Source organism: Micromonospora sp. NPDC049204, assembly GCF_040647935.1.
Classification (GTDB): domain Bacteria; phylum Actinomycetota; class Actinomycetes; order Mycobacteriales; family Micromonosporaceae; genus Micromonospora.
On record NZ_JBEZDC010000007.1, the window covers coordinates 57,672 to 115,156 of the forward strand.

A 57,485-nucleotide genomic window follows, 5' to 3' on the forward strand; every position below is an offset into this window, starting at 1 on the left:
ATGCACGACGACGAGCCCGGTGACGAGGTGCACGACCTCTTCGTCCAGGCCGTCTACGGGGAGCACCCGCTGGGTCGGCTGATCTCCGGCACCGCCGAGACGGTCACGCCGATGACCCGCAAGCAGATCCAGAGTTTCTACCGGGGCCGCTACACCGCGCCGCAGATCGTCATCGCCGCCGCCGGCAACCTGGACCACGCCACGGTCGTGAAGATGGTCCGCCAGGCCGTGCGGGGCACCCCACTGGACAGCGACCCGGCCACCCCGGCGCCGCACCGCGCGGCCACCCCGGCGGTACGCACCAAGCCGGCGACCACCCTGGTGGAGCCGAAGGAGACCGAGCAGGCGCACGTCATCCTCGGCTGCCCCGGCATCGACCGCCTCGATGATCGGCGCTTCGCCCTCGGGGTGCTCAACAACGTGCTCGGCGGTGGCATGTCCAGCCGCCTGTTCCAGGAGATCCGCGAGCAGCGCGGCCTGGCGTACTCGGTCTACTCCTACGCCAGCCAGTACGCCGACACCGGCCTGTTCGCCGTCTACGCCGGCTGCGCACCGGGCAAGGTGGACGAGGTGCTGGCCCTGACCCGCGCCGAGCTGGCCCGGGTCGCCGCCGACGGGTTGACCGAGGCGGAGGTGGCCCGCGGCAAGGGGATGAGCAAGGGCTCGTTCGTGCTCGGCCTGGAGGACACCGGTTCCCGGATGAGCCGACTGGCCAAGGGTGAGCTGCTCTACGGCGACCTGATGCCGGTGGACGAGCTGCTCCGCCGGGTCGACGAGGTCACCGTGCAGGACGTGAACGTCCTCGCCGCCGAGCTGCTCAGCCGGCCCATGTCGCTGGCCGTGGTCGGCCCGTTCGGCGCGGGCGACTTCACCGTCTGAGGGCTGCCCGGTCAGTGGTCCGGGTCGGGTCCGGCCCGAAGGGCACGTCCCGATTGGGATAGGTTGTGCCCCGTGACTGACGAGCAGGGAAAGACCCCGGCCGAGCCGCTGCGGGTCGGTGTGCTGGGTGCGCGCGGCCGGATGGGCATCGAGGTCTGCAAGGCGGTCGACGCCGCCGCCGACCTCGATCTGGTCGCCGCCATCGACCAGGGTGACGACCTCTCCGCCGCCTCCGGCGCTGACGTGGTCGTCGACTTCACCACCCCGGACGTCGTCATGGACAACCTCCGGTGGTGCGTCGAGCAGGGCATCAGCGCGGTGGTCGGCACGACCGGCTTCACCGAGCAGCGGCTGGAGCAGGTGCGCGGCTGGCTGGCCGACAAGCCCGAGGTGGGTGTGGTGATCGCCCCGAACTTCGGCATCGGCGCGGTGCTGATGATGCAGTTCGCCGCGCGGGCCGCCCGGCACTTCGAGTCCGTCGAGATCATCGAGCAGCACCACCCGGGCAAGCTGGACGCGCCCAGCGGCACCGCCACGCACACCGCCCGAAAGATCGCCCAGGCCCGCGCCGACGCCGGCCTCGGCCCGGTCCCGGACGCCACCAAGGACGAGGTGCCGGGTGCGCGCGGCGCCGACATCGACGGGGTACGCGTGCACGCGGTGCGCGCCAGCGGACTCGTCGCCCACCAGGAGGTGCTCTTCGGCACCACCGGCGAGACGCTCACCATCCGGCACGACTCGTACGACCGGGTGTCGTTCATGCCGGGCGTGCTGCTGGCCGTCCGCGCGGTGCGCAACCGCCCCGGCCTCACCGTCGCCCTGGACGCGCTGCTCGACTGACCGGTCCGTTCCACCACCTCCGGAGCGGGCGGCGACTCGCGGTATCAGCGCTGACCCGTGACCGGTGCGGTCTCCTCAGGCTGGGCTGGCTCGGCATCGACCGACGCGTAGGGCGGCACCGACCGGAACGCCAACGCGGCGACCACGGCGAGCCCGAGCAGCAGGACGGCACCGGCGGTGGCCGTCACGACCAGCCCACTCGTGTAGGCCGCCCGAGCGGCGTCGACAAGTGCGGCACTGACCCCGCTCGGCACCTCACCGGCCACCGTCACCGCCCCGGCCAGCCCGTCGCGGGCCCGGGCCGCCGCCTCGGCGGACAGCCCCGCGGGCAGCGCCGGACCCAGCTCGGCACGGTAGACGGCGGCCCCCACGCTGCCCAGTACCGCCACACCCAGCGCGATGCCCAACTCGCCGCTGGTCTCGGACATCGACGCTGCCGAGCCGGCCCGCTGAGGCGGGGCCGACCCCACGATCAGGTCGGTGACCAGGGCCGACGGCAGTGCGATCCCGACCGAGGCGACGACGAAGGCGACCAGGACGACGAGGAGGGCGTGGTCGCCCTCCACCCCGGTGAGGAGCAGGAAGCCCGCCGCCGTGACCAGTTGCCCGACGGCCATGACGTGCCCCGGCCGGAACCGGCGGGCCAGCAACGGCGCCAGGGTGGTCGCACCGATCATCGCCACCGCCTGCGGCACCAGCAGCAGCCCGGCGCGCAGCGGCGTCAGCCCCTCGACCAGTTGCAGCCATTGGCTGACGAGCAGGAAGGTCCCGCCCATCAACACGCCGTTGAGCAGGAACAGCAGCAGCGCGGCGGTGAACGTGCGGTTGGCGAAGAGGGCCACGTCCAGCAGCGGATGAGGCAGCCGGCGCTGCCGCCGGACGAAGGCCACCCCGATCAGCAGGCCGGTCCCGATCGCCAGCACGGCCAGCGGACGCCAACCGTGCCGGGCCAACTCCTTGACGCCGTAGACCACCGGCAGGATGGTGGCGAGCGACAACCCGACGCTGACCAGGTCGAGTCGACCGGGGTGTGGGTCGCGGAACTCCGGAAGCAGCAGCGGCGCGGTCACCAGCAACACCACCATCACGGGCACGCCCAGCAGGAACGCCGACCCCCACCAGAAATTCTCCAGGAGCACCCCGCCGATCACCGGGCCGACCGCCATCCCGCCCATGAAGCAGCTCATCCAGACCCCGACCGCGACCGCGCGCTGAGCCGGGACCTGGAACATGTTGCTGATCAGGGCCAGCGTGGAGGGCATCAGCGTGGCCCCGGCGACGCCGAGCAGTGCCCGCGCGGCGATCAGCAGCGGCGGGTTCGGCGCGTACGCGGCCACCACCGAGACCACGGCGAACGCCCCGGCCCCGATCAGCAACAGGCGTCGACGGCCCACCCGGTCGCCCAGGGTGCCCATCGTGACCAGGAAACCGGCTATCAGGAAGCCGTAGGCATCGGTGATCCACAACTGCTGGGTGCTGTCGGCGCCGAGGTCCGCGCTGAGGCTGGGCAGGGCCAGGTAGAGCACGCTCAGGTCGAGTGCCAGCAGCAGGGTCGGCAGGGCGAGCACCGCCAGCCCGATCCACTCCCGACGCCCGGCTGCTTGGTGTGCTGTCCGCATCGTCTCTTGCCCTCCTGGTCACGGCTGGTGTCGGAGGGTGGACGACCGTCCGCCCCCGAACTCATCGGTGCGCGGTCAGGCGATTCGGTCGGGCAGGCCGAAGCGGGCGAAGAGCGCCGGCTCCAGGAAGTGGGTGAGCCGGATGATCTGACCGTCGGCGACGTCGATGAGCTGGACGGAGAACGGTCGGTGACCCCCCGCCCGGTCGGGACGGTACTGCGCCAGCGCCGGGCCGCCGTTGGCCGACACCCGAAGGAGCCGCGAGCCCCGGCAGCCGGACCCCGGCCCGGAGGTCATCCACCGGCCGATGTCGGCCGCACCGGACAACCACATCCGGTACGGAGGCATGCTGTGCACCACGTCCTCGCGCAGCAGACCCACCAGGGCGTCGATGTCGTACCGCTCGAACACCCGCACGTAGCGGTCCAACAGGTCGCGGTGCTCCTCGTCCAACGCCGGACCTGTCGCCCCGCCGTCCCGGTCGGCGAGCGTGGCCCGGGCGCGCTGCAGCGCACTGTTGACGGCCGGCACGCTGGTGTCGAGCAGCCTGGCGACCTCGTCGGCGTGCCAGCCCAGCACGTCCCGCAGGATCAGCGCCGCGCGCTGCCGGGCAGGCAGGTGCTGTAGTGCGGCGACGAACGCCAACCGGACCGAGTCCCGAAGCACCACCAGCTCGGCCGGATCCGCCGTGGGCAGCACCGCGGCATCCGGCGCCGGCCCCAACCAACCCGTCTCGGCGTCACCGAGGCTTGCCGCCAACGGCGACGACGGATCGCCGAAGTCCGTCGGCAGGGCCCGCCGCCGCCGACCCCGCAGCAGATCGAGGCAGACATTGGTGGCGATCCGGTAGGCCCAGGTGCGCGTGCTGGACCGGCCGTCGAAGCCGTCCCACCCGCGCCAGGCCCGCAGCAGAGTCTCCTGCACAGCGTCCTCGGCGTCGAACAGTGAGCCGAGCATCCGGTAGCAGTAACCGGTCAACTCGACCCGCAAGTCCTCCAGGTGCTCCTCGGCGGTCGGCGCCGACAGCGGCGCGGTGGCTGAGCTCATGGGCCTGACGGTAGGCGACCGGTCCGACATCGACCCAGCACCGCTGGCCGGACGCGCCGGAGCGGGCCGGCGTCCGGGACCGAGGGTCAGCCCGCAGGCTCGTCGTCCGTCGACACCTTCTCCGTCGGTACGCCCACGTGCAGGCGTACCTGGGGGACCAGCATGTCGTCGACGTCCAGGGCGCGGGCCGCGCCGTCGAGCTCCCACCCGGTGCTGGTGAGGAACTTCCGGGTCGCCTCGTCACCCTCGAACGCCCAGGCCACCGCCCGGCTCAGACCGTCCTCCCGCCACAGGTCGACGGCGGCGGCGAGCAACCGGCTGCCGTGCCCGCGCCGGCCCCACCGCGGCTCCACCAGCAGATCGGTCACGGCGGCCACGTCCGGGCCGAGCGCGTCCGCCGGCTCGCCCGGGGCCAGCGCCTCCGCGTCGGCCGGACCGGAGGCGGCGAACCCCACCAGATACGATTGCTCGGCCTGTTCGACGGCGACCAGCACCCGGTGCGCGCCCGAGGGCGGCTCCAGCACCGCGGCGCTCCACCGCCGGGCGAGGAACGCCTCGTCCAGGTTGTCGAGCACGTGCCGAGGCAGGATCCGACGGTACGCGACCCGCCAGGTCGCGAGTTGGATGCGTGCGATCTCGCCGGCGTCCTCAGGACGCGCCGGGCGGACGTACCCGAGAGCCATGGGACGGAAGCCTACGCAGGACGAGGGAGACGACGGTGGCGCAGGGTGCCAGGAGGACGACCGCGCAGGTCGTCGGGGTGGTGGTGCTCGCCGCGGCGGTCACCGCGTTCCTCGCCGTCGCGGCGGTGCGGCACGGCTTCTTCGACCTGAAGGTCTACTACGGCGCGTTGACCTGGTGGGTGCACGACGGCGGGGAGATCTACGACTACCTCAAGCCGAGCACCCAGTACGGCTTCACCTACCCGCCGTTCGCCGCGCTGGTCATGCTGCCGATGGCGTACCTGCCGTGGACGGCCGCGATCGTGGTGAGCGTGCTCGCCAGCGTGGTCACCACCACGGTGCTCATCTGGTGGCTGGTCGACCCGATCGCCCGCCGGGCCGGCTGGACCCGGTGGTTCGCCCTCGCGGTGGCGCTCTGCCTGGCCGCCGCGTTCGAGCCGATGCGGGAGACGATCAACTTCGGCCAGGTCAACACGCTGCTGCTCTTCCTGGTGGCGGTGGATCTGCTGCGGCTGCTGCCGGCCGGCAACCGGTGGGCCGGGGTGGGCATCGGGCTCGCCACCGCGATCAAACTGACCCCGGGCGTGTTCATCGTCTACCTGCTGGTGACCGGGCGGTGGCGGGCGGCGCTCACCGCCTGCGGGACGGCCGCCGGGGTGTCGCTGCTGGCCGGTGCGCTCTTCCCGGACGCGTCCCGGGAGTTCTGGACCGAGGCGCTGTGGAACACCGGACGGGTGGGGGAGCTCGCCTTCGTCTCCAACCAGTCGCTGCGCGGGGTGGTCGCCCGACTCGACCCGGAGCACCCGAGCACCCTGCTGTGGCTGCTGCTGGTGCTCGGCACCCTGGCACTCTGGGCCTGGCGGTCCCGGGCCGCCGTCCGGGCTGGTGACGAGCTCACCGGCCTGGCGTTGACCGGCGCGGTGATGTGCCTGGTCAGCCCGGTCACCTGGGTGCACCACCTGGTCTGGCTGCTGCCCGCGCTGATCCTGCTCGTCGACAACGCCATGGCCGCGCCGGCCGGCCGTCGGCGGTGGGTCCTGCTGGTCGCCGCGACCATCGCGTACGTGCTGTTGATCAGCCGGACCGTCTGGTTCTGGGAGAAGGACTTCACCGGTGTCGACGGTTTCCTGGGCAGCAACGCCTACGTGTGGATCAGCCTCGCGCTGCTGGCCTTCCTCCCGATCCGCGGTTGGCTGACCTCGGGCGGCTCAGCCGTCGAGGCGTCCGGCGTACCGCAGCTCGACCAGCCCCACCGGCGGGCTCCCACCGGCAAGCGGCACCTGGTAGGTCGACTGCTCACCGTCCGGTGACAACCCGGCCCGCTCGCAGAATCGGCGGGCCCGCCGGTTGTCCGCCAGCACCCACAGCCGATAGTCGGTCCAGCCCCGCTCGTGCAGCCCGGTCCGGGCGGCGGCCAGCAGCGCGGTGGCGGTCCCGTCACCCCAGCACGCCGGCTCCACGTAGATCGCCAGCACCTCGCCGACCGTCGGGTCCAGGTCGTCGCGGTCCTGGTCGCGGCGGTACGGCCCGAAGGTCGTGAAGCCCACGACCAGCCCGTCCACCTCGCCGAGCAGGGTGGTGAACGGGTGGTCCGGGTCGGCGGTGCCGATGTCGCGGCGACGCTGCGCCCAGGCGGCCACGTTCAGCCGGGCCAGCACCTCGTCCGGCATGAAGCCGGCGTAGCCCGCCTGCCAGCCGTGCACGTGCACCCGGGCGACCGCCTCGGCGTCGTCCGGCTCCTCTCGACGGATGGTCAGCATTGCACCGTTCTATGCCCCGTTGGTCGTCGCGTCCAGCTTCCCGCACCGGCGTCGTACCGATGAATTAAGGTCGCCGACGATGGCCGCACCGGAATCACTCTCGCTCGCCCAGGCTCGACGGGTGGCGCTCGCCGCTCAGGGCTTCGCCGACCCGGCGCCAGCCGGCGTGCCCACCCGCCGGCACCTGCGTCGGGTGCTGGATCGGGTCAACCTGATCCAGATGGACTCGGTGAACGTGCTGCAACGCGCGCACTACCTGCCGCTCTACAGCCGGCTCGGGCCCTACCCGACCACGATGCTCGACCAGGCCGCCTACCGCCGTCCCCGCGAGTTGTTCGAATACTGGGGTCACGAGGCGTCGTTGGTCCCGGTCGAGCTGCACCCGATGCTGCGCTGGCGGATGGCCCGAGCACACAGCGAATCCTGGGGCGGCATGCGCCGAATCGCCCAGGAGCAGCCGGAGCTGGTCGCCTGGGTTCGCGACGAGGTGGCCGCCCGCGGCCCGCTGACCGCTGCCGAGATCGAGCACGACGCACCACGGGAGACCGGCAACTGGGGGTGGAACTGGTCGGCGGTCAAGCGGGCCCTGGAGTTCCTGTTCTGGGCCGGTGAGGTGGCCGCCGCGGAGCGCAGCACCTCCTTCGCCCGCCGCTACGACCTACCCGAGCGGGTGCTGCCCCCGGCGGTGCTGGCCGCGCCCACCCCGACCGACGCCGAGGCGTACCGCACGCTTGTGGCCCTTGCCGCGCGGTCGCTCGGGGTGGCCGCCGAGCCGGAGCTGCGCGACTACTTCCGGTTGCCGCTGGCCGGTGCCCGGCAGGCCGTCGCCGAGCTGGCCGAGGCCGGTGAGCTGCTGCCGGTCACCGTGGCCGGCTGGCGACAGCCGGCCTGGCTGCACGCGTCCGCGCGGCTGCCCCGGTGGATTCGGGGCAACACGCTGGTCAGCCCCTTCGACCCGCTGATCTGGGAACGTGCCCGCACCGAGCGGCTGTTCGGGTTCGCCTACCGGATCGAGATCTACGTCCCGGCGCCACAGCGGGTCTACGGCTACTACGTGTTGCCGTTCCTGCAGGGCGACCGGTTCACCGCCCGGGTCGACCTGAAGGCCGACCGCAAGGCCGGGGTGCTGCTGGTGCCGGCCGCCTGGATCGAGCCCGACGCCGACCCGGCGGAGACCGCGGTGGCGCTCGCCGCCGAGTTGCACCGGCTCGCCGGCTGGCTCGGCCTGGACGCGGTGGCACCACCGCTGGGCGGCGACCTGGCCGGTCCGCTCACCGCCGCGTTGGCCGGCGTGTCCGGTGTACCGTGAGCGCGTGACGAGCGCTCCCGGTCCGGTCGACCAGCCGCAGCCCGCCCCCGGGGCGGTGCACACCGTGCCGGCTGACCCGGCTGGTGTCGGTCCGGGTGGCGTCGGTGCGGGTGGTTGGCCGACGACCCCGCCGGGTGGCTACCCGGCGCCCGAGCCGGACCGGCTCACCAGGTTCGTGCTGCGTCTCTACGAGCGGTCACCGCGCTGGGCGGTGCCGCTGGCCGCGGTCGGCTGCGTCGCCGCCGGCATGGGTTACGCGCTGCTCAGCAATCCGGCCGACGCCCCTCCGGACGCCGCGCCCACCTGTCTGCTCAAGCTGACCACCGGGCTGGACTGCCCAGGCTGCGGTGGCACCCGCGCACTCTGGTACGTGCTGCACGCCGACCTGCCAGCCGCCGCCCGGCACCACTTCCTGTTCGTCTTCGCGCTGCCGTTCCTCGCGTACCTCTTCGTCGCCTGGGCGGCCAACCAGGCGTTCGGTTGGCGACTGCCGGAGTTGCGGATCAGCTCGAAGGTCATCGTGGGGTTCATGGGCGTGTGGCTCGCGTTCTCGGTGCTGCGCAACCTGCCCTGGGCGCCGTTCACCTCGCTGTACGTCTGACCGCGCCGCTGCCCGTTGCGCTCCGACGCACCTACGCCACCCATGATCGTGCTCGATCCTGGATGTAGTGGGGTCGGGCGCGACGGATGCCACTACATCCGAGATGTGGCGCGATCTTGCGGGCGGAGGACTCGCTGCCTGAGTGATCGACATTGCACGGGGCGCGCCTGAGTTGGGGCCGGAGGCGCCGCGCCACTACAGTCCCAGGAATGCCGGAGATGGTGCAGCCCCAGGTCAAGTTGATCGCGTGGACCCAGTTCGCGGCCCCGGACGACGTGCCGTGGTCGACCGATGCGGAGGGTGGTCAGGCGCTCGCCGAGTTCGCCGGCCGGGCCTGCTACCAGTCGTGGAAGAAGCCGAACCCGGCGACCGCCACCAACGCCGGCTACCTGGCGCACATTCTCGACGTCGGGCACCTGTCGGTGCTGGAACACGGATCGGTCACCTTCTACTTCACCGGGGTGTCCCGCTCCTTCACCCACGAGCTGATCCGGCACCGGCACTTCTCGTACTCCCAGCTGTCCCAGCGCTACGTCCCGGAACGGGACGCGGCCATGGTCGAGCCGGCGGTCATCGCCGACGACCCGGAGCTGCACAAGAAGTTCATGGCGGCCGCCGAGGCGAGCGTTCAGGCGTACACCGAGTTGTTGGAGGGCCTGGAGCAGCGCTTCTCCGACGAGCCGAACCCGACGCTGCGCCGCAAGCAGGCCCGGCAGGCCGCCCGGGCGGTGCTGCCCAACGCCACCGAGACCCGGATCGTGGTCTCCGGCAACTACCGGGCGTGGCGGCACTTCATCGCGATGCGGGCCACCGAGCACGCCGACGTGGAGATCCGTGAGCTGGCCGTGGAGTGCCTGCGCCAGCTGCAGGGGGTCGCCCCGAACGTGTTCGCCGACTTCGTGATCTCCACGCTGCCGGACGGCACCGAGGTGGCGGCCAGCCCGCACGAGGCGTCCTGAGCCCTTCCCCGGCGGCGCCCGGCTGGTCGTCCGCTAGGTTGGAGGGTATGACGCACGACCACCTCGACGCCGCCGCCCGACCGGCGTCCCGCCCCTTCGGCCGGGTGCTCACCGCCATGGTGAGCCCGTTCACCCCTGACGGCTCGCTCGACCTGGACGGCGCCGCCCGGTTGGCGAGCCACCTGGTCGACGAGCAGGGCAACGACGCGCTGGTGGTCAACGGCACCACCGGCGAGTCGCCGACCACCACCGACGCGGAGAAGGAACGCCTGATCCGGGCCGTGGTGGAGGCCGTCGGTGACCGTGCCAAGGTGGTTGCCGGGGTCGGCACCAACGACACCCGGCACACCATCGAGCTGGCCGCCGCCGCCGAGAAGGCGGGTGCACACGGCCTGCTGGTGGTCACCCCGTACTACAACAAGCCGCCGCAGAGCGGGTTGCTGCGACACTTCACCGCCGTCGCCGACGCCAGCGGCCTCCCGGTGATGCTGTACGACATCCCGCACCGCTCCGGCGTGCCGATCGACACCGAGACGCTGGTCCGGCTCGCCGAGCATGGCCGGATCGTCGCGGTCAAGGACGCCAAGAGCGACCTGATCGCCACCGGCTGGGTGACCAGCCGGACCGCCCTCGCCTTCTACTGCGGCGAGGACGCCCTCACCCTGCCGGCGCTGGCCATCGGCAGCGTGGGTGTGGTCGGCACCTCGACGCACTTCACCGGGGCGCTGACCGCACAGATGATCGAGGCGTACGACGCGGGGGACCTGCCGGCCGCACTTGCCCTGCACCGGCGGCTGCTGCCGCTGTTCACCGGCATCTTCCGCACCCAGGGAGCCATCCTGGTGAAGGCGGGCCTGACATCGCTGGGCCTGCCGGCCGGCCCGGTGCGCCCCCCGCTCGTGGACGCCACCACCGACGAGATCGCCCAGCTGCGCGCGGACTTCGCCGCAGCGGGCCTGGAGCTGCCCGAATGAACGAACGACACGATGGGCGCCGAGTGACGGCGTCGCAGAATGAGGTGGACGCGTGACCGAGGCGCACATCGAGGCGGAACTACCCCCGCCGCTGCCGGAAGGCGGCCTGCGGATCATCCCGCTCGGCGGGCTCGGCGCCATCGGTCGGAACATGACCGTCTTCGAGTACGACGGCAAGTTGCTGATCGTCGACTGCGGGGTGCTCTTCCCCGACGTCGAGCAACCGGGCGTGGATCTGATCCTGCCCGACTTCGGCCCGATCCTGGACCGGCTCGCCGACGTCCAGGCCATCGTGCTGACCCACGGCCACGAGGACCACATCGGCGCGGTGCCGTACCTGCTCGCCCACAAACCCGACATCCCGCTGGTCGGCTCACAGTTCACCCTCGCGCTGGTCGAGGCCAAGTTGGCCGAGCGGCGGATCCAGCCGTACACGCTGACCGTGCGGGAGGGTGGCCGGGAGCGGCTCGGCCCGTTCGAGTGTGAGTTCTTCGCGGTCAACCACTCGATCCCGGACGCCCTCGCGGTGGCCATCCGCACCCCCGCCGGCCTGGTGCTGCACACCGGCGACTTCAAGATGGACCAGCTCCCGCTGGACGGTCGGATCACCGACCTGGCCGGCTTCGCCCGGCTCGGCGCCGAGGGCGTCGACCTGCTGCTGTCCGACTCCACCAACGCGGAGATCCCCGGCTTCGTCACCCCGGAGCGGGAAATCGGGCCGGTGCTCGACTCGATCTTCGCGAAGGCCAAGGGCCGCATCATCGTGGCCTCGTTCGCCTCGCACGTGCACCGCGTGCAGCAGGTCTTCGACTCCGCCGCGGAGCACGGCCGCAAGGTCGCGCTGATCGGCCGGTCCATGGTCCGCAACATGGGCATCGCCCGGGACCTGGGCCTGCTCAACATCCCGGCCGGGCTGGTCATCAGCATCGACGAGGCGACCACGCTGCCGCCGGACCAGATCGTGCTGATGTCCACCGGTTCGCAGGGTGAGCCGATGAGCGCGCTGGGCCGGATGGCCAGCGGCGACCACCGGCACATCACCATCGCCCCCGGTGACACCGTCGTGCTGGCCTCCTCGCTGGTGCCCGGCAACGAGACCTCCGTCTACCGGGTGATCAACCGGTTGGCCCGGGCCGGCGCGGTGGTCGTGCACAAGGACGTCGCGAAGGTGCACGTCTCCGGGCACGCCCCCGCCGGAGAGCTGCTCTACCTGCTCAACGTGGTCCGGCCCAGCAACCTGATGCCCGTGCACGGGGAGTGGCGGCACCTGCGCGCCCACGCCCGGCTCGGCATCGAGTCCGGGGTCGCCGCCGACCGGGTGGTGATCTGCGAGGACGGCGACGTGGTCGACCTGGTCGAGGGCCGCGCCAGCCTGGTCGGGCACGTGAAGAGCCGGTACGTCTACGTGGACGGCCTCGCCGTCGGTGACGTCAGCGAGTCGCTGCTCACCGAGCGGCGGATCCTCGGCGACGGCGGCTTCATCGCCACCACTGTCGTCGTGGACTCGGTCACCGGCAAGGTGGTCGCCGGCCCGACGTTGTCCGCGAAGGGCTTCTCCGAGGACCCGGAGGCGTTCAACCCGGTGGTCCCGCTGGTCACCGAGGCGCTCAACCGGGCCGCGGCGGACGGCATCACCGACCCGCACCAGCTCCAGCAGATCGTCCGCCGGACCGTGGGGCGGTGGGTCAACGACAAGTACCGTCGTCGCCCGATGATCGTGCCCACCGTCGTCGAGGTCTGAGCCTGTCCGCTGACGCCGGTCCACTCCGTTCGGGGTGGGCCGGCGTCGCCGCGCCCGGGGGTCAGGGCAGCGCGGCGACCGCCTCGGCGTAGGCGACGCCGGTGGTGATGGCGGCGTCCACCAGCACCGTGAGCTGCGCCGGAGCCACCCCGTGGGTCAGGTCGGTGGCCACGTCACCGGCCAGCACCAACTCACCGCCGAGGTCGTGCGCGTACGCCTTGGGCAGCAGCCGGTCGTGGTTCCAGGCGTTACAGAAGGCGTACGCCTCGGAGCGGCGGGTCGCCGGCAGCCGGCGGGTGGCCATGGCCCGGGCGTGCAGCACCTCGCCGCGCTCGCCGGCCCGGCGGAACTGGATCACCACCCCATCCCACAGTCCCACCACCCGCTCGCCCTCCTCCACGACGTAGCGGTCCCCGCGGCGGTCCAGGGCGGCCGTGATCAGGTCGACGGTGAGCGTCACCAGCTCCCGCTCGTCGTCGGAGTCACGCTCTGCGCCGCCGGGCGAAGCGTCGTCGGCTCCGACGTCGCCGGATCCCTCGTCGGCGGATCCGTCGTCGCCCGATCCGTCGTCGGCGGGCTCGTCGTCGGCGGGCAGGGGCACCGCGGCCGCCAGCGGACGCTCGGCGAGCCAGGCGGCCATCCGTCCGGAGTGGTGGCCGGTGCCGTTGCGGGCGTCGAAGCTGCCGGCCAGCTCGTTGACCATCGCGAGCAGCAACGCGCCGACAGTGGCCACGTCCAGGTCGGTGGCCGGTCGCCCGCCGTAAGCCGGACGGGGCACCGTGCGCAGACCGAGCCCGGCCTCGACGGCCACCGCGCAGACCAGCGCACCGGCAGCGGCGAACTCCATCGCCGCGAGATCGTCGGTGGGCCGGTCCAACCGGGGCAGTTGCTCGGCCAGAATGCTCAGCCCACGGTCCAGGTGCCCGCCGAGAGCGCAGAACCGCAGGTGTGCGGCGAGGTGGGGAAAGGCCGCGCGCTCGCGCCGGTGCCGCCGGTACGCCCGCACGTGCGCCGCCGCGGCCCGCTCGGCCTCGCCGACGCGCAGTTCGGGTAGCAGGCCGGCCACCAGCGCCCGCTCGGGCTGGTCGGTGCAACTCTCCGCGTCGCCGGTGGGCTCCCGCAGCTCGTCCAGCGCGGCGCGCCACTCCCCCCAGCCGGCGAGCAGCTCAGCGCGGCGGGCCGGGGCGCAACCGGGGCAGCCACCGGACGGGGTGCCGACCGTGCCCGCCCACCGCTGGTACCAGTGGCGGGCGGTGGGCTCGTCGCCGAGGTGGTCGGCGATCCGGCAGCGCAGCTCCGCGACGGTCGGCGCCTCGGGGCCGTCCGCCCCGATCCGGTGGGCCAGGTCGTCCAGGAGGGACCGGGTCTGGTCCAGCCCCACCCGAGGGGTGCCGAGCAGCGCCTCCACGGCGTATCGCTGCAGGCGCAGCAGCAGGGGAGCCTCGTCCTCGCTGAGCAGCTCGGGCCGGTAGTCGGCGGCGGCCCGGCACCTGCGTACCGGCTCGACCAGCCGCCACCGCTCGCCGTGCAACAGGTACGCCTCGATCAGCGCGAACCGGGCGTCCAGGGCGGACCGGAGGTCCCCGGACGAGTCGGCCCGCTCGGCGAGCCGTTCGAGGGCCAGCAGCCGGGCCGGTCCGTCGGGCAGGTCCCGCGCGTCGGCGAGCGCGCTCACCAGTACCGGGTCACGCTGCACGGGCGGCCGTCGGGTGAGGTCCGGATCGCCGGACCCGTCCGCCCGGTCGGTGCGACTGCCGGTGAACTCGTCCCGGCCGGTCACGACGGCACCGCGCCGGGCAGTCGACGGACGGCCACGGCGAGCTGGCAGCCGGTGGAGATGCCACAGTCGAGCAGTTGGTCGAGTTGGTGCGGGGTCACCCCGCGTTCCAGGTCGGTGACCACCTCGCCGTAGACCCGGGCCCGACCGTCGTCGTCGACGTGCACGAACGCCTTGGGCCACAGCCGGTCGTGGTTCCACGAGTTGCAGAAGGCGTACAGGGCGGGCACCTGCTCGATTCCGAAGGTGGGGGTGACCATCGTGCGGACCTGGAGCAGCTCGCCGTCCCCGCCGAGGCGCAGGAACCAGATCATGTTGTCGTCGAAGCGACCCACCAACTCGCCGCCCTCGGTCAGGCCGACGGACCGGCCACGGGCGGCGAGCACCGCGGCGACCAGTTCGCCGCTCAGCGGGCGTAGCGCGCCCGGGTGCCCGGCCAGCGGATCGTCCGGATCGCCCTCGAATTCCGGCGACGCCATGGGGCATCCCTTCTGAGGCGGATATCACGACCGGCGGCGGGGTTCGTGTTTCGACGCGCGGACACGACCCGGAAAAGCGGGGATCTGCCCGGCCCCACCGTTACCGTGACTCTATGGCGGGCCGTACCTCTCAGGCGAGCCGGCGGCGCGGCGCGTCGCCGCGCGGTGGCACCAACAGTCGTGCCCGTCAACCAGCGAAGAAGACCCGCGCGCCGGTCCGGCGTCGTGCGGTGCCGGCCCGGCCCGGCGCGGCTGTCTACGTGGGCCGCGCGGTGGGCGCACTGTGGATGGGCGTGGCGCACGGGATGGGCTGGGCGGTGCGGGCCGCCGGTCGACAGGCCGCCTCCGCCCGCGACCTCGACCCGGAGCACCGCCGCGACGGCGCCGGGCTGCTGCTGTTCGGGTTCGCCCTGCTCACCGCCGTGGCGCTCTGGCTCTCCGGAGCGGGTCCGGTGGGTGCCCGACTGGCCGACACGATCCGGTTGTTCCTGGGCGCGATCTCGGTGGTCGTACCGGTGCTGTTGATGATCGGGGCCTGGCGGTTGATGCGCCAGCCGGCCGATCCGGAACACCGGGGCCGCGGGTTGATCGGCTGGACCTCGCTGCTCGTCTCGACCGCCGCGCTGCTGCACATCGGTCAGGCCCCGGCCAACCCACTACAACGGGACTTCGCGGGCGGGTTGGTCGGCGCGGGCATCGGCGGGCTGCTGGAGCGCGCGGTCACCGCCTGGGTGGCGGTGCCGCTGCTGATCCTGCTGCTGCTCTTCGGTCTGCTCGTGGTGACGGCGACACCGATCAACAAGATTCCGGAGCGGCTGGGCCTGCTGGCCGGCGGGCTGGTCGCCGCGCCGGAGGCCGCCGAGGAAGCCGACGAGCCGGCCGCCCAGCGGGCGCGGAAGCGGCCGGCGAAGCGGATGCCTCCACCGGTGGACCCGGACGACTTCGAGGACCTGGACGGTGTGGACCTCCAGGAGACCGTGGTGCTGCCGCGCAAGTCTCCGGCGAAGGTGCCGGCGAGCCGCCGGCCGCCGGTCGAGCCGCCGGAGCACTCGCCCGCGCCGACGCGGGCCGAGCAGCTCGCGTTGACCGGGCTGGCCGGGGACTACAGGCTGCCGCCGGCCAACATGCTCAGCGCCGGCGCCGCCGCGAAGACCCGCAGCAAGGCCAACGACGAGGTGATCGCCGCGCTGACCGGGGTGTTCGACCAGTTCGACGTGGACGCGGCGGTCACCGGCTTCACCCGCGGCCCGACCGTCACCCGCTACGAGGTCGAGCTGGGGCACGGCGTCAAGGTCGAGCGGATCACCCAGCTCTCCCGCAACATCGCGTACGCGGTGAAGTCGCCGGACGTCCGGATCCTCAGCCCGATCCCGGGCAAGAGCGCGGTCGGCGTGGAGATCCCGAACACCGACCCGGAGAACGTCGCCCTCGGTGACGTGCTGCGCTCACGGGCGGCGACGAGCGACCACCATCCGATGGTGGTGGCGCTCGGCAAGGACATCGAGGGTGGCTACGTGGTGGCCAACCTCGCGAAGATGCCGCACATTCTGATCGCCGGGGCCACCGGTGCCGGAAAGTCGAGCTGCCTCAACACCCTGCTGGTGTCCGTCCTCACCCGGGCCACTCCGGACGAGGTGCGGCTGCTGCTGATCGACCCGAAGCGGGTCGAGATGACCGGCTACGAGGGCATCCCGCACCTGGTCACCCCGATCGTGACAAATGCCAAGAAGGCGGCCGACTCGCTGGACTGGGTGGTCCGCGAGATGGACATGCGCTACGACGACCTCGCCGCCAACGGTGTCCGCCACATCGACGACTTCAACCGCAAGGTCCGCAACGGCGAGATCAAGGCCCCGCCGGGCAGCGAACGGGAGATGCGCCCGTACCCGTACCTGTTGGTGATCGTGGACGAGTTGGCCGACCTGATGATGGTCGCGCCGCGCGACGTGGAGGACTCCGTCGTCCGGATCACCCAGCTGGCGCGCGCGGCCGGCATCCACCTGGTCCTGGCCACCCAACGGCCCTCGGTCGACGTGGTGACCGGTCTGATCAAGGCGAACGTGCCGTCCCGGCTGGCGTTCGCCACCTCCTCGCTCGCGGACTCCCGGGTCATCCTCGACCAGCCGGGCGCGGAGAAGCTGCTCGGCCGCGGTGACGGCCTCTTCCTGCCGATGGGCGCCTCCAAGCCGGTCCGCATCCAGGGCGCCTGGGTCACCGAGCGGGAGATCGCCGACGTCGTGAAGTTCTGCAAGGACCAGCGCGAGCCGGAGTTCCGCAAGGACGTGCTGGCCCCCGCGCAGGAGAACAAGAAGAAGATCGACGAGGACATCGGCGACGATCTCGACCTGCTGGTGCAGGCGGTGGAGCTGGTGGTGACCTCGCAGTTCGGCTCGACCTCGATGCTGCAACGCAAGCTTCGTGTCGGTTTCGCCAAGGCGGGTCGCCTGATGGACCTGATGGAGACCCGGGGAGTGGTCGGGCCGTCGGAGGGGTCGAAGGCGCGCGACGTGCTGGTCAAGCCGGACGAGCTGGAGGACGTCCTGGTCGGCCTGCGCGGCGACGTGGACTGACCGACGAGGACGACCGACCCCGCAAACACGACGGGCCCGCCGGCAGCCGGCGGGCCCGTGACTCGGGGGAGTTTTCAGTTGAGCAACGCGGCGGCGATGGCGGTGCCGATGATCGCGCCGACGAGGCTGGCCGCCGCGGCGTACCAGCCCAGTGGCTTGTCACCGAGCACCGCGCCGACGATGCCCGCGACGATGCCGAGCACGCCGAAGACGATCGGGGGAAGCAGCAGGGCGAGAACCGCGAAGACGAAGCCCACGATGGTGAGGATCCGGGCAGCGTTGGCGCGGGGGCGTGCGTTGCTGGGCAGGTCGGCCATGTCTTCCTCCGGGTGAGAGCCTGTCGTGACGGCACGATCACTACCCACTGTGGGCGGTGGTCACGCCTGCCGAGGTGACTGCTCAGTGGAAGATCTTCAGGCCGATCACGCCGGCGACCACCAGCAGCAGGCACAGGATCCGGGGCAGGCTCGCCGACTCGCCGAGCGCCAGCATCCCGACCAGCGCGGTGCCGACCGCGCCGATGCCGACCCAGACCGCGTAACCGGTACCGACCGGGATCTCGCGCAGCGCGTACGCCAGGCCGGCCATGCTCAGGACCAGCGTCACCGCGAACACCACGGACGGGACCAGCCGGCTGAAGCCGGCGCTGCGGTCCAGGGCGACCGCCCAGGCCGTCTCCAGCAGTCCGGAGATCACCAACACCAGCCAGGCCATCGTTCACCTCACGCGAGAGTGCCCGGGCCGCCGGGGGCCGGGACGAGTCGGGTCTGCACGTCGCGGGGCGTCTTGGCCTGACCGGGTACGCCCACCACTCGTCCGGGGTGGCCGCGGGCCACCGAAGCCGACGCTAGCACCGGTCGGCGGTCGGGGCGGATGGATGGGGTTGGGCGGCGATGGCGCAGTGACTCCCGCCACCCCTTCTTGACCTGCACTTGACTCTAACTTGCAGGATGTCCACCATGACGCTGATCTATGCCGACTCCGAGGTCGCCGCCGCACTGGACGCCGCCACCACGGTCGACGCCATGCGGGCCGCCCTCCTGGCCGCGTACGAGGGACGCCTCGTGGCCCCGCCCCGGGCCGCCGCCCCGCTGGGCGGTGGGCGGCTGGTGCTCACCGCGGGGCACCTGGTCGGCGAGTGGTACGGCTTTCGCTCCTACGACACTTTCGGCCACCCGCAGGGCGAGCAGCTGGTGGTGCTGCACGACGCGGGCACCGGGGCGATCCGGGCGGTGGCGGTGGGCGAGGAGTTGGGGTCCCGTCGTACCGGAGGGTTGGGTGCCCTGGCGGTCGACGCCCTGGCCCGTCCGGACGCGGCCACCCTCGGCGTGATCGGCTCCGGCCGGCAGGCGTGGACCCAGGTCTGGGCCGCCGCCGCGGTCCGCCCGCTGCGCGAGGTGGTGGTGCACAGCCGCTCCGCGGCCCGGCGGGACGCCCTCGCCGCGCGGGTCCGCGCCGAGCTGGGCGTGCCCGCCCGAACGGTGGCCGACCCGGGCTCGGCCGTCGCCGGGCGGGACATCGTGGTGCTCGCGACGACCAGCCCGACCCCGGTGTTGCGTGCCGCCGACCTCAGCCCCGGCACGCACGTCAACGCGGTCGGCTTCAAGCAGCGGGACCGCAGCGAGTTCGGCACCGACCTGCTGGACGTCGCCGACCTGCTGGTCACCGACTCGCCAGCCCAGGCGGCGGACTACCAGCCGCCGATGCTCGCGGCCACGCCCCCGTACGCCGGGCGGTTGCGCGACCTGGGCGGCATCCTGGCCGGCGCGGTCCCCGGCCGGACCACCGCGGACCAGATCTCGGTCTTCTGCTCCACCGGCCTGGCCGGCACCGAGGTCTTTCTGCTCGATGCGTTGACCCGCATCGGCGCCGTGGCGCGCTGAGCGCCGGCGTGGGACCGGGTGACCGATTCGGTGCCGAGCCGTGCGTCCGGCCGTCGCCGCAGCCCCGTGTGCGAGGGCTTCCCCGGACGGCCCGGTACCCTCGGATGGTGTCTGCCACCTCTCCTGCCCCCTCTGACAACGCCGAGGGCCGTCGCGTAGCCCTGCTCACCCTGGGCTGCGCCCGTAACGAGGTCGACTCGGAGGAGCTGGCCGCGCGGCTGCACGCCGATGGCTGGCAGGTGACCACCGACGGCGAGGGCGCCGACGTGGTGGTCGTCAACACCTGCGGTTTCGTGGAGAAGGCCAAGCAGGATTCCATCCAGACCCTGCTCGCCGCCGCCGGGACCGGCGCCAAGGTGGTCGCCGCGGGCTGCATGGCCGAGCGGTACGGCCGGGAGTTGGCCGACAGCCTGCCCGAGGCGCAGGCGGTGCTGAGCTTCGACGACTACCCGGACATCGCCGCCCGGCTGAACGCGGTCGTCGCCGGTGAGCAGGTCGTCGCGCACACCCCCCGGGACCGGCGTGAGCTGCTGCCGCTGACCCCGGTGAAGCGGCGCGACAGCGCCGTGTCGCTGCCCGGTCACGGCACCGTGAGCCGCACGGCCGTCGACACCGACGAGCACACCCCCGCGCACCTGCGGCAGATCCTGCGCCGTCGACTGGACACCGGCCCGGTGGCCTCGCTGAAGCTGGCCAGTGGCTGCGACCGGCGCTGCGCGTTCTGTGCCATTCCCGCCTTCCGGGGGGCGTTCGTCTCGCGTACGCCCGACGAGTTGCTCGCCGAGGCGGAGTGGTTGGCCAAGACCGGCGTACGGGAGCTGGTGCTGGTCAGTGAGAACTCCACGTCGTACGGCAAGGACCTCGGCGACCCCCGCGCGCTGGAGAAGCTGCTGCCGCAGCTCGCCGCGGTGACCGGCATCGTCCGGGTGCGGGCGAGCTACCTCCAGCCGGCGGAGACCCGCCCCGGGTTGGTCGAGGCGATCGCCAACACCCCGGGCGTGGCCGCGTACTTCGACCTGTCGTTCCAGCACTCGAGTGAGCCGGTGCTGCGCCGGATGCGGCGTTTCGGTTCCACCGACCGTTTCCTGGAGCTGCTCGCGGGTGCCCGGGCGTTGGCCCCGGACGCGGGCGCCCGGAGCAACTTCATCGTCGGTTTCCCCGGCGAGACCCGCGCCGATGTCGACGAGCTGGTCCGGTTCCTGACCGAGGCCCGGCTGGACGCGATCGGGATGTTCGACTACAGCGACGAGGACGGCACCGAGGCCGCCGGCCTGCCCGGCAAGGTCTCCGCCGCGACGATCAAGCGGCGCTACGACCGGCTGAGCGCGCTCGCCGACGAGTTGTGCTCACAGCGGGCCGAGGACCGGCTCGGCTCGACCGTCGAGGTGCTCGTCGACTCGATCTCGGACGGTGTGGTGGAGGGTCGGGCGGCGCATCAGGCGCCGGAGGTGGACGGTTCCACCACCCTGGTCGCCCCGGTCGAGGGCGGGGTCGACCTCGCCGCGCTGCGACCGGGTGACCTGGTACGCGCGACGGTGACCGGCACCGAAGGGGTGGACCTGCTGGCGGTGCCGGATGAGATGATCTCGGCGGCGCCCGGCGCGGCACGGTGACGGTGGGCCCAGGCGGAGCGGGGGAGCCCAGTGGTGCGGTGCCGGAAACGCCACGGAGCGCGGCGGTGACGGGGGCGGCGGAGTCGACGCCGGCCCGGGTGGTCGCCGTGGTGCCCGTCGTCAACGCGGCCAACGCGCTGACCGCCCTGCGACTCGCGCTGGTGCCGGTCTTCGCCGCCTCGGTGGTCATGTCCGGGATGACCCACTCCGGCTGGCGGATGGCAGCCTGTCTGATCTTCGCGGTGGCGTCGGCGACGGATCTCGTGGATGGCTGGATCGCCCGCCGGTTCGGTCTTGTCACGTCGGTCGGCAAGGTGGCCGACCCGATCGCGGACAAGGCGCTCACGGGTGCCGCCCTGGTGTTGCTGTCCTGGTACGACAGGTTGCCCTGGTGGGTGACCACGCTGATCCTCGTCCGCGAGTTGGGCATCACGGGGCTGCGGTTCTGGGTGATCCGGCACGGCGTGATCGCGGCCAGCCGAGGCGGCAAGGTCAAGACCGCGCTGCAGATCCTGGCCATCGCCTGGTACCTCTGGCCGATGCCCGCCGCCCTCGCCGCCGTCGGTCCGTGGATCATGGCCGCCGCCGTCCTGGTCACGGTGGCGACCGGCTTCGACTACATAGCCCAAGCCCTCCGCCTCCGCCGCCCCCGCTGACCCCCACCCCCGGCGAGTTATCCCGGTGATCATGAGGTTGTCGGCGTCCGGGGCGGCGTGTCGCGACGCTAACCTCATGATCGACGCGATCGGGCCGGCAGGGTTGGGGGTCGGTGGGCGGGGAAGGGTGTGGGTGTGGGTGTGGCGGGGAGGGCGGGTTGATGCGGCGGGACACGGGTCGTGAACGGCCGGCGGACGGTGCGGCGGACGACGCCGAGGTGGGCAGTGCGGCAGCCGGAGTCGTGCACCGACTGGCCCAGCGGCACGAGACCCTGGCCACCGTCGAATCACTCACCGGTGGGCTGCTGGCCGCCTCGATCGTGGAGATCGCCGGAGTCAGCGGGATCTACCGGGGTGGCCTTGTGGTCTACGCCACCGAGTTGAAGGGCACCCTGGCCGGCGTCCCCACCGACCTGCTGTCCGAGCGGGGGCCGGTGGACCCGGACGTGGCGGCGGCGCTCGCCGCGGGCGGCCGCGAGCGCTGCGGCGCGGACTGGGGAGTGGCCACCACCGGCGTCGCCGGCCCCGAACCGCAGGACGGCAAGCCCGTCGGCCTGGTCTACGTCGCGGTCGCCGGACCGAACGGCGCCGAGGTCCGACAGCTCGACCTGGACGGCGGGCGGGACCACGTCCGCTCCGCGGCGGTGGTCGAGGCGCTGCGGCTGCTCGCCGAGCAGATCCACGCCGCCGACACCGCGGATGCCCCGCTGCCCGCGAGTTGACCGGGGAGCATCCGGGGCAGGTGGCGACGGTCGGTGCCACCCGACGTGAGGCCGTCTCGACGAACCGGCGGGCGGGGCGGGATGTCGGCGGGGCTCGCAACGGGTACGGTTGCGGGAAGGCTCCGACGTTCGGGGTCGGCGCGGTCCGCCGCGGCCGGCCGCCCAGCGCCGGGCGCGAGGTATCCCTCAGGGGGAGGTGCGATGATCCTGCTACGCCGGGTGATCGGTGACGCACTGCGGGCGCGCCGGCAGGGGCAGCAGCGCACGCTGCGTGAGGTCTCCACCGCCGCCAACGTCAGCCTCGGCTACCTCTCCGAGATTGAGCGGGGGCACAAGGAGCCGTCCAGCGAACTGCTCGCCGCGATCTGTGACGCCCTCGGTGCCCGTCTGTCCGAGCTTCTCCGCGAGGTGAGCGACACCGTGGCGCTCGCCGAGCAGATGCCCGAGGTGCTCGTCTCGATGCAGGACGAGCCGGCCGACGCCGGGGCTGTGTCCAAGAGCACCAGCCGGGGCGTCCGGCAGGTCACCTCGGATGGCAAGGTCTCCGTCTCCGTCCGCCAGGACTCGCCGCTCAAGGCCACGCTGCGCAGCGCGCGCGTCCGCCCGACCGAGCGCGACCGGGACGTGGTCTGCGCCGCCTGAGCCGGTCGCTCGGTTGACCGTGGGAGGGCTGGCTCCGGCCGCGTAGGGTGGCCCACAGGAGCTGCCGGTGCGGTCGACCGACCGGTACGGATGCCTCACTGGCATCCGGCTGGGACGATGGAGATCGGCCGGTGGCGGCCAGTCGGTCCATCCGGCCCGGCCGGCCGTGGTGGAGCGACGCTACTGAGGGGATACGGCGGAGATGGCGAACCCGTTCGTCAAGGGTTGGAACTACCTGATGGCGCTCTTCGGTTCAAAGATCGACGAGCATGCCGATCCGAAGGTGCAGATCCAGCAGGCCATCGAGGATGCCCAGCGGCAGCACCAGGCGCTGGTGCAGCAGGCTGCCGCGGTGATCGGCAACCAGCGTCAGCTGGAGATGAAGCTGTCCCGGCAGATGTCCGAGGTCGAGCGGTTGCAGGGCAACGCCCGGCAGGCCCTGGTGCTGTCCGACCAGGCCCGGGCCAAGGGTGACGAGGCCGAGGCCACGCGGTTCGAGCAGTCGGCGCAGACCCTGGCCACCCAGCTGGTCTCCGCCGAACAGGCCACCGAAGACCTCAAGACCCTGCACGACCAGGCGCTGGGTGCCGCCGCCCAGGCCCGCCGTGCGGTCGAGAACAACTCGATGATCCTCCAGCAGAAGCTCGCCGAGCGCACCAAGCTGCTCAGCCAACTGGAGCAGGCCAAGATGCAGGAGTCGGTGGCCCGCTCGCTGGAGTCGATGTCGTCGCTGACCGCGCCCACCAACACCCCGTCCCTGGACGAGGTGCGCGACCGCATCGAGCGGCGGTACGCCAACGCGATGGGCCGCGCCGAGCTGGCCGGCAACTCCGTCGAGGGCCGGATGTTGGAGATCCAGAAGGCGACTATCGACTCGGCCGGTTCGGCCCGGCTGGAGCAGATCCGGTCCAGCATGGCGGGGGAGCAACTCGGCGGCGCGGCGCAACGGCCGGCCGAGAAGGCTGGCCCGGCCACCGACCCGACGGCCGCTGCCCGACTCGACGAGTTGCGTGCCAGCATGGCCCGCGAACGGGGCACCGGCGACCCGACCGCCGCCGGCTGAACGACCGGACCGAGGGGGTCAGGGTGGCAGACGAGCGCACACGGTACTTCCGCAGACTGGGTCGGCTCCGCCGGTCCGCCCGACGGTGGAGCGTCCTGGCCGGTGGGCTCGGGGGTGCGGCCGCGGTGCTCACCCCGTACGCCGGCCTTGGTCTGCCCGACGCGGCCTGGGCCGGCGCCGCGGGCAGTGCGGTGGCGCTCGCCGCCTGGCGCTGGATCGACGTGCGCGCCCTCGCCGCCCAGCCCGCACCGCCCGCGCTCGACCCCGCGGAGGCGGCGGCCCGGTCGCGGGCCCGCCTCATCGCCGCCGTCGAGCGGCTGCCGGTCGGCCCGGGGGTGCTTGCCGAGGTCCGCCGGGTCCGCTCCCGGATCGCCCTGCGCGGCACCAGCGCGGGCGAGCAGTGGGCCCGACTGGACCGTGCGGCGCTCACCCTGGCCGGCATGGCCCCCCGGCTCACCGGGCTGGCCGAGCCGGCGGTGCTGGAGGCCGCCGCCGCCGACCGTTCGCTGCGCGACCTGGCCGCACGCGTGGCCAGCGTCGAACGTGCGCTGCGGCTGGCGCCGGCCGACGCCCGTCCGCCGCTGGCCGAGGCACACGCCATGCTGACCGCCCAGTTGGAGGGTGGGGTCGCGGCCTACGAACGGCTGGTGGTCGCCGCTGCCGGTTACCTGGCCGAGGACGCCCGACCGGAGCCCACCCACCCGGCCGCCGACCGGCTCACCGAGGCGACCGACCTGCTGCACGGGGTGGCCGGGGCGCTGGCCGAGCTGCGCACCGTCGGCACTCCGTCGCGCGCGCCGACCCGCTGAGCGACCCGTACCGCGCCCACCGGCCGGTCACGGCGGCGTCGTTACCCGGACCGGGACGGTGTACGGCGAGCTGCCCACGACGTTGAACGACCGGATCCGGTAGTGGTAGGTGAGGCCCCGGGCCAGTCCCGTGTTGCTGAAGCCGCGACCGGTCACCGTGAAGGTGGCCACCTCCCGGTCGAACGTCGGGTCCAGCGCCCGCTGCACGATGAACCCGGACCCCGGGCCGGCGGGGGTGCTCGCCGCCCAGGCCAGGACCACCGTCGCGGTGTCCGGTCCGGGTGCGCTCGCCGTGGCGCTCACCCCGTTCGGGGTGCCCGGCGCGGGCGGGGAGGTCACCGCGGCGATCGTCGACCAGGCCGAGGCGGCACCCAGATAGGTGGTCCGCACCCGGTAGTAGTACGTCGTGTCCGGTGCGATCGCGACATCCAGGTGATTGTCGCCGGCACCGATCGCCGTGGTGCCCGGCCCGCTGGTGAATGTCGGGTTGGTGGCCCGCTGCACGTCGATGCCGGTGGCGAACGAGCGGTTCACCCAGCGCAGGGCCACCCGTAGCGGCGCGGCGGGCGGCAGTGCCGCGACCAGGCCACTCGGCGCGGCCAGGTGCACCGAGGCCGGCACCCCGTTGGACCAGGACGAGTAGCTGACCGCGTTCTCCGCCCGGATCCGGTAGTGGTAGGTCACCCCGGGAGTGACGGACGCGTCCGTGTACCGGGTGGCGGCCGCCGCGACGGTGATCGTGGTGATCTCGCCGTCGAAGGTCGCGTCGGTGGCCCGGTGCAGCAGGTGACTGGTGGCCGGTGGCCGGCCGCCGTTGCTGGTCCAGGCGAGCGCGATCGCGGGTAGCGCGGTGGCCGAGCCGGGCACCGGCGTGGCGGTCAGCCCGGTCGGTGCCTTCGGTGTCACCCGGAGCACAAGTGGCCGGGTCATCCCACCGTCGCGGTGGCCGGCGAGTTGGCTGTGCCAGCGGTATTCCCAGCCCAGGTTGACCAGGTGGTTGACCACGGTGGCGGGTCGCCCGTCCGCCGGGCTGACCGGGGTCGACCCGGTCCGTGCGCCGGCCGGGCGGCACGGGTCGAGCAGCCGGACGCTGTCGCCCAGCTTGAACGGCAACGTCGGGGCGACCGGGCGCAGCGCCACCACCACGTCCTCCCGGGGGTTGACCCGGACGATCTGCTTCCAGCCCAACTCGGTGCCGTGGGGGAGCCGCAGCGTGCCGTCCCAACCGACCCGGTTGACCACCTGCACGTCGCAGCCGCCGACGTGCAGCGGTTCGGTCTGCCGGACGTTGCCGCTGATCCGCCAGATCTGGGTGCCGTCGTTGGTGGTGCCCAGCGGCACGGCGGGGTCGGTGGCGAAGAGCACCTCGGTGACCGGGTCGGTCGGCCCGAGGGGCAGGGTCGTCGGGTTGAGCGGCCCGGCGTGCGGGTGTCCGACGCCGAGTCGGCCGACCAGCCGGCCGTGGTCGGGCTCGAAGACCTGCTGTACGGCCTTGACCGCGATGGGCAGCGTCACCGGGTCCGCGCCGGCCGTCGGTGTGATCGTCACCGAGGTGGCGTGCACCGGCACCGTTGTCGTCGACGCGGTCTGGGTGCCGAACGCCGGGTCGTACGCCGGCTGCGGCACGATCGGTGGGCGTTGACTGGCCGCGTACGCCACGGGTAGCCGTTCGCGCAGCCGGTCCAGGTCGTACGGCGGCGCCGGAGCCCCCGCGACGCGGAACTGGAGCAGGGTGCGCGTGTTCGGGCCGTACCCCGGTTCGGTGCCGGGCGGCCCACCCTCGGCCGTGCGGTCCGGTGCGTCGGTGTGCTGGTCGTAGCGTGGGTCGAAGCCGGGCAGCGGCGCCGGGGCGTCGTTGTACAGGATCAGCGTGCTGCCCGGCGGCACGGTGGAGAAGTCGACGAGCACGTCGGCCCGCTCACCCGGCGCGAGCAGCAGGGTGTGCCCGTCGACGTTCAGCACGGTCGGGTCGAGCCGGTCGTAGCGGTAGCCGACCGGCCGGTTCGGCAGCACCACCGGGGCGGGCAGCAGCCCGGCCTCGTTGCCGATCTGGATGAACTCCGGCCCGGCGGCGCGCGGATCCGGCACACCGCCGTCGCGCCCGTCGGTCGGCCAACCCGTCGGTCGGTCCGCCGCCCGCACCGCGGGCACCATCGGCACCTCCCCGGCTTCGGCGTCGGCGAGCGCACCGTCGGCCGTCCACATCGGCGCGTCGGTGCAGGCCCGGTAGAGCTGGAGGTTGAGGCTGCGGTCCAGGCAGGCGTTGAGAATCCGGAACCGGTACGCGCGCGGCGCCACCTCCAGGTACGGGTAGGCGACGCCGTTGACGAGCGGGGTGTCGCCGTACGCCTCGGGCACCGCGGACAGGTGCGGCACGCCGGGGCGCAACGGCGGTTCGTCAGGTGCGTCGACCGGGTCGTGGTGCGGGTTGGCGACGCAGCCGTCGGCGCGGGCGTGGTCCGGGGCGGGATCACGCGACCAGGGGCCGTAGTCCCACCGGCCGGTGGGGTTGCGTCCGCCGGAGCGGTACGGGTTCTGCCGTGGCTGGTAGATGTGCGGGTGCCAGAGGCTGCCCCGGGCGCCCCAGCGATCCCGGTCCCAGGTCGGGTCCTCGGCGGCGAGTTGGGCGTCGTCCGGCACGAACGTCTTGTCCTCGATCACCAGCGGCAGTTGGTCGGCCGGCAGCACGGCGTCGGCGACGAGTTGCTCCTCGGCCGGGTCGGTGAGCAGGTAGAGCGCGAGTTGTCCGCCGTAGACGGTGAGCCGGGCCAGGCCGAGGGTGTTGTCGTGCCACCACAGCAGCCGGCCGCTCTGTTCGTTCGGGTAGTACAGGGTGGTGGCGCCGGCACCCGGCGGTGGCATGTCCGGCACGTGGGTCACGCCCACCCCGTTCGGGTACGGGGTGATCTCCCCGGCCGGAGTGATCCACTGCCCCGGATTGCCGGCGCTGTTCCAGCCGGTCTGCGCGCCGGCCAGGTGCAGCACCGCGCGGTTCTGCGGGAACGGGGCGGGTCCGTCCAGCGGGCCGATCCCGGCCCCCTCGATGGTGTCGTCGACCGGCAGGAACAGCTCACCGGCCCGGCCGGTCGGAAGGTGGTTGATGAACTTCACCCGGACCGGGCGGCCCCGCCGGGCGAGGACCATCGGGCCGAGGTGCCAGGGCCGCTCCGGAGGTGCCACCGTGTTGTGGCCCGCCGGGTCGGTGCCCAGGTTGAGCTGCCGGTAGCCGCGCAGCCGGGTGGCTGGCAGGTCCCGGTGCAGCCGTTGCGCGTACTCCTGCACGACGATCTCGTAGTAGTCGCAGCCCGGATAGCTGATCGTGTCCGGCGTCGCCACCGGCAGTTGACCGCCGAGGTCGGTGCCGGTGTGCCGGCCCGGTACGGGCAGCGGGTCGACGAACTTGCGCAGCCCGGTCCCGGGCACCACCTGCCCGCCGGTGTCGCGCCTCGGGCGAGGGCTGTGGGCGAAGTTCGGCACCGGACCGAAGCAGCGGGGCACCACGGTCGGGTCCAGGCTCGGTGCGGGGGCGGTCTGCTCGGCGGTACGCGCGGCCGGCACGGACGCCGTCGCGCCGTCGACGGAGCCGTCGGTGTCGCGGGTGGCCCGGACGAAGAAGGTGGAGCGGAGCCTGCGGAACAACGCCATGACTCTCCCCGGGTCGGGGCGCGAGGGTCGCCACCCCGGCGTGGCTGCCTCGGCGCTCTGTTGACGATCGGTGAGCACTCAACCGCAGCATGCGACTCAGACGGCCGGATAGGAATTACCCAATCGTCCGTATCTGGGATGGCCTTGGTCGAGGGATGGCCCTGGTCAGTCGGATTCCGGGGCGCCCGGGTGTGCGGGCTGGCAGACCGGGCACCAGTAGGTGACCCTCTCGCCCAGCGCCTCCTTGCGGATCGCGGTGCCGCAGCGGCGGCACGGCTGGGCGCGGCGACCGTACACGTAGCTGGTCTCGCCCCGGCGCAGGGAGCCGGTGCTGCTCTGCGTCCACCGGCCACGGTTGGCGGCGAGCAGCCGCTGCGAGAGGGCCACCAGGCCGGGCAGGTCGGGCACCGCGCCGACCGGTGTCCACGGGGACACACCGCGCAGGAACAGCACCTCGCACTTGTAGAGATTGCCCACCCCGGCCAGGTTGCGCTGGTCCAGCAGCGCCTCGCCGACCGTCTGCTCCGGGTGGCCGCCGAGTCGGCGGACCGCCTCGGCCGGGTCCCAGTCCGGGCCGAGCAGGTCGGGGCCGAGGTGGCCGACCAGGTGGTCCTCCTCGGCGGTCGGCACGAGGGTCAGCTCGTGCAGGTGATAGCCGACCGCGACGGCGCCGGGGCTGCGCAGCACCACCCGGATCAGGTGGGCGGGCCGGCCGGTCCAGCGTTCCCCCGGGGCGTACGCCCGCCAGGCGCCGTCCATCCGCAGGTGCGAGTGCAGGGTCCAGTGCGCCTCGTTCGGGGCGCTGAGGCGCAGCAGCAGGTGCTTGCCCCGGCTGGCCGACTCGCGGACGGTCCAACCGGTGAGATCGGTGGTGGCGAGCTGGGGAACCCGGAAGTCACTGTCGGTGATCCGCGCGCCGGCGAGCGCGCGATGCAGCACACGCGCGGTGTTCCAGACGGTGTCGCCTTCGGGCACCCTGTCATCCTCCCTCATTTGAGCAGAATTCGCATGTGTCGCTATTTGTACACAGGTTCCTCATGATCTCCCGACATGCGAGGGTCAAGGAGTTCTGAGGAGAATGCCTATGTCCAGGCTGCATTGTCGTACTCGGTCCCTCGCCCTCGTCGTCCCCCTCACCCTCGCCCTCACCGCCACCCTCCTACCCGCCACCAGCCAGGTCCCCGCCGCCGGAAGCCCGCTCACCTTCACCGCCGCCGCACCTGGCGGCGAACTGTGGAACGCCGACCTGTCCGTCGTCGACCGGGACGACGTCAACGTCCGGCGCACCGCCGCCGGGCTGCGCCTGCGCGAAGCCCGGCCCGCCGGACGCAGCCCGCGCAGCGCTGTCGCCGAGGGGATGCTGCTGAGCGCTCCCCGGACCCTCAAGCGGCCGGCCACCCGGGTCCGCGCCCAGGTCAGTGCCCAGACACCGGCGGGCGCCACCGTCGAGGCCCAGGTCCGAGGTTGGCGGGCCAGTGGCTGGACCGAGTGGCGGACCGCCACCGCCGGCGCCGTCTTCGACAGCCCGGTGAGCCGGGTGCAGAGCAGGGTCGTGCTCACCGCCACCGCCGGTGGCGCCACCGCGACGGTACGCGGCGTCCAGCTCACCGCCGACACGACCGCCGCCGTCTCCGCGACCACGCCGGGCATCACCTACCGGGTGTTCGCCACCCGGATCGGCCTGGTCGGCGAGCAGACCGCCAACGGTCGCACCGTGCAGCCCCGGGACCACTTCGTGGCGCTACCGTCGCGGCGCAGCCTGGCCCCGCTCAACTCCGGCGACTACACCGTGCGGGTCTGCACCACCAGCGGCTCCCGCTGCGAGTACGCCCCGGTCTGGGACGTCGGGCCGTGGAACACCCGCGACGACTACTGGAACCCGTCGGCGGTGCGGGAGAACTGGAAGGACCTGGGGCAGGGTCGGCCCGAGGCGCAGGCGGCCTACCAGTCCGGCTACAACGGCGGTCGGGACCAGTTCGGTCGGACCGTGCTCAACCCTGCCGCCATCGACCTGGCCGACGGCACCTTCTGGGACGGCCTCCAGTTGACCACCAACGCCTGGGTGGACGTCGCCTACCTGTGGACCGGTGGTGGGCCGCGCGGCGTGGTCGGTGACGGGCCGCTCAACATCCGCAGCGGGGCCACCACCTCGTCTCCGGCGCGTGGCCTCGCCGCCCGGTTCGCCACCGTGCCGATCGAGTGCTACGTGACCGGACAGTCGGTGGCGGGGCCCTACCGCACCACCACCCGGTGGAACCGGCTTGCCACCGGCCAGTACGTCAGCCACGCCTACATCTCGGTCGTCTACGGAGGTGCTGTGCCGGTCTGCTGACCCGTGTTTGCCCGACGGGCGTCGATCAGGGGCGCTCGTCGGGGCGGGCCGGGCGCACCATGTCCTGGTAGCGCGGGTGGCTGGCACCGTAGACGGCGTAGTTGAGTCGAGCGTGCGAGAGGCTCAGGTCGCCGTTGGGGCCGCCCCGGACCGCGTCGGCGTCGGCGTCGGTCTGGCCGTCGTCGGTCCAGAAACAGACCGGGCAGGTCCCCCCACCGGTCCGGGATGCACAGCAGGGACAGCCCACGGGAACCACTTGTTCACCCACCGGGGCAGCATTCCACAGTCGAATATCAGCGGGAAACCCGCAGGACGTCACCCGGGGCAACCCGGAGGAGGTCCACCGCCCGCCCACGGTTCACCGCGACCGCGACCAGTTCGGCCGAGTCGACGTACACCACCAGGCCCTTCGCCGGGGCATCCCCGAACGTCCGTCCCCGGACGGCCGGTCGGGCCGGCTCCGCGCCGGGCGGCCCGACCCGCAGGGTGGCCGGAAGTCCGTCGAGCAGGTGCGCCGGGGCGGCCAACTGGACATTTCCGAAATGGTCCACGGTCCGCACCTCGGCGGTGAAGCCCTCGTCGTCGGAGGTCAGCGTCGGCGTCGGCAGCCGGACCAGGCCCGCCGGGTCGACCGGCGGCCCCGCCTCGGCCAGGGGCGCGCCCAGCGCCAGCCGGGCCGCCACGGGCGCGAAGACGTCGCGCCCGTGGAACGTGCCGGACACCCGATCGGCCAGCCAACTCGGCTCGATCAGCCGCACCGCGGCGGTCACCCCGCCGAGAGCGGCGGCGGCGTCCGGCAGCAGCCCGTTGTCCGGACCGACCAGCAGCCCACCCGGGGTGGCCAACGCGACGCCCCGTCGGGCGGTACCCACCCCCGGGTCGACCACCGCCACGTGCACACCCACGGGCAGGTGCGGCACCGTCTGCGCCAGGACCGCGGCGCCCCGTCGTACGTCCGCCGGTGGCACCAGGTGGGTCACGTCGATGACCCGGACGGCCGGCGCGAGCCGGGCGATCACCCCGTGGCAGGCGGCCACGAAGCCGTCGGTGAGGCCGTAGTCGGTGGTCAGCGAGATCCAGGGCGTTGCGGACATGCCCGCAGGCTAACCCCCGGCGGCGGTACGCCGTTCCAGGACCAGCTCGTCGTGCAGGGGTATGCCGTCCTCGCCCACCAGCGGGATCTCCGGCTTGAGCTGACGGGCGCGGTCCACCGCTCCCCGGTCGACGTGGACCAGCCGCATGCCGCGCCGCTGGTAGAACCGCAATGCCCGCAGGTTGTCGTTCGAGGTGATCAGCCACACCCGGGCCAGCCCGGTCTCGGCCGCGATCGACGTCGCCGCCGACAGCAGGGCCGTGCCGACGCCCCGGCCGGGCACGGCCGCGACGAGGGTGACCACCTCCAGGGCGTCCTCGTCGACGCGGTAGGTCAGCGCGCCGAGCACCGCCGCGCCGTCGACAGCCACAAGCGTCGGCAGGGTACGCACGTCGTGCCGGGTGTCGTGGGCGACCACGTACGGGCCACCCCACTCGCGCTCGTGCAGCGCGTCGATGGCGGCCCGCTCGGCAGGTCGCGCCGTTCGCACCTCGAACCCTTCCATGTTCCGCCTCCGCCCGTCGTCGCGTCCGCTCGTCGGCCCCGGAGCGTACCGGCCGACGGGTGGCCGACGTGGGTGGCGGATATGGGACAGCGCGGTGGCCGACCGGCCACTCCCGCGCTGTGGTGGTGCCGGGGGAGACTGCCCTGGTGACACATCGGAGCCTGCCTGCCGTCGCGGTGCTGCTGGTGGCCGTCGCCCTCACCGCCGGCTGCGGCGGCGACGACGCCGACCCGTCGAGCGCGCCCCCCACCGCCTCGCCCGCCTCGCCCGCGTCGCCCGGCTCGTCCGACCTGGGTTCGACGGCAGCCGTTCCGTCGAGCGCGCCGACGTCCTCGTTGGCCCCGTCCCGCACCGGCGGCGCGCCACCCCCGCCGACCCCACCCTCCGTTGCCCCGCAGGGGCCGACGCAGCGCCGGCCGGCCAGTCCACCGCCGGTGGTGCTGCCCAAACGCCCGGACGGAGCGCCCGGAGCGAAGCAGATCGTCGAAGCGTTCCGGGCCGCCGGCCTGCCGGTGCCGCGCCCGTTGGACCGCTCGGTCGACTGTGGACCGGACGGGCTCGGCCTGGGTTGTTCCGAGCTGATCGCCACCGACACCGTCACCGTGTACGTCTTCCCGGACGAGACCAGCGCCGGCGACATCGCGGAGACCTGGGGCGGCCAGTCGTACCGGCGTGGCGCGGTGGTGCTCAACTACCTCGAGGCGAAGACGCCGGTGGGCGAGCGCCCGCGCTACGAGAAGGTGCTCAACGGCCTGCGCTGAGCACCGGGCCGGGGCTCGACGACCCGGGGCGGGTCAGCCGCGCAGGCGCAGGCCGCGAGGAGTGGCCCGGAAGCCGGCGGCGGTGAGCGCGTCGCGCAGCGGCGAGGAGTGCACCGCCTCGCCGTCGGCCCGCTCCACCGACAGCGCGCCCAACGCCCCGGAGTGCACGGCGTCGGCGAGCGCCTTGCCGGCCACCGCGAGCGTTTCGGTGTCGTCGCTGAAGGACAGCAGCGTCCGACCGCCGCGCTCCACGTACAGCACCAGGTCACCGCCGACCTGCACCACCAGCGCGCCGGCCTTGCGGCCGGCCCGGTGCCCGGTCGCCGGGGCAGCCCCGTCGCCGGAGTCGACCACGCGTTCCGGCCAGGGCAGCGCCCCACCGTACGGGTTGGCCGGGTCGGTGGCGGCCAGGACGGTGGCCGGTGCGCCCCGCCCCCGGGTGCCGTCCATCGGCTCGGCCAGTGCGCGCAGCCGGTCCACCGCACCGGGCACCGCGAACTGCGCCGCACCCAGCCCTTCGACGAAGTAACCACGGCGGGCCGCGCCGCGCTCCTCCAGGGCCGACAGCACCGGGTAGACCGCCGAGAACCCCCCGACCACCTGCTCGGCCATCACCGCGCCGCGGGTGACCACCCCGTGCCGTTCCAACAGGACGTCGGCGAGGGCGGCGGCGCGCCGGGTCGGGTCGACGTCCCGCTCCGGGAGGCGGGACCAGCGACCGGCGACCGTCGGCGGGCCACCCCGGGTGGGCAGCGCCACCCGGCCGGGCCGCCGGTAGCGGGTACGCGGCGCGGACGGCTTGGAGCGGTGCGCGCCGCCCGCGCCGAGCACCGCGCGCAGCGGGGCGAGGGTGTCGTTGGTGAGGTGCCCGGCCCAGACCAGATCCCAGATCACGGTGGTCAGGGCGGCGTCGTCGGTCGAACCGACGCGGTCGGCCAGCGGGCGGAAGAAGAGCGCCTGCCCGTCGCCGAGCGCGTCGAGCACCGCGTCGTGCAGCGGCGTACGCGTCAGCGCCTCGTCGGGTGGCGGGAGCAGCAACGGTGCGGCATCCGCGTACGCCAGGGTGACCCAGCCGTCACCGCCGGAGATCGCTCCCGACCCGGCCCAGAGCACCTCCCCGCTGGCGCACAGCTCGTCGAGCTGGGCGGGGGAGTAGTCGGCGACCCGGGCGGGCAGCACCAACCGTTCCAGTGCGGATGCCGGCACCGCCGCGCCCTGCAACTGCTCCACCGTCGCGGCGAGCGCCTCCACCCCGCGGGCGGACGAGCCGACCTGCTGCCAGCGGGGCAGGAACGTGGCGAGCGCCCGGGGCGGCACCGGCTCGATCTCCCGGCGCAGCGCCGCGAGCGAGCGGCGGCGCAGCATCCGCAGCACCTCGGCGTCGCACCACTGGGCACCCGCCGAATCCGGGGTGAACTCCCCGGAGACCACCCGCCCGGTGGCACCGAGCCGACGTAGCGTCTGCTCGACGACGAACACACCCAGCCCGAAGCGTGCCGCGCAACTGGCCGCGGCGAACGGCCCGTGGGTGCGGGCGTACCGGGCCACCAGGTCACCGAGCGGATCGGCCACCGGGGCGAGGTACGCCTCGGCCACCCCGACCGGCAACGCCACGCCGAGGGCGTCGCGCAGCCGAGCGGCGTCCTCGACACCCACCCAGCGCTGCTCGCCGGCGATCCGGACCCGCAGCACCCGGCGGGTGGCCTCCAACTCGGTCAGCCAGGTCTCCGGCACGCCCCGCTCGGTCAGCTCGGCGTCGCTCAGGTCACCGAGCACCCGCAGCAACTCGACCACGTCCTCGGCGTCACGGGGGCGGCGCTGCTCGGTCAGCCACCGCAGCTGCCGGTCGGTCTCGGTGAGCACGGCGGGGTCGAGCAACTCGCGCAGGTCGACCCGGCCGAGCAGCTCGCCGAGCAGGGTGGAGTCCAGGGCGAGCGCGGCGGCGCGGCGCTCGGCGAGGGGGGCGTCGCCCTCGTAGAGGAACGCGCCGACGTAGCCGAAGAGCAGCGACCGGGCGAACGGCGACGGCGCGCTGGTCTCGACCTCGACCAGCCGCACCTTGCGGGTGGCCAGGTCGCGCATCAGCCCGGCCAGCGCCGGCTGGTCGAAGACGTCCTGGAGGCACTCCCGGGCAGCTTCCAGGGTGACCGGGAAGTCCGCGTACTCGCGGGCGACGTCGAGCAGTTGCGCGGCGCGCTGCCGCTGCTGCCACAGCGGTTGGCGGCGACGCGGGTCGCGGCGGGGCAGCAGCAGCGACCGGGCGGCGCACTCGCGGAAACGGGCGGCGAAGAGCGCGGAGGTGCCGACCGACTCCTCCACGAGCTGGGTGATCTCGTCCGGCTCGAAGACCACCACGTCGGCGCCGGGCGGCTCGTCGGCGGTGTCCGGAAGTCGCACCACGATGCCGTCGTCGGAGGGCATCACCTGGGCGTCCACCCCGTACCGTTCGGCCAGCCGGCGGCCCACCGCGAGGGCCCACGGCCCGTTGACCCGGGCGCCGAGGACGCTGTGCACGGCCAGCCGCCAGTCGCCCAACTCGTCGCGGAACCGCTCGACCACGACCGTACGGTCGTCGGGCAGCGAGCGAGTGGCCTCCCGCTGCTCGCGCAGGTAGGCCATCAGGTTGCCGGCGGCCCAGTCGTCCAGCCCGCCGTCCCGCAACGCGGCCAGTGCCGCCTCGTCGGTCTGGCGCAGCAGGGTGCGCACCCGGGCGCCGATGGCCCGACCCAGCTCCACCGGGCGGCCGAGCTGGTCGCCCTTCCAGAACGGCATCCGCGCGGCCTGCCCCGGAGCGGGCGAGACCAGCACCCGGTCGGGGGTGATCTCCTCGATGCGCCAGGAGGACGAGCCGAGCAGGAAGACATCGCCGACCCGGGACTCGTAGACCATCTCCTCGTCCAGCTCGCCGACCCGGGCGGCCCGTTCGGCGCCGGCCAGGAAGACCCCGAACAGCCCGCGGTCCGGGATGGTGCCGCCGCTGGTCACCGCCAGTCGCTGCGCGCCGGGACGGCCGGTGAGCAGGTCGGTGGCCCGGTCCCAGACCAGTCGGGGGCGTAGCTCGGCGAACGCGGTGGACGGGTAGCGGCCGGAGAGCATGTCGAGCACGGCGTGCAGCGCGGAGTCGGGCAGCTCGGCGAAGGGCGCGGCCCGGCGGACCAGCACGGCCAGGTCGCCGAGCGGCCACGGCTCCAGTGCCACCATCGCGACGATCTGCTGGGCCAGCACGTCCAGCGGGTTGCGGGGGTAGTGCAGCTCCTCGATCGCGCCGGCGGTCATCCGTTCGGCGACCACCGCGCAGGAGAGCAGGTCGCCCCGGTGCTTGGGGAAGACCACGCCCCGGGAGACCGCTCCCACCTGGTGCCCGGCCCGGCCGACCCGTTGCAGCCCGGCGGCCACGCTCGGTGGCGCCTCGATCTGCACCACCAGGTCGACCGCGCCCATGTCGATGCCCAGCTCCAGGCTGGAGGTGGCCACCACCGCCGGGAGCTGGCCGGACTTGAGCGCCTCCTCGATGTGCTTGCGCTCCTCCCGGGAGACGCTGCCGTGGTGGGCGCGGGCGATCACCGGCGCCGCGCCGGTCGCCGCACCGGACTGGGCCATCACCTCGGCCGGCGGCCGGTTGCGCAGCGGGCCGGCGGGGCCACCCCACCGTTCCGCGCCGGGCACCGGGCCGCCGTCGCCCGCCGGGCCGTCGCCCGCCGACAACCCCTCGGGTACGACGATCGCGCCGTCGCCGGGCGCGGATGCGGCCACCGCTTCGGCGGCCAGTTCGTTGAGGCGGGCACAGAGGCGCTCGGCACTGCGGCGGGAGTTGGTGAAGACGATCGTGGAGCGGTGCTGCCCGATGAGGGTGAAGACCCGCTCCTCCACGGCCGGCCAGATCGAGGCGCGGCGTGGCCCGGGGCCGCCCAGGTCGTCCTCCGGTGGCTGCTCCTGCTCGTCCAGGCGGGTCATGTCCTCCACCGGGACCTGGACGCTGACCTCGATGGTCTTCGGTGTGGCCGGCTGCACGACGTCGACCGGGCGGGCGCCGCCGAGGAACTGCGCGCAGGCGTCGATCGGCCGGACGGTGGCCGAGAGGCCGATGCGCTGCGCCGGGGCGGGCAGCAGTTCGTCGAGGCGTTCGAGGGAGAGGGCGAGGTGGGCGCCTCGTTTGCTGCCGGCCACCGCGTGCACCTCGTCGACGATCACCGTCTGGACGCCGCGCAGCGAGTCGCGAGCCGCGGACGTGAGCAGCAGGAACAGCGACTCGGGCGTGGTGATGAGGATGTCCGGTGGGGTGCGGGCGAAGGCACGTCGCTCGTCGGCCGGGGTGTCGCCGGTGCGCATGCCGACGGTGATGTCCGGTGGTGCGACGCCCAACCGGGTGGCTGCCTGCCGGATGCCGGCCAGTGGGGCGCGCAGGTTGCGTTCCACGTCGACGGCGAGGGCCTTGAGCGGGCTGACGTAGAGCACCCGGCACCGTTGCCGCGCCTCGGCCGGTGCGGGCTCGCGGGCGAGCCGGTCCAGTGACCAGAGGAAGGCCGCGAGCGTCTTGCCGGAGCCGGTGGGTGCGACCACGAGGGCGCTGCGGCCGGCGGCGACCGACCGCCAGGCGCCGGTCTGCGCGGCGGTGGGGGCGGCGAAGGCGGCCTCGAACCAGGCGCGGGTGGCCGGGCCGAAGTCGGCGAGCACCGCGCCGGCGTCTGCGTCTGCCCCGGTCACCGGTCCATCCTGCCCCGCCGGTACGACAACGACGACCAACCGCCGGTGGAATGCGCCGGACAAAAGCAAAAAGCATGGAACGTGCGCTTAATGCGTTAAGTCTCACTTAACTGCTTGCTTCTAAGGAGCAACATAAAGTAACTTCACTGCCAACGCGAACCGGGGTGAGGGGATTTGATGGCCGGCGAGCAGCACACCGTCGAACCGGGCACCGACGTGCTGATTCGCAAGGTCGACAGCCACCTCGCAGCCCTCCGTGGCGGCCTGCACGGCCCCGAGTTCGAGCTCGCCGAACGCCTCGCCCGCTGCCTCCGGGAGTTGGTCCTGTGCACCGCCCAGGCCAGCGCCGCCGATCGTGGCCAGGTCCGCGCCGCCGTCCACTACTTCGTGCTCCGCCGGGAGAGCCGTGGTCGGTTGCTCTCGGTGCGGTCACTGGCCGCCGCGGAGCGGGTGGTCGACCGGGTGGCACGCCAACTCGGCCGCACCGACCTGCTGACCGAGCTGCGCCAAGACCACCCCACCCCCGAAGCCCCCCACCCCCACCCCCACCCCCAAACCCTCCTCCACTAACCCACCCCACCCCACCCCCACCCCGGGTCGATCATGCAATTGTGGTGGGTGACAAAACTCGTGTCGTGGGGCAAAACCGGCAGCACAACTCCATGATCGGCGGGGTGAGGGGACCCGCGATCTGCGGGGGGATTCCGGCAAAACCGCCCGGTGAGCGACAAACTGGCGTCTGATCGCTGCTAGGGGCCGCCGCTGCACGAGCGCCGGCCACCTGGATCGGGAGCGCAGGTGCTGGTACTGCTCGTCCTCCACCTCGTGGCGGCCCTCGTCGCGCCCCTGCTCGTCCGGCGGTGGGGATCCCGCGCGTGCTACCCGCTGGCGCTGGTACCGGCTGCCGCCTTCTGCTGGGCGCTGGCCCGTACCCCGGCCGTCGGCGACGGCGGGGCGGTGGTCGAGACGTACCGGTGGATCCCGCAGTTGGGCCTCGACATCGCGTTCCGGCTCAGCACGCTCTCCTGGCTGATGACGCTGCTGATCGGGGGCGTCGGCGCGCTGGTGCTGGTCTACAGCGCCCGCTACTTCAACGCCGGATCGAGCGGCCTGGCACGGTACGTCGGGGTCCTGGTCGCCTTCGCCGGCGCGATGCTCGTCCTGGTCTTCGCCGACGACCTGCTGCTGCTCTACGTCGGCTGGGAACTCACCACGATCTTCTCGTACCTGCTGATCGGGCACAGCACCGAGCGGCGGTCCAGCCGGTGGGCGGCGGCGCAGGCGTTGACAGTCACCACGCTGGGCGGGCTCGCCATGCTCGTCGGGTTCATCATGCTGGGCGTGCACGCCGGCACCTACCGGTGGTCGGAGATCGCCGCCCAGCCACCACCCGGCGGCGGGTACCTGGTGGTCGCCGTGTTGCTGATCCTGGCCGGCGCGCTGTCCAAGTCGGCGGTGCTGCCGTTCAGCTCCTGGCTACCGGTCGCGATGGCGGCGCCCACTCCGGTCAGCGCGTACCTGCACGCCGCCGCCATGGTCAAGGCCGGCGTCTACCTGGTCGGGCTGCTCGCGCCGGTGCTCGCCACGGTCGGGCCGTGGCGGCCGGTGGTGCAGATCGCCGGCGTGGCCACCATGCTGCTCGGCGGCTGGGCCGCGCTGCGGCAGACCGACCTGAAGCTGTTGCTGGCGTACGGGACGGTCAGCCAACTCGGTCTGCTGGTCGCGGTGACCGGCTCGGGCACCCCGGACGCCGCCCTGGCCGGCACGGCGATGCTGCTGGCGCACGCGCTGTTCAAGGCGGCGTTGTTCCTGGTCGTCGGCATCATCGATCACGGCGCCGGCACCCGTGACCTGCGGGAGCTGTCCGGGCTGCGGCGCTGGTCCCGGCCGCTGTTCGTGGTCGCGGTGCTGGCCGCGGCGTCGATGGCCGGTGTGCCGCCGTTCGTCGGCTTCGTCGCGAAGGAGGCGGTGTTCGGGGCGTTCACCGACCAACCCGTGCTCCTCACCGGCCTGGTCGCCGGGACGGTGCTCACGGTCGCGTACAGCGCCCGCTTCCTCTGGGGCGCGTTCGCCGACCGCCCAGGTGTGGCACCGGCCCGGCCCGGCCCGATCGCCGCGTCGCTGCTGCTCCCGCCAGCGGTGCTCGCCGGGGTCGGGCTCCTCGCCGGCCCGGCCGCGAGCGTGCTGGACGACGTGCTGCGCCCGTACGCCGATCTGCTCGGTGGGGTCGACGCGCACCTGGCGCTCTGGTCCGGGCCGACCCCGGCTCTCGGCCTGTCCGTGCTGGCTCTCGCCGGCGGTGGCCTGCTCTTCGCCGTGCGGGCGCCGGTCGCCCCGGTGCTGGCCCGGCTGCGTTCGCCGGTGGGCGGCAACCAGGGGTACGAGTGGGTCGTGGGCCGGTTCGACCGGTTGGCCATCGAGGTCACCGGCGCGACCCAGCGCGGCTCGCTGCCGCAGTATCTCGGCATCATCCTGGTCACGTTGGTGCTGGTGCCCGGTGCGGCGATGCTCTCCGCCGGCCCGTGGCGGGCCCGGATCCCGCTCTGGGACAACCTGCTCCAACCGGTGGTCGTGGTGGTGATCGCGGTCGCCGCGGTGCTGGCGGTCGGCGCCCGCCGTCGCCTGACCGCCATGCTGCTGGTGGGCATGACCGGCTACGGCACCGCGATGCTCTTCGTCCTGCACGGCGCACCCGACCTGGCGCTCACCCAGTTCCTGGTGGAGACCGCGACGATCGCGGTCTTCGTGCTGGTGCTGCGTCGCCTGCCGCAGCGGTTCTCGGCCCGCCCGCTGCGGCGTACCCGCTGGGTCCGTCGGGCGATCGGGGTGGCGGTGGGTGTGGTGGCCGCCGGGCTGGCCCTCACCGCCGCCGCGGCCCGCCGGGCCCCGGACATCTCCGCCGCCTTCCCGGATCTGGCGGTGGCCGAGGGGTACGGCCGCAACGTGGTGAACGTGACACTCGTCGACATCCGGGCCTGGGACACCATGGGCGAGCTGGCGGTGCTGGTGGTGGCCGCGACCGGGGTGGCCAGCCTGATCTTCGAGCGGTCCCGGACCGGGCCGCGACCGCGCCGGCCGGACTCGGACCAGCGGACCGACGAGCCCGGCCGCCCGGTGTGGCTGCGCGGCGGTCCCACCCTCTACGAGGAGCGCCGCTCGATCGTGTTGGAGGTGGTCATCCGGCTGATCTTCCACACCGTGGTGCTGTTCTCCCTGTTCCTGCTCTTCTCCGGGCACAACGCGCCGGGCGGTGGCTTCGCCGGCGGTCTGGTGGCGGGTCTCGCCCTGGTGGTCCGCTATCTGGCCGGGGGTCGGTACGAGTTGACCGAGGCCGCCCCGATCGGCGCCGGTGCGATCCTCGGCGCCGGACTGGCGATGTCGGTGGGCAGCGGTGTGGTGGCGCTGCTGGTCGGCGGATCGGTGCTGGAGAGCGCCAAGGTCGACGGGTCGCTGCCGTTGATCGGTGACGCCCATCTGGTCACGTCGCTCTTCTTCGACATCGGCGTGTACCTGGTCGTGATCGGGCTGGTGCTGGACGTCCTGCGCAGCCTCGGCGCCGAGGTGGACCGACACATCGAGGCCACCGGAACGGCCACCGGCGGCCTGGCCGTCGACAAGGGTGAGCGGGCATGAGCGCGAGGAGTGCGCCGGGGTTGCGCGCCCCGCAGTCGCGAACAAGGGCGAAACCATGACGGCGAGCGAAGCGGGACCGACGCTGGTGTTGGTGCTGGCTGTCGCGGTGCTCGTCGGTTGCGGGGTGATCCTGCTGCTGGAGCGCACCCTGACCCGGATTCTGCTCGGGGTGATCCTGCTCGGCAACGGGGTGAATCTGTTGATCCTGCTGGGTGGGCGTCCGGGTGGGGCGCCGATCGTCGGCACCGGTGCGAAGGAGCGGATGAGTGATCCGCTGCCGCAGGCGATGGTGTTGACCGCCATCGTGATCACCTTCGGGTTCAGCGCGTTCCTGCTCGCGGTGGCGTACCGCAGTTGGTATCTGACCGGCGACGACGAGGTGCCCGACGACCTGGAGGACCGGCAGATCATCCGTCGGGCGGTGCGGAACGAGGTCGGCGCTGTCGACCACGGCGGGGAGGGCCCGAACGGCGACCCGGAGCAGGTCGATCCCGAACCCGCCCGCCGCCGGCTCCGCCGCGGGCACGAGTCGTGATGAGCGCGCTGGTGCCGCTGCCGGTGGTGGTGCCGCTGCTCGGCGCGGCGCTGACGCTGCTGCTGGCCGGTAAGCCCCGACTCCAGCGCTCGATAAGCGTGTCCTGTCTGGGTGGCACGCTCGTCGTGGCGCTGTTGCTGCTCGTGCAGGCGTACCGGCACGGGCCGGTGGTGGTGGCGGTCGGTGGGTGGCCGGCGCCGGTCGGCATCGTGCTGGTCGCCGACCAACTCGCCGCGCTGATGGTGGTGGTCTCGTCGGCGGTGACCCTCTGCGTGCTGCTGTACTCGATCGGCCAGGGTCGCAGCGAGAGCAGCGAGTCCAGCCCCGTGGAGATCTTCCACCCGACGTACCTGGTGCTCACCGCGGGCGTCACCAACGCGTTCCTGGCCGGCGACCTGTTCAACCTCTTCGTCGGCTTCGAGATCCTGTTGGCCGCGAGTTTCGTGCTGATCACCCTGGGAGGCAGCGAGACCCGGATCCGGACCGGGTCGACGTACGTGGTGGTCAGCATCCTCTCCTCGATGATCTTCCTGACCGGTGTGGGTCTGGTGTACGCGGCCACCGGCACGCTCAACCTGGCCCAACTCGCCCAGCGCCTCGACGACCTGCCCGACGGCGTCCGACTGGCCCTGGAGCTGATGTTGCTCCTGGCCTTTGCGATCAAGGCGGCGGTCTTCCCGTTGTCGGCGTGGCTGCCGGACAGCTATCCCACCGCGCCGGCCCCGGTCACCGCCGTCTTCGCGGGTCTGCTCACCAAGGTGGGCGTCTACGCGATCATCCGCACCGAGACGTTGCTGTTCCCCGGTGGGCACGCCGACGTGCTCCTGATGGTCGTCGCCGGGCTGACCATGGTGATCGGCATCCTCGGCGCGGTGGCCCAGTCCGATCTGAAGCGGCTGTTCTCGTTCACCCTGGTCAGCCACATCGGCTACATGATCTTCGGGGTGGCGTTGAGCACCGCCGCCGGGCTCTCCGGCGCGATCTTCTACGTGGTGCACCACATCACCATCCAGACCACGTTGTTCCTCGTCGCCGGGCTGGTCGAGGAGCGCGCCGGCAGCACCGACCTCCGCCGCATCGGCGGGCTGGCCCGGGTGGCGCCGCTGCTCGGGGTGCTGTTCTTCGTCCCGGCCATGAACCTCGCCGGGGTACCTCCGTTCTCCGGTTTCCTCGGCAAGCTCGGCCTGCTCCAGGCCGGGGTGGCGGCCGGCGGTCCGCTGCCCTGGGTGCTGGTCGCGGCGGGCACGCTGACCAGCCTGCTCACTCTCTACGTGGCGTCCCGGGTGTGGAACATCGCCTTCTGGCGCTCGCCCCGACTGGCCACCAGCGAGCCGGCCGTCCGGTTGCCGAAGCTGATGGTCGGGGCCACCGTCGCCCTGGTCGCCCTCGGGTTGGCGCTGACCGTGCTGGCCGGACCGCTGTTCGACGTCACCACGGACGCGGCCGCCGACCTGCGGCTGCGTACGCCGTACGTGGATGCCGTGCTGCCGGGCGGCGTGCCGTGACCGGCCCCCCTGACCCGGCTCCCGACGCCACCGCGCCCCCCGTGGTGGGACGCGGCCGGCTCGGGCGTTGGCGCGACCAGGTGGCGGCCCTCGGGTGGCTGGTGGTGGTCTGGAACCTGCTCTGGGGGGACATCAACTGGGCCAACGTGGTCGGCGGCCTGCTGGTGGGCGGCGCGGTGCTGGTCTTCTACCCGCTGCCGGCGGTCAGCTTCGGCGGCCGGCTGCGACCAGGGGCGCTGCTGGTGTTCGCCGGCCGGTTCGTCGTCGAGCTGGTCAGCGCGAGCCTGCACGTCGCCCGGATCGCCGTGCAGCCCGGCTACCGGCCGCGCGGGGCGATCGTCGCGGTCCGGCTGCGGGTCACCACCGACCTCAATCTGGCGCTCACCGCCGAGGCGGTCTCGTTGGTGCCGGGCACGCTGATCCTCGAGGTGGACCGGGACTCCGGGACGCTCTACCTGCACGTGCTCGACACCCACGGACCGGCGGACCTCGACGTGGCCCGCGAGCGCACCCGCACCGTCGAACGGCGCATCGTCCGCGCGGTGGGCTCCGCCGCCGAACTGCGCCGCGTCGAGACCGACCGATCCGAGAGGGGAACCAGTCCGTGACCACGTTCCTGGCCGTCGTCCTCACCCCGCTGCTGTCGGTGACCGCGCTGCTCGCGCTGGCCCGCCTGTACCGTGGCCCGTCGCTGGTGGACCGGGTGATCGCCGCGGACATGCTGCTCGCCACCATGGTCGGCGCGGTGGGCGCCGAGGCGGCGGTCAACCGGCATGCCACCACGCTGCCCGTGCTCGTGGTGCTCTCCCTGCTCGGCTTCGTGGGCTCGGTGTCACTTGTCCGCTTCGCCGTCCGGGAGCAGCAGTGATCGCGACGATCGCGGACTGGCTCGGCGGCGCTTGTCTGGTGGCCGGTGCCCTGCTCGGCCTGGCCGCCGCGATCGGGGTGCTGCGTTTCCCGGACGCGCTGAGCCGGATGCACGCGGCCACGAAGCCACAGGTGCTCGGGGTGCTCCTGCTGCTGGTGGGCATCGCGTTGCGCCTGCGGTCTCCGGCGGACCTGGGCATGGTCGCGCTGGTGGCGGTCTTCCAGTTGGCGACCGCGCCGGTCGCGGCCCAGATGATCGGGCGGGCCGCGTACCGGTCGGGGCGGCTGGACCGGAGCCTGCTCGACGCCGACGAGCTGGCCGAACGCGGCCCAGGCAGCGGGTCGGCGGGGCCGGCGTGACGGCTGTCGAACCGGACGTTGCCGCTCCTTCGGCCCACCCCCAGCGCGGTCCCAGCCAGCGCCGATAAAATAGCGGCATGATCGACTCTTCTGCCCAGGAGGGCAGCAGTAGCCAGCCGGGTCGTGCCCGGCATATCCCCGTACCGACGACCCCGGGAGCCCTGAGCGACCCGTGTTGATCGTCGTTGGTCTCCTTCTGATCATTCTTCTCACTGCCGCCACCGGATACTTCGTGGCGCAGGAGTTCGGCTATGTCGCCGTGGACCGGGGCAAGCTGCGCCAGCTCGCCGATGACGGCGATCAGGCCGCCGCCCGGGCGCTGACCGTCACCAGCCGGCTCTCCTTCATGCTCTCCGGCGCGCAACTCGGCATCACCGTCACCGCCCTGCTGGTCGGCTACGTCGCCGAGCCGTACCTGGGTGGTGGCCTCGCCGACCTGCTCGGCGTGGCCGGCGTCAGCGATTCGGTCAGTCTCCCGCTGTCGGTGGCGTTGGCCCTGGTCATCGCCACCGTCGTGCAGATGGTGCTCGGTGAGCTGGCCCCGAAGAACCTGGCCATCGCCCGGGCCGTGCAACTGGCCCGGGCGCTGAGCCGATCCACCCTGATCTACCTGGCCGTCGCCGGGCCGCTGATCCGGCTCTTCGACCGGGCCTCGGTACGCCTGCTGCGGCGGATCGGCATCGAGCCGATCGAGGAGCTGCCCAGCGGCGCCACCCCGGCGGACCTGGAACAGATCATCGCCGAGTCCCGCGAGGAGGGCTCCCTCGACGCCGAGATGTCCACGCTGCTCGACCGAGGTCTGGACTTCCGCGAGCTGACCGCCGGGGAGGCCATGGTGCCCCGGGTCGACGTGCACACCGTACGGGCACACGAGCCGGTCAGCCGCGTGGTCGAGCTGCTGGACACCGGCCACTCCCGCTTCCCCGTACGCGGCTCGGAGGGCGTCGACGACCTGCTCGGTGTCGTCGGCATCGCCGACGTGCTCGGCGTACCCCCGGGGGAGCGGGCCACCACCCCGGTGAGCGCGGTGGCCGTGCCTCCGCTGCTCGTACCGGAGACGTTGCCCCTGCCCACGGTGCTCGACCGGCTGCGGTCCGGGCATCGGCAGATGGCCTGCGTGGTCGACGAGTACGGCGGCTTCGCCGGGGTGATCACGCTGGAGGACATCGCCGAGGAGCTGGTCGGCCCGATCCGGGACGAGGACGACCCGCCGGATCGGGCACCGGCCCGGCAGGACGACGGGTCCTGGGTGGTGCCGGCGCGCTGGCGGATCGACGAGGTCGCCGACAGCACCGGCATCGCCCTGCCCGAGGCCCCGGAGTACGACACCCTGTCCGGACTGGTGATGCGGGAGCTGGGCCGCGTGCCGGAGGTCGGTGACCGGCTGGAGATCAGCCTGTTGCGCGAGGGCGCGGACGGCGAGGACAACGAGGCCGAGCCCCGGGCGCTGGTCGAGGTGCTGGCCGTGGACCGGCACGTGGCCGACTCGGTGCGGTTGCAGCTGACCAAACCGGGGGTGAGCGCGTGAGCGCGAGGAGTGAGCTTGCGAGCCCCGCGGTCGCGAACGAAGGACAGCACCGATGAGCCCCGGGATCGCGCTGTTCAGTTCGGTGATCCTGCTGGCGCTGAACGGGTTCTTCGTGGCCGCCGAGTTCGCCCTGGTGGCCAGCAAGCGCTACCGCCTGGAGCAGGCGGCGGCGAACGGCGGTCGGGCGGCACGTGCCGCGCTGGACGGTGTCCGCGAGCTGTCGCTGATGCTGGCCGGCGCGCAGCTCGGCATCACGTTGTGCACCCTGGGTCTCGGCGCGCTGGCCGAGCCGGCGATCGAGCACCTGCTCAGCCCGCTGCTGCACGCGGTGGGCCTGCCGGACGCGGCCAGCCACCTCGTGGCCCTGGTCTTCGCCCTCGGGGTGGTCACCTTCCTGCACCTGGTGGTGGGGGAGATGGCGCCCAAGTCGTGGGCGATCACCGACGCGGAGCGTTCGGCGACGTTGTTGGCGTTGCCGTTCCGTGCCTTCGCCCGGGTGTCCCGGCCGGTGCTCTCCGCCCTCAACGCTCTGGCCAACGCGATCCTGCGGCTGGTCGGGGTGAACCAGCAGGATCAGCTCGCCCAGGTGCACGGCCCGGACGAGTTGCGGATCCTGTTGGAGCAGTCCCGTGAGCACGGGCTGCTCGGCGCGGAGCAGCACCAGTTGCTGACCAGCATGCTGGAGTTGCAGGGCACGTCCGTGGCGCAGGTGATGGAACCGTTCGCCACCATGGTCACCGTCCGTCGGGACGACCCGGCCGAGCGGATCGAACAGGTCAGCCGGGACAGCGGCCGGTCCCGACTGGCGGTGCTCGACGAGGCGGGCGACGTCTGCGGTCTGGTGCACGTCCGGGAGGCGGTACGGGTGGTCACCACCGGCCGCGTCGCCACCGCCGGGTCGCTGATGACGCCCGCGTTCACCCTGCCCGCCACCTCCTCGGTCACCGAGGCGGTGGCGGCGATGCGGGGCCGGCAGTCGCAGCTCGCGTTGGTGCGCAACGGCGGTGGCCCGACCCGACCGATCGGGTTCGTGGCGCTGGAGGACCTCCTGGAGGAGGTCATCGGTGAGTTCGACGACGAGACCGACACGGTGCCGCGCGGACGGCGGTTGCGCTGAGCCGTCGACCCGGCCGCGTCCGAGCGACGCGGCCGGGTCGCTGCCCGGCGTGGGCGGGTCGCGGTTCGACGCGGTCGGGCTTGAGGTCACCTCGACTGGGTAGGCGCGCCGGTGTGGGGCCGGCGGGGCCCCGTCCCGAGAGGGGGCGCGCGGTGCGGCTGACGGGAGTGTCTCCGGAGTCCGGCGGGACCGGGCTGTCCGTGCAGACCACGCTCCCCAACCCGAGCACCCGGCCGGGCCTGCGCCTGCCGGGGCGGGTGACCCTCGCCGCCGGACCGGACGACGTGCTGGTGCGCCACATCCGGCTCGGCCTCGTCAGCACCGTCGAGCCGGATGATCCGGCTGGAGCCCGACGCCTCATGCAGTTCCACCAACTGCCGATCGCCGGCCGGTTCGTCGTACCGGCCGGCCGGCGGCGGGCGGTCGACTTCGCGTTGCCGCTGCCGTGGGAGACACCGGTGACCATCTTCGGCGGGGTGCCGCTGCTGAGCCTGCGGATGGGCCTACGGACCGAGGTGTCGCTCGACCCCGACCTGGACCAGGGTGCGATGGTGCCCGTCTTCGTGCACCCGCTCCCCACCCAGCAGCACGTGCTGGCGGCGCTGGACACGCTGGGTTTCATGATCCGCCAGGCCGGCTTGCAGGAGGGCGGGTTGCCGGGTGTGGAGCACACCCTGCCGTTGCATCAGCGCTGGGGATACTGGGTGGGGCCCCTCTACGCGGGCCCGATCACCGAGCTGGAGATCATCTTCGTGACCAACTCGGCGGGCATGGAGGCGATCCTCTGGATGGACCGCAAGCTGGCGCTGGCCGGAATCACGCATCAGAGCATCAGCCGGTTCCGGATCTGGCACGAGGACGCCGACCGCCGGGACTGGGTCGCCACCGTCGACGGTTGGATCCGCCAGGCGATCAACCGGCACGCCGCCGCGGCCGCGCACGCCGACTGGTCCGCGCAGATCGCGGGATCGGCCCACACCAGCCGCCACCCCGACGAGCCGATCCGATCCGGCTACGGCCTTGGCGGCACGGCGGGCAGCGGAGGCGTAGGAGGCGGCGGCTCCGGCGGCGACGGCACCTGACCAGCGCAAAGCCAATCCCGCCCGGCCCGGCCCGGCCGCCACTCGGCGATCTTGCACTTTCTGCCCAAAGCGCTCATTTCAGCGACCGAAGTGCAAGATCGCGGGTGTAGGGCGCGAGGGATCAGTCCGCCCGCGTCGATCATGGAGGTGTGGTGGGATTAATATCCGCTATTGCACCTTTTGCGAGACACCACAACTCCATGATCGACGCGCGCAGGAGCGTCGACGCGCCGAGAAGGACCGACGCTCGCACGAGCGTTGACCTGCCGCGGGGATTAGCCGGCGCTGGCGGTGGCCAGCTTGAGGCTGAAGGCCAGGAAGAGGGCTGCCACGGCGGTGGTTCCGCCGGCGGCCAGGCGGCGGCGTTGGCGGAACTGGGCGGCCAGGAAGGTGCCCGCGAAGATCAACGCAGTGAGGTAGAGCGCGCTGGTCACCTGGGCGATCAGCCCGAGCAGCAGGAACGACAGCGCCGGCCAGGCGTAGCCGGGGTCGACGAACTGGATGAAGAAGGAGATGAAGAACAGGATCGCCTTCGGGTTCAGCAGGCTGATCACCAGCGCCTTGCGGAACGGGCTGCGCATCGCCGCCGGCTCCGCGGCGTCGATGAGCCGCGGCGTGCTCGGGTCGTTGCGGTCGCGCCAGCGACGCACGGCGCCGAGCAGCATGGTCACCCCGACATAACCGAGGTACGCGGCGCCGGCGTACTTGACCACGAGGAACAGCGGGGGGTACGCCTTGAGCAGCGACGCCACCCCGGCGGCGGAGAGGAACATCAGCACCCCGTCGCCGACGAACACACCGCCGGCGGCCCGGTAGCCCACCGCGACGCCCCGCTTGGCCGCGGTGGAGAGCACGAAGAGCGAGTTCGGCCCGGGCAGCAGGATGATGGCCACGGTGCCCAGCACGTACGTCCAGATGTCGGTGATCCCCAGCACGCCCGCCATCATCACGCCACCGGTGCCGTCCGCAGAAGTCTTTCGCGCAGCCGTGCCTGTGCCGTCGGCCACTCGTCGACGGTCATCGCGTACTGCACGGTGTCCCGCCAGGAGCCGTCCGGGCGTTGCCGGTGCATCCGCAGCACCCCTTCCCGGGTCGCGCCGAGCCGTTCGATGGCCTCCTGGGAGCGCACGTTGCGGATGTCGGTGTGCCAGGCCACCCGGACCGCGCCCAGGTCGTCGAAGGCCCGGCTGAGCAGCAGCAACTTCGCCTCGGTGTTGATTCCGGTACGCCACCAGGGCCGGCCGAGGAAGGTGTGCCCGATCGCCACCGATCGCCGCTGCGGGTCGATCTCGTAGTAGGACGTGGTGCCGACCACCGCCCCGGTGCTCGCGCACCGCTGCATCCAGGCCACCCGCTCGCCACGGTGCTGGGCGGCCAGGGCGGTGCGGATCACCTCGGCCGTCGCGGCGGGCGTGGTGGGCAGTGCGACGCTGAGGTTCCGCCACACCTCCGGGTCCGCCGTGGCGGTGTGCAACTCGTCGGCGTGCGCCAACTCCAACGGCTCCAGCCGGACGTGCTCGCCGTGCAGCGCCACCGGGTCGTGCCAGGGCGTGCGGACCGTGCGGAGGAACGCCGGCAGCGGTGCGGTGACCCCGGCGTCCGGCTCGGGTTGCCCGGCGGTCAGCCGCAGCGGCAGCACGCCGGCCCAGTGCGGCAGGTCCAGGTCGGCCTCGTCCTCGCGGACCCCACCGGAGCGGGTGCGGACCGACACCTCGTGCAGCGGCAGCGCCAGCACGGCGGTCTCGGCCAGCTCACGCCGACTGGGTGGGCGGGTGTCCGTGCTGCGCCCCGAGCCGACCTTCTCGACGAGCGCGGTGAGCATGGCGCTCTTCTCCCGCTCGTCGGTGACCAGTCGGGCGGTGCCGAGCGCGACCACCGAGCGGTAGTTGGCGCTGTGGTGGAACTGGGAGCGGGCGTAGACCAGACCGTCCAGCAGGGTCACCGTGACGCAGACCTCCAGCCCGTCATCGCGGGCGGCGAGCAGCGGGCGGCTGCCGGTGGAGCCGTGCAGGTAGAGCGTGTCGCCGATGCGGACGTGCAGGGTGGGCAGCACCCGTGGCTGGCCGTCGACGGTGAAGCCGAACGCACAGTGGTACGCCTCGTCGAGCACCGCGTGGGCGGCGGCCCGGTCGTAGGTCATCTTGTCGCGGGAGCGGTGGGGTGTGGTCCGGGCGGTAGGTGGATACATGCGCGCGTCCCTTTGTTCTAGTACAATCTCTTGTTTGTGTCAGCACGCTATCAGCTCAGTGGAACGACGGCCGCCGAGATTTCGGCCAGCATCGAGTCGGGCATCCGTACGGGTGCCCTGCCGCCGGGGGCCGCGCTGCCGCCCGTACGGGCTCTCGCCGCCGAGTTGGGGGTCAGCCCCGCCACCGTGGCCCGCGCCTACCAGGACCTGCGCCAGCGCGGCCTGCTCGCCACCGCCGGACGGCACGGCACCCGGGTACGTCCGCGCCCGCCGGTGGCCGCCCGCCGCTCCGCGCTGCGCCCCCCGCCGTTGCCCGGCGCCCGCGACCTGTCCCGGGGCGAGCCCGACCCTCGGCTGCTCCCGCCACTCGGCCCGCACCTGGCGGCCCTCGCCGCCGACAACGGCCCGTCGGTCGGCTACTCAGACGCCGGGGTGTTGCCGGAGCTTGCCGAGGCGGCCCGCGCCCGGCTGAGCGCCGACGGCGTACCGGCCGGGGAGCTCACCCTCACCGGCGGCGCGCTGGACGGCATCGAACGGCTGCTCGGCGCACACCTGCGCCCCGGTGACGCGGTGGCGGTGGAGGATCCGGGCTGGGCCAACCTGCTCGACCTGGTCGCCGCGTTGGGCCTGCGCCCGATCGGCGTACCGCTCGACGACGAGGGACCCCTGGTGGCCGGGGTGGCCTCCGCACTGGCCGCCGGAGCGCGGGCGCTGGTGGTCACCAGCCGGGCGCAGAACCCGACCGGCGCGGCCGTCTCCGCCGCCCGCGCCGAGGCCCTGCGAGCGCTGCTCGCCGGTCGGCGGGACCTGCTGTTGATCGAGGACGACCACGCCGCGGAGCTGGCCCGCGTACCCCTGCACCCGCTGGCTGGGGCGACGTCGAGCTGGGCCTTCGTGCGCTCGGTGAGCAAGCCCTTCGGCCCGGACCTGCGGCTCGCGGTGCTGGTCGGCGACGAGACCACGGTGGCCCGGGTGACCGGCCGCACCCGGGTCGGCGCCGGCTGGGTCTCCACGGTGTTGCAGCGGCTGGTCCTCGCCCTCTGGCAGGACCCGGCGGTCACCGAGCAGGTGCGGCGGGCGGCGCGGAGCTACGAGCAGCGGCGTACGGGGCTGCTGGCCGCACTGGCCGCGCACGGCCTGACCGCACAGGGCCGCAGCGGCATCAACGTCTGGCTCCCCGTGGCGGACGAGACAAGCGTGGTCACCGCCCTGCGCGACGCCGGCTGGGCGGTGGCCCCCGGCGCCCTCTACCGGATCGCCGCGCCACCCGCTGTCCGCATCTGCGTCAGCCCTCTGACCACCGAGGATCTGGCTCCACTGGCGGCCGCCCTGGCGCAAGCCCAGAATCCCACCCCACCCCGAGGCTTCCAAACCTAGCCCGCCCCGCGCCCCTCCCACCCCCGCGATCTTGCACTTTCTGTCGCCGATATGTCGATCGATGCGGCATTAGTCCGGGCAGAAAGTGCAAGATCGCGGGGATTCGGGGCGGACGAGGCGGGTATGCGGGCGCCGGAGGTGGGGTCATGGCTTCAGGTGGGGCGCGTAAGGGAGTCTGGATCGCTGTCGCAGTGGCGATCATCATTATCATCATCGTGCTGATCGCGATCGCTTCCGGTGGGGATGGCGGCGGCAACGGGTACTGACGCGGGCCGGCGTCGCGTCGCCGACGACCTGGCGTGGCCGGGAGCGTGTCGCGTCGCCGCCGGGAGCAAGCGGCACCGCGTCGCGTCGCGGCACCGCGCCGTGGACGTACCGGGCGCGGGGCACCTGACGGGTATATAACAGTCGGCATGGCCGAGCAGACCGGGAGCGCTCCGGGCGCCCAGCGGTTCATCCCGCCCGACGCTGACACCATCGATGACCTGCGCACCGCGGCCGGTGGTTGCCGGGGTTGCGAGTTGTACCGCGACGCCTCGCAGACGGTGTTCGGCCGGGGCGACGAGAGCGCCCGGGTGGTGCTCGTCGGGGAGCAGCCCGGTGATCTGGAGGACCAGAAGGGGCTGCCGTTCGTCGGCCCCGCCGGACGGCTGCTGCGACGTGCCGTCGACGACGCCGGGCTGGAGCCGGGTCAGCTCTATCTCACCAACTCCGTGAAGCACTTCCGGTTCGAGTTGCGCGGCAGGCGGCGGATCCACCAGACGCCGGACCAGGTGCACGTCACCGCCTGCCGGCCCTGGCTGGTCGCCGAGTTCGCCCGGCTGCGTCCGGAGATCGTGGTGGTGCTCGGCGCCACCGCCGCCAAGGCGCTGCTCGGCCCGTCCTTCCGGGTCACCCGGCAGCGCGGCGAGTTGCTGCCCTGGCCCGAGTCGGCACAGCACCCGGAGGACTTCCGGCGGGTGCCGGTGGACAACTCCGGGAAGCGGGCCGACGCGCCCACGGCACGGCTGCTGGCCACCATCCACCCGTCCGCGGTGCTGCGCGCCGACGACCAGGACAAGGCGTACGAAGGGCTGGTCACCGACCTTGCCGTCGTCACCCGTGCCCTCGCCGGGTAGGGACCGGCAGGCTCGTCCGCTCGTCAGTGGTCTCACCCGCCGCACCCGGGAGGTCGGCGACGCCCTGCCGGGTCGGGAATCTCCGTCGGAAAATGCCACTGCGGCTAAACGCTGAGGCGATACCTGCCAGAAACGGCAATGCGCGATCCGCGTAACAGGTCCTCTACAGACTCACGGGAGTCGATCTTGTAGGGGAGGCCGTTATGAGCGATCAAACACAGTCGATGGTCAGCCGGCGTGGGTTCCTGCGGGCGGTCGGAGTCAGCGGCGGTGCCGGTGCGATGCTCGCCACGATGGGTGCCATGGGACTCGCTCCCAGCCCGGCCGGAGCCGTGCTCCCCGCATTCCGAGCGCCGGAGCGATCCGACTTCACCCTGACCGGGCGGTCGGGCGCCAGCGTGGTCGTTCTCGGCGGCGGCATCGCGGGGCTCACCACCGCGTACGAGTTGGGCAAGGCCGGCTACGACTGCACGATCCTGGAGGCACGACACCGCGTCGGTGGGCGGAACCTGACCATCCGGGGTGGCGACGTCGAGACCGACCTCGACGGACGCACCCAGCGGGCCGGTTTCTCCGACGGGGTCTACTTCAACGCCGGGCCGGGTCGGATCGCGCAGTGGATGCTCACCATGGACTACTGCCGGGAACTCGGCGTACCCATCGAGGTCTTCACCAACCAGAACGCCGACGCCTGGATCTACAACGAGTCCGCCGGGATGACCGAGCCGGTCCGGTACCGCACCGCCAAGGCGGACGTGTACGGCTACGTCTCGGAACTGCTCGCGAAGGCCACCGACCAGGGTGCGCTGGACGGCCGGCTGACCACCGACGATCGCGACCGGCTGCTGTCGTTCCTGCAGAGCTTCGGCGCGATCGGCGGGCGGGCCAGCGACTGGGCGTACACCGGGACCAGCCGGCGCGGCTTCTCCGGGTATCCGGGCGCGGGCAACGACGTGGGCACCTCGCTCGGCACGCCGCCGCCGCTCTCCGACGTCTTCGCCAGCAACGTGGGCCGGTACTTCTCGTTCGAACTCGGCTACGACCAGGCCATGCTGATGTTCCAGCCGGTCGGCGGGATGGACCAGATCCCGCGCGCCCTGGCCAGGGCCGTGGGGCCGAAGCGGGTACGGCTCAACGCCGAGGTGACCGGGGTGACCGACCGGGGCAGCCGGGTGGAGGTGACCTACCGGCAGGGTGGCCGGCAGTCGCAGATCACCGCCGACTACTGCGTGGCGGCGCTGCCGCCGCACCTGATGGCCCGGGTACCGAACAATCTCGGCACGGCGGTGACCGCGGCGCTGGCCGACTTCCCGGTCACCGCCTCCGGCAAGATCGGCCTGGAGTACCGCAGCCGCTGGTGGGAGACCGACCAGCGGATCTACGGCGGCATCACCGAGACCGACCTGGACCTGTCGCACATCTGGTACCCGTCGTACGGCTTCCACGGCAGGCGCGGCCTGGTCGTCGGCTACTACAACACCGGGGCGAACGCCAGGGCGTACAGCGCACTCGCGCCGGAGCAGCGCAGAGAGCGTGCCGTCAGCCAGGGTGTGAAGATCCACGGCGAGAAGTACCGCAGTGAGTTGGTCACCTCGTACTCGCACGCCTGGGACCGGACCCCCTACATCGAGGGCGCGTGGACCTCGCCCCGGTACGGCACACCCGGATACAACCTGCTGCTTCAGCCGGCCGGGCGGGTCTACTTCGCCGGGGACTGGCTGAGCCACGAGGTGGCCTGGCAGCACGGGGCGTTCGTGGCGGCCCGCTCGGCGGTCTCCGCGCTGCACCAGCGGGTGATGGCAGGCTGACCAAACCCCGGCCCGCGTAACTTCGGGGAAGGTGCTGCGTCCCGGCGCGCTGAGACAGCAGTTTCCCCGAAGTGGCGAGGATCTTGCGGCGGGCGGCGGGCGGCGGGCGGCGGGCGGCGGGCGGCTGTCGGCTGTGGGCGAAACCCACTGCCGCTGGTCGGGGTGGGTGCGCGAGGATGGGTCACCCGTCCCGAGGAGCGCCGATGGCGACCGACCTGACCGCGCCGCGTACCGCCGCCCGACCCGACGTCGCGTCGATCCAGCGGCGTACCCTGCGGCTGCTCTTCACCACCCAGATCATCGGTGGGATCGGCGTGACCATCGGCATCGCCGTGGGCGCGCTGCTCGCCGCGCGGATCGCCGGCACCGCGATGGCCGGTGTGGCGCAGAGCGCCGGGGTGGTGGGCGCGGCGCTGCTCGCCGTCCCGGTCACCCGGATCATGGCGCGGCACGGTCGCCGGCCCGGCCTGGTGCTGGCGTACGCGATCGGCGCCGTCGGTGGCGTACTGGTGGTGCTGGCCGCGGCCACCCACTGGGTGCCGCTGCTCTTCCTCGGCATGCTGCTCTTCGGCGGGGGAACCGCCGCGAACCTCCAGGCCCGCTACACGGCGGTGGATCTCGCCGAGCCGGCCCGCCGCGGGCGGCAGCTCTCCCTGATCGTCTGGGCCACCACCATCGGCGCGGTGGCCGCGCCGAACTTCGCCGCGCTGGCCGACCGGGTCACCTCCGGTTGGGGGCTGCCCGCGCTGGCCGGCCCGTTCGCGTTCAGCGCGGCCGCGTTCGTGCTGGCCGCCGTCGTACTCCTCGGGTTGCTCCGGCCCGACCCGCTGCTCACCGCGCGGCGGCTCGCGGCGGCCGACGCGCCCTTCGCCGGCCCGCCGCCGGCCACCGACGCGCCGGCGGCCACCGCGGCGGCCGAGACGCCGCCGGCCGTCGCGCCGGTCAAGGTACGCGCGCCGCGCACCGCCGGGATGCGGACGGCCTGGTCGGTGGTACGCGGGCGGCCGGCCGCCCGGCTCGGCATCGCCGCGGTGGCGGTCGGTCACCTGGTGATGGTGGCGGTGATGGCGATGACGCCGGTGCGGCTCGGCGAGTCGCACGCCGACGCCGACGTGCTGCGGCTGGTCGGCATCGTGTTGAGCCTGCACATCGCCGGCATGTACGCGTTCTCCCCGGTGGTCGGCTGGCTCACCGACCGGCTCGGTCGGCGGGCGGTGATCCTGGGTGGGGTCGGGTTGTTGCTGGCCGCCTGCGCGGTCGCCGGCACCGCCGGGCACCACACACCCCGGCTGTCGGTGGGTCTGGCCCTGCTCGGGCTGGGCTGGTCGGGCACGATGGTGGCTGGTTCGACCCTGTTGTCCGAGTCGGTGCCGGCCGACGTGCGGCCGAGCGTCCAGGGGTTCTGCGACCTGATCATGGGGTTGGCCGGGGCCGCGGCCGCCGTGGTGAGCGGGTTTGTCATGCAGCTCGCCGGTTATCCGGTGCTCACCCTGCTCGCGGCGGTCGCGGCGGTGCCCCTGGTGGCGCTAGCGTTGCGCCCGGTGCCGACCGGGGCACCGGACGAGGAGGGCTGATCACTGTGCGGCTGACCGACTTCTGGACGCGCCTTGACGAGGCGTTCGGGCCCGGCTACGCGGCCAGCATCGCCCGCGACCAGGTGCTGTCGCAGCTCGGCGGACGGACCATCGAGCAGGCTCTGTCGTCGGGGGAGCAGACGCACGTGGTGTGGCGGGCGGTGTGCGCCGCGTACCCCGACCGAGTGCCCGCCCGACTACGCTGAGCAGCCTTTTCGTCGCTTCCGCGTGTCGCTTGTCCAGTCGTACACCTGTTCGGCTATTGTCCACAGCGGGGTGCTCGTCCACAGCTCGCGGCCCGTCGGCTGGTTTTCTGTCGGACCTAGCGCCTAGCGTGTCCGCGTGACGCGAAGCTCAGCAAAGACGCCGGCGAAGGCAGGGGTGGCAACCATGGCAGCAGGGCCTGACCGGGAGAAGGCACTCGACCTTGCTCTCGCTCAGATTGACAAGCAATTCGGCAAGGGCTCGGTGATGCGGCTGGGTGACCGGCCGGTCGTCCAGACCGCGATCATCCCGACCGGCTCCATCGCGCTCGACGTGGCGCTGGGCATCGGCGGTCTGCCGCGCGGCCGGGTGGTCGAGATCTACGGTCCCGAGTCCAGCGGTAAGACCACGGTGGCACTGCACGCGGTGGCCAACGCCCAGCGCAACGGCGGCATCGCCGCCTTCATCGACGCCGAGCACGCGCTCGACCCGGAGTACGCGAAGGCCCTCGGCGTCGACACCGACGCGATGCTGGTCTCGCAGCCGGACACCGGTGAGCAGGCGTTGGAGATCGCGGACATGCTGATCCGCTCCGGCGCCCTGGACATCATCGTGATCGACTCGGTGGCGGCCCTCGTGCCGCGCGCCGAGATCGAGGGCGAGATGGGCGACAGCCACGTGGGCCTCCAGGCCCGGCTGATGAGCCAGGCACTACGGAAGATCACCGGTGTGCTCAGCAACACCGGCACCACGGCGATCTTCATCAACCAGCTGCGGGAAAAGATCGGCGTCATGTTCGGCAGCCCGGAGACCACCACCGGTGGTCGGGCGCTGAAGTTCTACGCCTCGGTCCGGCTCGACGTGCGACGCATCGAGAGCCTCAAGGACGGCACCGACGTGGTCGGCAACCGCACCCGCGTCAA

At 72.9% G+C, this 57,485-nt stretch carries 50 protein-coding genes and 1 riboswitch (2 of these 51 cut by a window edge); of the genes, 34 read left to right on the forward strand and 16 right to left on the reverse strand.

The features are described from left to right. Together AB0A90_RS15525 and dapB are read left to right on the forward strand one after the other, a co-directional pair. Positions 1-879, forward strand: the 3' portion of a protein-coding gene (locus AB0A90_RS15525) for a pitrilysin family protein (protein ID WP_357247317.1). 519 nt of this gene lie to the left of the window's left edge; the window shows 879 of its 1,398 coding nt (coding positions 520-1,398); its start codon lies off the left edge, out of view; it ends in the stop codon at positions 877-879. 72 nt (positions 880-951) lie between these two features. After that, complete coding sequence (dapB, locus tag AB0A90_RS15530) at positions 952-1,719, forward strand: 4-hydroxy-tetrahydrodipicolinate reductase (RefSeq protein ID WP_357247320.1); 768 nt, start codon at positions 952-954, stop codon at positions 1,717-1,719. A 44-nt stretch (positions 1,720-1,763) separates the two neighbouring features. Here dapB and AB0A90_RS15535 read toward each other — a convergent pair whose 3' ends face one another. The 3 genes from AB0A90_RS15535 to AB0A90_RS15545 form a co-directional block, all read right to left on the reverse strand. Next, entirely contained in the window at positions 1,764-3,338 is a 1,575-nt protein-coding gene (locus tag AB0A90_RS15535; RefSeq protein ID WP_357247322.1) for an MFS transporter, read from the reverse strand. A gap of 75 nt (positions 3,339-3,413) precedes the next feature. Then, positions 3,414-4,385, reverse strand: coding sequence for a sigma-70 family RNA polymerase sigma factor (locus tag AB0A90_RS15540; RefSeq protein WP_357247325.1), 972 nt, complete (start codon positions 4,383-4,385; stop codon positions 3,414-3,416). A gap of 86 nt (positions 4,386-4,471) precedes the next feature. Next, a complete protein-coding gene (locus AB0A90_RS15545) occupies positions 4,472-5,068 on the reverse strand; it encodes a GNAT family N-acetyltransferase (RefSeq protein WP_357247328.1) in 597 nt (198 codons plus the stop codon). Positions 5,069-5,103: 35 nt separating this feature from the next. Between AB0A90_RS15545 and AB0A90_RS15550 the strand changes: the two genes are divergently transcribed. After that, a complete protein-coding gene (locus tag AB0A90_RS15550; RefSeq protein ID WP_357247331.1) occupies positions 5,104-6,378 on the forward strand; it encodes a glycosyltransferase 87 family protein in 1,275 nt (424 codons plus the stop codon). Here AB0A90_RS15550 and AB0A90_RS15555 read toward each other — a convergent pair. Further along, complete coding sequence (locus AB0A90_RS15555; protein ID WP_357247334.1) at positions 6,277-6,828, reverse strand: GNAT family N-acetyltransferase; 552 nt, start codon at positions 6,826-6,828, stop codon at positions 6,277-6,279. The two genes, AB0A90_RS15550 and AB0A90_RS15555, sit on opposite strands and share 102 nt — an antisense overlap. 79 nt (positions 6,829-6,907) lie before the next feature. Between AB0A90_RS15555 and AB0A90_RS15560 the strand changes: the two genes are divergently transcribed. The 5 genes from AB0A90_RS15560 to AB0A90_RS15580 all read left to right on the forward strand — a co-directional run bounded on the left by AB0A90_RS15560 (position 6,908) and on the right by AB0A90_RS15580 (position 12,412). Continuing rightward, positions 6,908-8,137 carry a crosslink repair DNA glycosylase YcaQ family protein gene (locus AB0A90_RS15560; RefSeq protein ID WP_357248039.1) on the forward strand — a complete coding sequence of 410 codons (1,230 nt, stop codon included), beginning with the start codon at positions 6,908-6,910 and terminating at the stop codon, positions 8,135-8,137. Between the two features lie 4 nt (positions 8,138-8,141). Next, positions 8,142-8,738: a DUF2752 domain-containing protein gene (locus AB0A90_RS15565; RefSeq protein WP_357247338.1), complete on the forward strand. Its 597-nt coding sequence runs from the start codon at positions 8,142-8,144 to the stop codon at positions 8,736-8,738. Between the two features lie 218 nt (positions 8,739-8,956). Beyond that, on the forward strand, positions 8,957-9,697 hold the full coding sequence (thyX, locus tag AB0A90_RS15570) for an FAD-dependent thymidylate synthase (protein WP_357248042.1): 741 nt from the start codon (positions 8,957-8,959) through the stop codon (positions 9,695-9,697). Positions 9,698-9,744: 47 nt separating this feature from the next. Beyond that, complete coding sequence (gene dapA, locus AB0A90_RS15575; RefSeq protein WP_357247340.1) at positions 9,745-10,671, forward strand: 4-hydroxy-tetrahydrodipicolinate synthase; 927 nt, start codon at positions 9,745-9,747, stop codon at positions 10,669-10,671. 52 nt (positions 10,672-10,723) lie between these two features. After that, positions 10,724-12,412, forward strand: coding sequence for a ribonuclease J (locus AB0A90_RS15580; RefSeq protein ID WP_357247342.1), 1,689 nt, complete (start codon positions 10,724-10,726; stop codon positions 12,410-12,412). Between the two features lie 61 nt (positions 12,413-12,473). Here the strand turns inward: AB0A90_RS15580 and AB0A90_RS15585 are convergent, their stop codons facing one another. Together AB0A90_RS15585 and AB0A90_RS15590 are read right to left on the reverse strand one after the other, a co-directional pair. Further along, positions 12,474-14,108, reverse strand: coding sequence for a YbjN domain-containing protein (locus AB0A90_RS15585; protein WP_357248045.1), 1,635 nt, complete (start codon positions 14,106-14,108; stop codon positions 12,474-12,476). An 80-nt stretch (positions 14,109-14,188) separates the two neighbouring features. Beyond that, the gene (locus AB0A90_RS15590) at positions 14,189-14,668 is read right to left on the reverse strand and encodes a YbjN domain-containing protein (protein ID WP_357247345.1); all 480 of its coding nucleotides are present in this window, start codon (positions 14,666-14,668) and stop codon (positions 14,189-14,191) included. A gap of 113 nt (positions 14,669-14,781) precedes the next feature. Between AB0A90_RS15590 and AB0A90_RS15595 the strand changes: the two genes are divergently transcribed. After that, on the forward strand, positions 14,782-17,238 hold the full coding sequence (locus tag AB0A90_RS15595; protein ID WP_357247348.1) for a DNA translocase FtsK: 2,457 nt from the start codon (positions 14,782-14,784) through the stop codon (positions 17,236-17,238). 74 nt (positions 17,239-17,312) lie between these two features. Here AB0A90_RS15595 and AB0A90_RS15600 read toward each other — a convergent pair whose 3' ends face one another. Then, a complete protein-coding gene (locus AB0A90_RS15600) occupies positions 17,313-17,555 on the reverse strand; it encodes a hypothetical protein (protein ID WP_357247351.1) in 243 nt (80 codons plus the stop codon). 82 nt (positions 17,556-17,637) lie between these two features. Then, positions 17,638-17,952, reverse strand: coding sequence for an SMR family transporter (locus AB0A90_RS15605; RefSeq protein ID WP_357247354.1), 315 nt, complete (start codon positions 17,950-17,952; stop codon positions 17,638-17,640). Between the two features lie 61 nt (positions 17,953-18,013). Next, positions 18,014-18,078, reverse strand: a riboswitch (guanidine-III (ykkC-III) riboswitch). 119 nt (positions 18,079-18,197) lie between these two features. Between AB0A90_RS15605 and AB0A90_RS15610 the strand changes: the two genes are divergently transcribed. From AB0A90_RS15610 to AB0A90_RS15640, 7 genes are all read left to right on the forward strand, one after another. Continuing rightward, positions 18,198-19,121 carry an ornithine cyclodeaminase family protein gene (locus AB0A90_RS15610; protein WP_357247357.1) on the forward strand — a complete coding sequence of 308 codons (924 nt, stop codon included), beginning with the start codon at positions 18,198-18,200 and terminating at the stop codon, positions 19,119-19,121. A 104-nt stretch (positions 19,122-19,225) separates the two neighbouring features. Further along, entirely contained in the window at positions 19,226-20,734 is a 1,509-nt protein-coding gene (gene rimO, locus AB0A90_RS15615) for a 30S ribosomal protein S12 methylthiotransferase RimO (RefSeq protein WP_357247361.1), read from the forward strand. 65 nt (positions 20,735-20,799) lie between these two features. Next, positions 20,800-21,390, forward strand: coding sequence for a CDP-diacylglycerol--glycerol-3-phosphate 3-phosphatidyltransferase (gene pgsA / locus AB0A90_RS15620; RefSeq protein ID WP_357247364.1), 591 nt, complete (start codon positions 20,800-20,802; stop codon positions 21,388-21,390). 161 nt (positions 21,391-21,551) lie between these two features. Further along, positions 21,552-22,112 carry a CinA family protein gene (locus AB0A90_RS15625; RefSeq protein ID WP_357247367.1) on the forward strand — a complete coding sequence of 187 codons (561 nt, stop codon included), beginning with the start codon at positions 21,552-21,554 and terminating at the stop codon, positions 22,110-22,112. A 201-nt stretch (positions 22,113-22,313) separates the two neighbouring features. Further along, on the forward strand, positions 22,314-22,754 hold the full coding sequence (locus AB0A90_RS15630; RefSeq protein ID WP_357247370.1) for a helix-turn-helix transcriptional regulator: 441 nt from the start codon (positions 22,314-22,316) through the stop codon (positions 22,752-22,754). 202 nt (positions 22,755-22,956) lie between these two features. Beyond that, complete coding sequence (locus tag AB0A90_RS15635; RefSeq protein ID WP_357247373.1) at positions 22,957-23,817, forward strand: PspA/IM30 family protein; 861 nt, start codon at positions 22,957-22,959, stop codon at positions 23,815-23,817. A 23-nt stretch (positions 23,818-23,840) separates the two neighbouring features. Next, positions 23,841-24,626, forward strand: coding sequence for a hypothetical protein (locus AB0A90_RS15640; protein WP_357247376.1), 786 nt, complete (start codon positions 23,841-23,843; stop codon positions 24,624-24,626). 27 nt (positions 24,627-24,653) lie between these two features. Here AB0A90_RS15640 and AB0A90_RS15645 read toward each other — a convergent pair whose 3' ends face one another. Together AB0A90_RS15645 and AB0A90_RS15650 are read right to left on the reverse strand one after the other, a co-directional pair. Then, positions 24,654-28,271, reverse strand: a complete 3,618-nt coding sequence (locus AB0A90_RS15645) for a hypothetical protein (RefSeq protein WP_357247379.1) — start codon at positions 28,269-28,271, stop codon at positions 24,654-24,656. A gap of 165 nt (positions 28,272-28,436) precedes the next feature. Further along, complete coding sequence (locus AB0A90_RS15650; RefSeq protein ID WP_357247382.1) at positions 28,437-29,246, reverse strand: DNA-formamidopyrimidine glycosylase family protein; 810 nt, start codon at positions 29,244-29,246, stop codon at positions 28,437-28,439. 109 nt (positions 29,247-29,355) lie between these two features. On the opposite strand from AB0A90_RS15650, the gene AB0A90_RS15655 reads away from it, so the two are divergent. Next, positions 29,356-30,603: a hypothetical protein gene (locus tag AB0A90_RS15655; RefSeq protein WP_357247385.1), complete on the forward strand. Its 1,248-nt coding sequence runs from the start codon at positions 29,356-29,358 to the stop codon at positions 30,601-30,603. Positions 30,604-30,628: 25 nt separating this feature from the next. On the opposite strand, the gene AB0A90_RS15660 is transcribed toward AB0A90_RS15655, so the two are convergent. From AB0A90_RS15660 to AB0A90_RS15670, 3 genes are read right to left on the reverse strand one after another with little or no spacing between them, the layout of a single operon-like run. Beyond that, positions 30,629-30,871, reverse strand: coding sequence for a CPCC family cysteine-rich protein (locus tag AB0A90_RS15660; protein ID WP_110566168.1), 243 nt, complete (start codon positions 30,869-30,871; stop codon positions 30,629-30,631). Between the two features lie 25 nt (positions 30,872-30,896). Next, a complete protein-coding gene (locus tag AB0A90_RS15665; RefSeq protein WP_357247388.1) occupies positions 30,897-31,697 on the reverse strand; it encodes an SAM-dependent chlorinase/fluorinase in 801 nt (266 codons plus the stop codon). A 9-nt stretch (positions 31,698-31,706) separates the two neighbouring features. Beyond that, positions 31,707-32,201 carry a GNAT family N-acetyltransferase gene (locus AB0A90_RS15670; protein WP_357247391.1) on the reverse strand — a complete coding sequence of 165 codons (495 nt, stop codon included), beginning with the start codon at positions 32,199-32,201 and terminating at the stop codon, positions 31,707-31,709. Between the two features lie 146 nt (positions 32,202-32,347). On the opposite strand from AB0A90_RS15670, the gene AB0A90_RS15675 reads away from it, so the two are divergent. Next, positions 32,348-32,962: a hypothetical protein gene (locus AB0A90_RS15675; protein WP_357247394.1), complete on the forward strand. Its 615-nt coding sequence runs from the start codon at positions 32,348-32,350 to the stop codon at positions 32,960-32,962. 33 nt (positions 32,963-32,995) lie between these two features. On the opposite strand, the gene AB0A90_RS15680 is transcribed toward AB0A90_RS15675, so the two are convergent. Next, positions 32,996-37,666 carry a DEAD/DEAH box helicase gene (locus tag AB0A90_RS15680; protein WP_357247397.1) on the reverse strand — a complete coding sequence of 1,557 codons (4,671 nt, stop codon included), beginning with the start codon at positions 37,664-37,666 and terminating at the stop codon, positions 32,996-32,998. A gap of 177 nt (positions 37,667-37,843) precedes the next feature. On the opposite strand from AB0A90_RS15680, the gene AB0A90_RS15685 reads away from it, so the two are divergent. The 10 genes from AB0A90_RS15685 to AB0A90_RS15730 all read left to right on the forward strand — a co-directional run bounded on the left by AB0A90_RS15685 (position 37,844) and on the right by AB0A90_RS15730 (position 48,293). Continuing rightward, positions 37,844-38,236, forward strand: coding sequence for a hypothetical protein (locus AB0A90_RS15685; RefSeq protein WP_357247400.1), 393 nt, complete (start codon positions 37,844-37,846; stop codon positions 38,234-38,236). Between the two features lie 228 nt (positions 38,237-38,464). Continuing rightward, the gene (locus AB0A90_RS15690; protein WP_357247403.1) at positions 38,465-41,299 is read left to right on the forward strand and encodes a Na+/H+ antiporter subunit A; all 2,835 of its coding nucleotides are present in this window, start codon (positions 38,465-38,467) and stop codon (positions 41,297-41,299) included. Between the two features lie 55 nt (positions 41,300-41,354). After that, positions 41,355-41,834: a Na(+)/H(+) antiporter subunit C gene (locus tag AB0A90_RS15695; protein ID WP_357247406.1), complete on the forward strand. Its 480-nt coding sequence runs from the start codon at positions 41,355-41,357 to the stop codon at positions 41,832-41,834. Further along, the gene (locus AB0A90_RS15700) at positions 41,834-43,339 is read left to right on the forward strand and encodes a Na+/H+ antiporter subunit D (RefSeq protein WP_357247409.1); all 1,506 of its coding nucleotides are present in this window, start codon (positions 41,834-41,836) and stop codon (positions 43,337-43,339) included. Before AB0A90_RS15695 ends, AB0A90_RS15700 begins: the two co-directional genes overlap by 1 nt. Continuing rightward, positions 43,336-43,947 (forward strand): Na+/H+ antiporter subunit E, encoded by a 612-nt coding sequence (locus AB0A90_RS15705; protein ID WP_357247412.1) that lies wholly within the window; start codon positions 43,336-43,338, stop codon positions 43,945-43,947. Before AB0A90_RS15700 ends, AB0A90_RS15705 begins: the two co-directional genes overlap by 4 nt. Then, positions 43,944-44,207: a monovalent cation/H+ antiporter complex subunit F gene (locus tag AB0A90_RS15710; protein WP_357247414.1), complete on the forward strand. Its 264-nt coding sequence runs from the start codon at positions 43,944-43,946 to the stop codon at positions 44,205-44,207. Before AB0A90_RS15705 ends, AB0A90_RS15710 begins: the two co-directional genes overlap by 4 nt. Continuing rightward, the gene (mnhG, locus tag AB0A90_RS15715) at positions 44,207-44,566 is read left to right on the forward strand and encodes a monovalent cation/H(+) antiporter subunit G (protein ID WP_357248048.1); all 360 of its coding nucleotides are present in this window, start codon (positions 44,207-44,209) and stop codon (positions 44,564-44,566) included. The genes AB0A90_RS15710 and mnhG overlap by 1 nt, the downstream gene beginning before the upstream one ends. Before the next feature lie 172 nt (positions 44,567-44,738). Then, positions 44,739-46,094: a hemolysin family protein gene (locus AB0A90_RS15720; RefSeq protein ID WP_357247416.1), complete on the forward strand. Its 1,356-nt coding sequence runs from the start codon at positions 44,739-44,741 to the stop codon at positions 46,092-46,094. A 52-nt stretch (positions 46,095-46,146) separates the two neighbouring features. Continuing rightward, the gene (locus AB0A90_RS15725; protein ID WP_357247418.1) at positions 46,147-47,211 is read left to right on the forward strand and encodes a hemolysin family protein; all 1,065 of its coding nucleotides are present in this window, start codon (positions 46,147-46,149) and stop codon (positions 47,209-47,211) included. Positions 47,212-47,363: 152 nt separating this feature from the next. After that, a complete protein-coding gene (locus AB0A90_RS15730) occupies positions 47,364-48,293 on the forward strand; it encodes a sporulation protein (protein ID WP_357247421.1) in 930 nt (309 codons plus the stop codon). 275 nt (positions 48,294-48,568) lie between these two features. On the opposite strand, the gene leuE is transcribed toward AB0A90_RS15730, so the two are convergent. After that, complete coding sequence (gene leuE, locus AB0A90_RS15735) at positions 48,569-49,240, reverse strand: leucine efflux protein LeuE (RefSeq protein WP_357247424.1); 672 nt, start codon at positions 49,238-49,240, stop codon at positions 48,569-48,571. Then, entirely contained in the window at positions 49,240-50,481 is a 1,242-nt protein-coding gene (locus tag AB0A90_RS15740; protein ID WP_357247427.1) for a bifunctional pyridoxamine 5'-phosphate oxidase family protein/GNAT family N-acetyltransferase, read from the reverse strand. Before AB0A90_RS15740 ends, leuE begins: the two co-directional genes overlap by 1 nt. 36 nt (positions 50,482-50,517) lie before the next feature. Between AB0A90_RS15740 and AB0A90_RS15745 the strand changes: the two genes are divergently transcribed. The 6 genes from AB0A90_RS15745 to recA all read left to right on the forward strand — a co-directional run. After that, positions 50,518-51,858 carry an aminotransferase class I/II-fold pyridoxal phosphate-dependent enzyme gene (locus AB0A90_RS15745; protein WP_357247430.1) on the forward strand — a complete coding sequence of 447 codons (1,341 nt, stop codon included), beginning with the start codon at positions 50,518-50,520 and terminating at the stop codon, positions 51,856-51,858. A gap of 413 nt (positions 51,859-52,271) precedes the next feature. Continuing rightward, a complete protein-coding gene (locus tag AB0A90_RS15750) occupies positions 52,272-52,976 on the forward strand; it encodes a UdgX family uracil-DNA binding protein (RefSeq protein ID WP_357247434.1) in 705 nt (234 codons plus the stop codon). A 203-nt stretch (positions 52,977-53,179) separates the two neighbouring features. Then, positions 53,180-54,784 (forward strand): flavin monoamine oxidase family protein, encoded by a 1,605-nt coding sequence (locus AB0A90_RS15755; protein ID WP_357247438.1) that lies wholly within the window; start codon positions 53,180-53,182, stop codon positions 54,782-54,784. A gap of 203 nt (positions 54,785-54,987) precedes the next feature. Further along, positions 54,988-56,358, forward strand: coding sequence for an MFS transporter (locus AB0A90_RS15760; RefSeq protein WP_357247441.1), 1,371 nt, complete (start codon positions 54,988-54,990; stop codon positions 56,356-56,358). 5 nt (positions 56,359-56,363) lie between these two features. Next, positions 56,364-56,564: a DUF3046 domain-containing protein gene (locus tag AB0A90_RS15765; RefSeq protein WP_357247444.1), complete on the forward strand. Its 201-nt coding sequence runs from the start codon at positions 56,364-56,366 to the stop codon at positions 56,562-56,564. A 184-nt stretch (positions 56,565-56,748) separates the two neighbouring features. Beyond that, a protein-coding gene (gene recA, locus AB0A90_RS15770) for a recombinase RecA (RefSeq protein ID WP_007456801.1) crosses the window boundary here: on the forward strand, positions 56,749-57,485 show its 5' portion. The gene runs 310 nt beyond the window's last position; only the first 737 of its 1,047 coding nucleotides appear in the window; the start codon lies at positions 56,749-56,751; the stop codon falls past the right edge of the window.

Coding starts and splice junctions, on each gene's coding strand:
- AB0A90_RS15535 (WP_357247322.1), bottom strand. CDS start 3,338: ATGCGGACAGCACACCAAGCAGCCGGGCGTCGGGAGTGGATCGGGCTG.
- AB0A90_RS15540 (WP_357247325.1), bottom strand. CDS start 4,385: ATGAGCTCAGCCACCGCGCCGCTGTCGGCGCCGACCGCCGAGGAGCAC.
- AB0A90_RS15545 (WP_357247328.1), bottom strand. CDS start 5,068: ATGGCTCTCGGGTACGTCCGCCCGGCGCGTCCTGAGGACGCCGGCGAG.
- AB0A90_RS15555 (WP_357247334.1), bottom strand. CDS start 6,828: ATGCTGACCATCCGTCGAGAGGAGCCGGACGACGCCGAGGCGGTCGCC.
- AB0A90_RS15560 (WP_357248039.1), top strand. CDS start 6,908: ATGGCCGCACCGGAATCACTCTCGCTCGCCCAGGCTCGACGGGTGGCG.
- thyX (WP_357248042.1), top strand. CDS start 8,957: ATGGTGCAGCCCCAGGTCAAGTTGATCGCGTGGACCCAGTTCGCGGCC.
- dapA (WP_357247340.1), top strand. CDS start 9,745: ATGACGCACGACCACCTCGACGCCGCCGCCCGACCGGCGTCCCGCCCC.
- AB0A90_RS15590 (WP_357247345.1), bottom strand. CDS start 14,668: ATGGCGTCGCCGGAATTCGAGGGCGATCCGGACGATCCGCTGGCCGGG.
- AB0A90_RS15595 (WP_357247348.1), top strand. CDS start 14,782: ATGGCGGGCCGTACCTCTCAGGCGAGCCGGCGGCGCGGCGCGTCGCCG.
- AB0A90_RS15600 (WP_357247351.1), bottom strand. CDS start 17,555: ATGGCCGACCTGCCCAGCAACGCACGCCCCCGCGCCAACGCTGCCCGG.
- AB0A90_RS15605 (WP_357247354.1), bottom strand. CDS start 17,952: ATGGCCTGGCTGGTGTTGGTGATCTCCGGACTGCTGGAGACGGCCTGG.
- AB0A90_RS15610 (WP_357247357.1), top strand. CDS start 18,198: ATGACGCTGATCTATGCCGACTCCGAGGTCGCCGCCGCACTGGACGCC.
- rimO (WP_357247361.1), top strand. CDS start 19,226: ATGGTGTCTGCCACCTCTCCTGCCCCCTCTGACAACGCCGAGGGCCGT.
- AB0A90_RS15625 (WP_357247367.1), top strand. CDS start 21,552: ATGCGGCGGGACACGGGTCGTGAACGGCCGGCGGACGGTGCGGCGGAC.
- AB0A90_RS15630 (WP_357247370.1), top strand. CDS start 22,314: ATGATCCTGCTACGCCGGGTGATCGGTGACGCACTGCGGGCGCGCCGG.
- AB0A90_RS15635 (WP_357247373.1), top strand. CDS start 22,957: ATGGCGAACCCGTTCGTCAAGGGTTGGAACTACCTGATGGCGCTCTTC.
- AB0A90_RS15645 (WP_357247379.1), bottom strand. CDS start 28,271: ATGGCGTTGTTCCGCAGGCTCCGCTCCACCTTCTTCGTCCGGGCCACC.
- AB0A90_RS15655 (WP_357247385.1), top strand. CDS start 29,356: ATGTCCAGGCTGCATTGTCGTACTCGGTCCCTCGCCCTCGTCGTCCCC.
- AB0A90_RS15665 (WP_357247388.1), bottom strand. CDS start 31,697: ATGTCCGCAACGCCCTGGATCTCGCTGACCACCGACTACGGCCTCACC.
- AB0A90_RS15670 (WP_357247391.1), bottom strand. CDS start 32,201: ATGGAAGGGTTCGAGGTGCGAACGGCGCGACCTGCCGAGCGGGCCGCC.
- AB0A90_RS15685 (WP_357247400.1), top strand. CDS start 37,844: ATGGCCGGCGAGCAGCACACCGTCGAACCGGGCACCGACGTGCTGATT.
- AB0A90_RS15695 (WP_357247406.1), top strand. CDS start 41,355: ATGACGGCGAGCGAAGCGGGACCGACGCTGGTGTTGGTGCTGGCTGTC.
- AB0A90_RS15700 (WP_357247409.1), top strand. CDS start 41,834: ATGAGCGCGCTGGTGCCGCTGCCGGTGGTGGTGCCGCTGCTCGGCGCG.
- AB0A90_RS15725 (WP_357247418.1), top strand. CDS start 46,147: ATGAGCCCCGGGATCGCGCTGTTCAGTTCGGTGATCCTGCTGGCGCTG.
- leuE (WP_357247424.1), bottom strand. CDS start 49,240: ATGATGGCGGGCGTGCTGGGGATCACCGACATCTGGACGTACGTGCTG.
- AB0A90_RS15740 (WP_357247427.1), bottom strand. CDS start 50,481: ATGTATCCACCTACCGCCCGGACCACACCCCACCGCTCCCGCGACAAG.
- AB0A90_RS15750 (WP_357247434.1), top strand. CDS start 52,272: ATGGCCGAGCAGACCGGGAGCGCTCCGGGCGCCCAGCGGTTCATCCCG.
- AB0A90_RS15755 (WP_357247438.1), top strand. CDS start 53,180: ATGAGCGATCAAACACAGTCGATGGTCAGCCGGCGTGGGTTCCTGCGG.
- AB0A90_RS15760 (WP_357247441.1), top strand. CDS start 54,988: ATGGCGACCGACCTGACCGCGCCGCGTACCGCCGCCCGACCCGACGTC.